This window comes from Ruegeria sp. CRTD044 (genome assembly GCF_059613485.1).
Genome location: NZ_JBXWSP010000003.1, coordinates 218583 through 276253, shown reverse-complemented (window position 1 = coordinate 276253; position 57671 = coordinate 218583). Strand labels below are relative to the sequence as shown.

50 protein-coding genes, 2 tRNA genes and 1 riboswitch (2 of these 53 cut by a window edge) are annotated in these 57671 nt (G+C 59.3%); of the genes, 28 read left to right on the top strand and 24 right to left on the bottom strand.

Features of this window, described 5'->3' with window-relative positions; genetic code table 11:
- Together AC2FNL_RS02360 and infB are read left to right on the top strand one after the other, a co-directional pair.
- On the top strand, positions 1-116 hold the end of the coding sequence (locus AC2FNL_RS02360) for an RNA-binding protein (protein WP_496832127.1). It extends 508 nt beyond the left edge of the window; only the last 116 of its 624 coding nucleotides appear in the window; the start codon falls outside the window, past its left edge; its stop codon occupies positions 114-116.
- Between the two features lie 8 nt (positions 117-124).
- Positions 125-2611, top strand: a complete 2487-nt coding sequence (infB, locus tag AC2FNL_RS02355; protein ID WP_170342418.1) for a translation initiation factor IF-2 — start codon at positions 125-127, stop codon at positions 2609-2611.
- Between the two features lie 52 nt (positions 2612-2663).
- Here infB and AC2FNL_RS02350 read toward each other — a convergent pair whose 3' ends face one another.
- From AC2FNL_RS02350 to AC2FNL_RS02330, 5 genes are all read right to left on the bottom strand, one after another.
- Positions 2664-3491: an alpha/beta hydrolase gene (locus AC2FNL_RS02350; RefSeq protein ID WP_496832125.1), complete on the bottom strand. Its 828-nt coding sequence runs from the start codon at positions 3489-3491 to the stop codon at positions 2664-2666.
- Positions 3492-3494: 3 nt separating this feature from the next.
- Positions 3495-4382 carry a tryptophan 2,3-dioxygenase gene (locus AC2FNL_RS02345; RefSeq protein ID WP_496832123.1) on the bottom strand — a complete coding sequence of 296 codons (888 nt, stop codon included), beginning with the start codon at positions 4380-4382 and terminating at the stop codon, positions 3495-3497.
- Positions 4383-4446: 64 nt separating this feature from the next.
- Positions 4447-5475, bottom strand: a complete 1029-nt coding sequence (gene tdh / locus AC2FNL_RS02340) for an L-threonine 3-dehydrogenase (RefSeq protein WP_496832263.1) — start codon at positions 5473-5475, stop codon at positions 4447-4449.
- Positions 5476-5489: 14 nt separating this feature from the next.
- Positions 5490-6674, bottom strand: a complete 1185-nt coding sequence (locus AC2FNL_RS02335) for a glycine C-acetyltransferase (protein ID WP_496832121.1) — start codon at positions 6672-6674, stop codon at positions 5490-5492.
- 117 nt (positions 6675-6791) lie between these two features.
- On the bottom strand, positions 6792-7358 hold the full coding sequence (locus tag AC2FNL_RS02330) for a helix-turn-helix domain-containing protein (RefSeq protein ID WP_093963618.1): 567 nt from the start codon (positions 7356-7358) through the stop codon (positions 6792-6794).
- 117 nt (positions 7359-7475) lie between these two features.
- Between AC2FNL_RS02330 and AC2FNL_RS02325 the strand changes: the two genes are divergently transcribed.
- Complete coding sequence (locus AC2FNL_RS02325) at positions 7476-8651, top strand: acetyl-CoA C-acyltransferase family protein (protein ID WP_093963617.1); 1176 nt, start codon at positions 7476-7478, stop codon at positions 8649-8651.
- 94 nt (positions 8652-8745) lie between these two features.
- On the opposite strand, the gene ubiB is transcribed toward AC2FNL_RS02325, so the two are convergent.
- Positions 8746-10275, bottom strand: coding sequence for a 2-polyprenylphenol 6-hydroxylase (gene ubiB / locus AC2FNL_RS02320; RefSeq protein WP_170342406.1), 1530 nt, complete (start codon positions 10273-10275; stop codon positions 8746-8748).
- Between the two features lie 3 nt (positions 10276-10278).
- On the bottom strand, positions 10279-11031 hold the full coding sequence (ubiE, locus tag AC2FNL_RS02315; RefSeq protein WP_496832118.1) for a bifunctional demethylmenaquinone methyltransferase/2-methoxy-6-polyprenyl-1,4-benzoquinol methylase UbiE: 753 nt from the start codon (positions 11029-11031) through the stop codon (positions 10279-10281).
- An 86-nt stretch (positions 11032-11117) separates the two neighbouring features.
- Here ubiE and mutM point away from each other — a divergent pair, with 86 nt between their 5' ends.
- From mutM to recF, 6 genes are all read left to right on the top strand, one after another.
- The gene (gene mutM, locus AC2FNL_RS02310; protein ID WP_496832116.1) at positions 11118-11969 is read left to right on the top strand and encodes a bifunctional DNA-formamidopyrimidine glycosylase/DNA-(apurinic or apyrimidinic site) lyase; all 852 of its coding nucleotides are present in this window, start codon (positions 11118-11120) and stop codon (positions 11967-11969) included.
- 66 nt (positions 11970-12035) lie between these two features.
- Complete coding sequence (gene acuK, locus AC2FNL_RS02305) at positions 12036-12812, top strand: acryloyl-CoA hydratase (RefSeq protein ID WP_093963613.1); 777 nt, start codon at positions 12036-12038, stop codon at positions 12810-12812.
- A 230-nt stretch (positions 12813-13042) separates the two neighbouring features.
- Positions 13043-13306, top strand: coding sequence for a 30S ribosomal protein S20 (gene rpsT, locus AC2FNL_RS02300; protein WP_093963612.1), 264 nt, complete (start codon positions 13043-13045; stop codon positions 13304-13306).
- Between the two features lie 542 nt (positions 13307-13848).
- The gene (dnaA, locus tag AC2FNL_RS02295) at positions 13849-15240 is read left to right on the top strand and encodes a chromosomal replication initiator protein DnaA (protein WP_496832113.1); all 1392 of its coding nucleotides are present in this window, start codon (positions 13849-13851) and stop codon (positions 15238-15240) included.
- Positions 15241-15461: 221 nt separating this feature from the next.
- Entirely contained in the window at positions 15462-16583 is a 1122-nt protein-coding gene (gene dnaN, locus AC2FNL_RS02290) for a DNA polymerase III subunit beta (RefSeq protein ID WP_093963609.1), read from the top strand.
- A 59-nt stretch (positions 16584-16642) separates the two neighbouring features.
- Positions 16643-17743 carry a DNA replication/repair protein RecF gene (gene recF, locus AC2FNL_RS02285; RefSeq protein ID WP_496832111.1) on the top strand — a complete coding sequence of 367 codons (1101 nt, stop codon included), beginning with the start codon at positions 16643-16645 and terminating at the stop codon, positions 17741-17743.
- 5 nt (positions 17744-17748) lie between these two features.
- On the opposite strand, the gene AC2FNL_RS02280 is transcribed toward recF, so the two are convergent.
- The gene (locus AC2FNL_RS02280) at positions 17749-18315 is read right to left on the bottom strand and encodes a carboxymuconolactone decarboxylase family protein (protein ID WP_496832109.1); all 567 of its coding nucleotides are present in this window, start codon (positions 18313-18315) and stop codon (positions 17749-17751) included.
- A gap of 97 nt (positions 18316-18412) precedes the next feature.
- Here AC2FNL_RS02280 and AC2FNL_RS02275 point away from each other — a divergent pair, with 97 nt between their 5' ends.
- Entirely contained in the window at positions 18413-18985 is a 573-nt protein-coding gene (locus AC2FNL_RS02275) for a TetR/AcrR family transcriptional regulator (protein WP_496832107.1), read from the top strand.
- Between the two features lie 125 nt (positions 18986-19110).
- On the top strand, positions 19111-21528 hold the full coding sequence (gene gyrB, locus AC2FNL_RS02270; RefSeq protein WP_496832105.1) for a DNA topoisomerase (ATP-hydrolyzing) subunit B: 2418 nt from the start codon (positions 19111-19113) through the stop codon (positions 21526-21528).
- 191 nt (positions 21529-21719) lie between these two features.
- Here the strand turns inward: gyrB and AC2FNL_RS02265 are convergent, their stop codons facing one another.
- On the bottom strand, positions 21720-22502 hold the full coding sequence (locus AC2FNL_RS02265) for an SdiA-regulated domain-containing protein (protein ID WP_496832103.1): 783 nt from the start codon (positions 22500-22502) through the stop codon (positions 21720-21722).
- Between the two features lie 327 nt (positions 22503-22829).
- Here AC2FNL_RS02265 and AC2FNL_RS02260 point away from each other — a divergent pair, with 327 nt between their 5' ends.
- Positions 22830-23588: a DUF4956 domain-containing protein gene (locus AC2FNL_RS02260; protein ID WP_496832101.1), complete on the top strand. Its 759-nt coding sequence runs from the start codon at positions 22830-22832 to the stop codon at positions 23586-23588.
- Here the strand turns inward: AC2FNL_RS02260 and AC2FNL_RS02255 are convergent, their stop codons facing one another.
- The 9 genes from AC2FNL_RS02255 to AC2FNL_RS02215 all read right to left on the bottom strand — a co-directional run bounded on the left by AC2FNL_RS02255 (position 23589) and on the right by AC2FNL_RS02215 (position 28969).
- Positions 23589-24530, bottom strand: a complete 942-nt coding sequence (locus tag AC2FNL_RS02255) for a metallophosphoesterase family protein (protein ID WP_496832099.1) — start codon at positions 24528-24530, stop codon at positions 23589-23591.
- A complete protein-coding gene (locus AC2FNL_RS02250) occupies positions 24520-25953 on the bottom strand; it encodes a hypothetical protein (protein WP_496832097.1) in 1434 nt (477 codons plus the stop codon). Before AC2FNL_RS02250 ends, AC2FNL_RS02255 begins: the two co-directional genes overlap by 11 nt.
- A 19-nt stretch (positions 25954-25972) precedes the next feature.
- The gene (locus tag AC2FNL_RS02245; protein WP_496832095.1) at positions 25973-26617 is read right to left on the bottom strand and encodes a hypothetical protein; all 645 of its coding nucleotides are present in this window, start codon (positions 26615-26617) and stop codon (positions 25973-25975) included.
- Between the two features lie 118 nt (positions 26618-26735).
- Entirely contained in the window at positions 26736-26909 is a 174-nt protein-coding gene (locus AC2FNL_RS02240; RefSeq protein WP_170359951.1) for a hypothetical protein, read from the bottom strand.
- Positions 26910-26951: 42 nt separating this feature from the next.
- On the bottom strand, positions 26952-27257 hold the full coding sequence (locus AC2FNL_RS02235; RefSeq protein ID WP_093963599.1) for a hypothetical protein: 306 nt from the start codon (positions 27255-27257) through the stop codon (positions 26952-26954).
- Positions 27258-27306: 49 nt separating this feature from the next.
- The gene (locus tag AC2FNL_RS02230; protein WP_496832093.1) at positions 27307-27921 is read right to left on the bottom strand and encodes a hypothetical protein; all 615 of its coding nucleotides are present in this window, start codon (positions 27919-27921) and stop codon (positions 27307-27309) included.
- A gap of 55 nt (positions 27922-27976) precedes the next feature.
- On the bottom strand, positions 27977-28315 hold the full coding sequence (locus AC2FNL_RS02225; RefSeq protein ID WP_496832091.1) for a hypothetical protein: 339 nt from the start codon (positions 28313-28315) through the stop codon (positions 27977-27979).
- The gene (locus AC2FNL_RS02220) at positions 28312-28578 is read right to left on the bottom strand and encodes a hypothetical protein (protein ID WP_170541032.1); all 267 of its coding nucleotides are present in this window, start codon (positions 28576-28578) and stop codon (positions 28312-28314) included. Before AC2FNL_RS02220 ends, AC2FNL_RS02225 begins: the two co-directional genes overlap by 4 nt.
- Positions 28579-28639: 61 nt before the next feature.
- Positions 28640-28969, bottom strand: coding sequence for a hypothetical protein (locus AC2FNL_RS02215; RefSeq protein ID WP_496832089.1), 330 nt, complete (start codon positions 28967-28969; stop codon positions 28640-28642).
- Between the two features lie 653 nt (positions 28970-29622).
- A riboswitch (cobalamin riboswitch) is annotated at positions 29623-29830 on the top strand.
- A gap of 103 nt (positions 29831-29933) precedes the next feature.
- Here AC2FNL_RS02215 and AC2FNL_RS02210 point away from each other — a divergent pair.
- A complete protein-coding gene (locus AC2FNL_RS02210) occupies positions 29934-30332 on the top strand; it encodes a DUF1636 family protein (protein ID WP_496832087.1) in 399 nt (132 codons plus the stop codon).
- A 396-nt stretch (positions 30333-30728) separates the two neighbouring features.
- Here the strand turns inward: AC2FNL_RS02210 and AC2FNL_RS02205 are convergent, their stop codons facing one another.
- The gene (locus tag AC2FNL_RS02205; RefSeq protein ID WP_496832086.1) at positions 30729-31103 is read right to left on the bottom strand and encodes a hypothetical protein; all 375 of its coding nucleotides are present in this window, start codon (positions 31101-31103) and stop codon (positions 30729-30731) included.
- Positions 31104-31239: 136 nt separating this feature from the next.
- On the opposite strand from AC2FNL_RS02205, the gene AC2FNL_RS02200 reads away from it, so the two are divergent.
- From AC2FNL_RS02200 to AC2FNL_RS02180, 5 genes are all read left to right on the top strand, one after another.
- Positions 31240-32781 (top strand): recombinase family protein, encoded by a 1542-nt coding sequence (locus AC2FNL_RS02200; protein WP_496832084.1) that lies wholly within the window; start codon positions 31240-31242, stop codon positions 32779-32781.
- On the top strand, positions 32781-33671 hold the full coding sequence (locus tag AC2FNL_RS02195) for a plasmid partitioning protein RepB C-terminal domain-containing protein (protein WP_234215764.1): 891 nt from the start codon (positions 32781-32783) through the stop codon (positions 33669-33671). Before AC2FNL_RS02200 ends, AC2FNL_RS02195 begins: the two co-directional genes overlap by 1 nt.
- Entirely contained in the window at positions 33671-34570 is a 900-nt protein-coding gene (locus AC2FNL_RS02190; protein WP_496832082.1) for a plasmid partitioning protein RepB C-terminal domain-containing protein, read from the top strand. The genes AC2FNL_RS02195 and AC2FNL_RS02190 overlap by 1 nt, the downstream gene beginning before the upstream one ends.
- A 320-nt stretch (positions 34571-34890) precedes the next feature.
- On the top strand, positions 34891-38367 hold the full coding sequence (locus tag AC2FNL_RS02185; RefSeq protein WP_496832080.1) for a phospholipase D family protein: 3477 nt from the start codon (positions 34891-34893) through the stop codon (positions 38365-38367).
- Between the two features lie 164 nt (positions 38368-38531).
- Positions 38532-41255, top strand: a complete 2724-nt coding sequence (locus tag AC2FNL_RS02180) for an Hsp70 family protein (protein WP_496832078.1) — start codon at positions 38532-38534, stop codon at positions 41253-41255.
- Positions 41256-41322: 67 nt separating this feature from the next.
- Here the strand turns inward: AC2FNL_RS02180 and AC2FNL_RS02175 are convergent.
- The 3 genes from AC2FNL_RS02175 to AC2FNL_RS02165 form a co-directional block, all read right to left on the bottom strand.
- A tRNA-OTHER gene (locus AC2FNL_RS02175) sits at positions 41323-41436 on the bottom strand.
- 872 nt (positions 41437-42308) lie between these two features.
- Positions 42309-43364 carry a DUF262 domain-containing protein gene (locus AC2FNL_RS02170; RefSeq protein WP_170373122.1) on the bottom strand — a complete coding sequence of 352 codons (1056 nt, stop codon included), beginning with the start codon at positions 43362-43364 and terminating at the stop codon, positions 42309-42311.
- A gap of 341 nt (positions 43365-43705) precedes the next feature.
- Positions 43706-43795: transfer RNA gene (locus tag AC2FNL_RS02165), tRNA-Ser, on the bottom strand.
- Between the two features lie 709 nt (positions 43796-44504).
- Here AC2FNL_RS02165 and AC2FNL_RS02160 point away from each other — a divergent pair.
- Both AC2FNL_RS02160 and AC2FNL_RS02155 read left to right on the top strand, forming a co-directional pair.
- On the top strand, positions 44505-45290 hold the full coding sequence (locus AC2FNL_RS02160; RefSeq protein ID WP_496832075.1) for a FecR family protein: 786 nt from the start codon (positions 44505-44507) through the stop codon (positions 45288-45290).
- Positions 45291-45328: 38 nt separating this feature from the next.
- Complete coding sequence (locus AC2FNL_RS02155) at positions 45329-47563, top strand: CHASE2 domain-containing protein (protein ID WP_496832073.1); 2235 nt, start codon at positions 45329-45331, stop codon at positions 47561-47563.
- Between the two features lie 233 nt (positions 47564-47796).
- Here the strand turns inward: AC2FNL_RS02155 and hemC are convergent, their stop codons facing one another.
- Positions 47797-48759: a hydroxymethylbilane synthase gene (gene hemC / locus AC2FNL_RS02150; RefSeq protein WP_496832071.1), complete on the bottom strand. Its 963-nt coding sequence runs from the start codon at positions 48757-48759 to the stop codon at positions 47797-47799.
- Positions 48760-48865: 106 nt separating this feature from the next.
- Here hemC and hemE point away from each other — a divergent pair, with 106 nt between their 5' ends.
- The gene (hemE, locus tag AC2FNL_RS02145; RefSeq protein ID WP_496832069.1) at positions 48866-49900 is read left to right on the top strand and encodes a uroporphyrinogen decarboxylase; all 1035 of its coding nucleotides are present in this window, start codon (positions 48866-48868) and stop codon (positions 49898-49900) included.
- Positions 49901-49954: 54 nt separating this feature from the next.
- Here the strand turns inward: hemE and AC2FNL_RS02140 are convergent, their stop codons facing one another.
- Positions 49955-51049 (bottom strand): CaiB/BaiF CoA transferase family protein, encoded by a 1095-nt coding sequence (locus tag AC2FNL_RS02140; protein ID WP_496832261.1) that lies wholly within the window; start codon positions 51047-51049, stop codon positions 49955-49957.
- Between the two features lie 185 nt (positions 51050-51234).
- Between AC2FNL_RS02140 and AC2FNL_RS02135 the strand changes: the two genes are divergently transcribed.
- The 7 genes from AC2FNL_RS02135 to AC2FNL_RS02105 all read left to right on the top strand — a co-directional run.
- Positions 51235-52509: a TAXI family TRAP transporter solute-binding subunit gene (locus AC2FNL_RS02135; RefSeq protein ID WP_496832067.1), complete on the top strand. Its 1275-nt coding sequence runs from the start codon at positions 51235-51237 to the stop codon at positions 52507-52509.
- A gap of 85 nt (positions 52510-52594) precedes the next feature.
- Complete coding sequence (locus AC2FNL_RS02130) at positions 52595-53119, top strand: SRPBCC family protein (protein WP_093963581.1); 525 nt, start codon at positions 52595-52597, stop codon at positions 53117-53119.
- Between the two features lie 91 nt (positions 53120-53210).
- On the top strand, positions 53211-54140 hold the full coding sequence (locus AC2FNL_RS02125) for an ABC transporter ATP-binding protein (RefSeq protein ID WP_170343068.1): 930 nt from the start codon (positions 53211-53213) through the stop codon (positions 54138-54140).
- On the top strand, positions 54137-54898 hold the full coding sequence (locus tag AC2FNL_RS02120; RefSeq protein WP_093963579.1) for an ABC transporter permease: 762 nt from the start codon (positions 54137-54139) through the stop codon (positions 54896-54898). The genes AC2FNL_RS02125 and AC2FNL_RS02120 overlap by 4 nt, the downstream gene beginning before the upstream one ends.
- Before the next feature lie 104 nt (positions 54899-55002).
- A complete protein-coding gene (locus AC2FNL_RS02115) occupies positions 55003-55800 on the top strand; it encodes a S49 family peptidase (protein WP_093963578.1) in 798 nt (265 codons plus the stop codon).
- Positions 55801-55968: 168 nt separating this feature from the next.
- Complete coding sequence (locus AC2FNL_RS02110; RefSeq protein ID WP_170440229.1) at positions 55969-56928, top strand: calcium/sodium antiporter; 960 nt, start codon at positions 55969-55971, stop codon at positions 56926-56928.
- 22 nt (positions 56929-56950) lie between these two features.
- Positions 56951-57671, top strand: partial view of an SDR family oxidoreductase gene (locus AC2FNL_RS02105; RefSeq protein ID WP_496832063.1) — the 5' portion only. The gene runs 59 nt beyond the window's last position; 721 of the gene's 780 nt are visible here — the first part of the coding sequence; the start codon lies at positions 56951-56953; its stop codon lies off the right edge, out of view.

Genomic DNA, 57671 nt, shown 5'->3' with positions numbered 1-57671 from the left:
TGATTCATGCGGCGCTCGCCTCTGGCGGACTCGCCAAACGTGTTGTAGAGGAAGCGCAGCGCCTGCGTGGCTTGCGCGATATGGATGACGGCGGCAAGGGCCGCGCGGAAGGGTAAGAAGCTTTATGAGCGATAGTGACGGCAAAAAGACATTGGGCCTTCGTGGCGGGGCACGCCCCGGGAATGTGAAACAGAGTTTCAGCCACGGACGTACCAAGAATGTCGTGGTGGAAACCAAACGCAAGCGCGTGGTGGTTCCCAAGCCGGGAGCGTCCAAGCCCAGCGGTGGCGCTGCGCCGTCGGGTGATCCTTCGCGCCGGCCAGCCGGGATTTCCGATGCCGAGATGAATCGGCGCCTGAAGGCATTGCAGGCGGCCAAGGCCCGTGAGGCCGAGGAAGCCGAACGCCGCGAGGCCGAGGAAAAGGCGCGCGCCGAAGAGCGTGAACGCCGCCGCGCCGAACAGGAAGCCAAGGAGCGCGAACAGCGCGAGGCCGAGGAAAAAGCCCGGCAGAAAGCCGAGGAAGAAGAGCGCAAGCAGAAAGAGGCCGAAGAAGCCGCTCAGCGCGCCGCAGCAGAAGCCGCGGCTGCGAAAGAGGCACCCAAGGCCAAGGCCCCCGCGGCCAGCAAGCCTGCGCCAGCGGAAACGCCGCGCAAGACCGACCGCGAGCGCGAACAGCGCCAGACCCGCGGCAAGGGCCGCGACGACGGCCGTCGCTCGGGCAAGCTGACGCTGAACCAGGCTCTGCGTGGTGGGGAAGGTGGCCGCCAGCGGTCCATGGCCGCGATGAAACGCAAGCAGGAGCGTGCGCGGCAGAAAGCCATGGGCGGTTCGGTCGAGCGTGAAAAGGTGATCCGCGAGGTTCAGCTGCCCGAGGCGATCGTCGTTTCGGAACTGGCCAATCGTATGGCCGAACGCGTCGCCGACGTCGTCAAGTCGCTGATGAACATGGGTATGATGGTCACGCAGAACCAGACCATCGACGCCGACACTGCCGAACTGATCATCGAAGAATTCGGCCACAAGGTCGTGCGGGTTTCGGACGCGGATGTCGAGGATGTAATCTCGGATGTCGAAGACAAGGATGAAGACCTGCAGCCCCGTCCGCCGGTCATTACCATCATGGGTCATGTCGACCACGGGAAGACCTCGCTGTTGGACGCGATCCGCGACGCGAAAGTCGTTGCGGGCGAGGCCGGTGGCATTACCCAGCATATCGGCGCCTATCAGGTGCAGACCAACGACGGCACCACGCTGACCTTCCTGGACACGCCGGGCCACGCGGCCTTTACCTCGATGCGCTCGCGCGGTGCTCAGGTAACGGATATCGTGGTGCTGGTGGTTGCGGCGGATGACGCGGTGATGCCGCAGACGGTCGAGGCAATCAACCACGCCAAGGCCGCCGGTGTTCCGATGATCGTGGCGATCAACAAGATCGACAAGCCCGATGCGAACCCGGACAAGGTGCGCACCGACCTGCTGCAGCACGAGATCGTCGTCGAAAAGATGTCGGGCGAGGTTCAGGATGTCGAAGTTTCGGCCATCACGGGACAGGGTCTGGACGATCTACTGGAAGCCATCGCGCTGCAGGCCGAGATTCTGGAGCTGAAGGCCAACCCGAACCGCGCCGCGCAAGGTGCTGTGATCGAGGCGCAGCTGGATGTGGGCCGCGGCCCTGTCGCGACCGTGCTGGTCGAGAAGGGCACGCTGCGCCAGGGCGACATCTTCGTCGTGGGCGAGCAGTACGGCAAGGTCCGCGCGCTGATCAACGACAAGGGCGAGCGCGTTCAGGAGGCCGGTCCTTCGGTTCCGGTCGAGGTCTTGGGTCTCAACGGTACGCCCGAGGCCGGTGACGTTCTGAACGTGACCGAGACCGAGGCGCAGGCCCGCGAGATCGCCGAGTACCGCGCGCAGGTCGCCAAGGACAAGCGCGCCGCCGCCGGTGCCGCGACCACGCTGGAACAGCTGATGCAGAAGGCCAAGGAAGACGAGAACGTGGCCGAGCTGCCCATTCTGGTCAAGGCCGACGTGCAGGGCTCGGCCGAGGCGATCGTGCAGGCGATGGAGAAGATCGGCAACGACGAGGTGCGCGTACGCGTGCTGCACTCGGGCGTCGGCGCCATCACCGAAACCGATATCGGCCTGGCCGAAGCGTCGGGTGCTCCGGTCTTTGGCTTCAACGTGCGGGCAAATGCTTCGGCACGCAACACCGCCAACCAGAAGGGCGTCGAGATCCGCTACTACTCGGTGATCTACGACCTGGTGGATGACGTCAAAGCCGCTGCCTCGGGCCTGCTGAGCGCCGAGATCCGCGAAAAGTTCATCGGCTATGCCGAGATCAAGGAAGTGTTCAAGGTCACCGGCGTCGGCAAGGTTGCCGGCTGTCTGGTCACCGAGGGCGTTGCCCGCCGTTCGGCCGGCGTGCGCCTGCTGCGCGACAACGTGGTGATCCACGAAGGCACGCTGAAGACGCTGAAGCGCTTCAAGGACGAAGTGGCCGAGGTTCAGTCGGGTCAGGAATGCGGTATGGCGTTCGAGAACTACGACGATATCCGCCCCGGCGACGTGATCGAGATCTTCGAGCGTGAGGAAGTTACCCGCACGCTGGATTGATCCGGTCGAAATTGAAAGAAACGGCGGTTCCCAGGGGCCGCCGTTTTCACATTCAGGGGTGGTTGTTCAGAAACGTCCCGTCCTTGAGGATGATGTCGAAATGGTGCGTGCCCGGCTGCAGGTCAAAGCTGACGGCATGCCCGGCCTTGCGCAACGCTTCGGCATAGTCGCGGCTCTGGCGGATGAACTCGCCCGTGTCCCGCTCGCCCACCGTGACCCGATAGCGCGGCCCGGGCGCCGGCAGGTTCAGGATGGGGGACAGGTCGTGCAGCTCGACCGGGGTCAGCTGCAGCGGATCGTTGACTGGGGTCAGGCTGATCGGTTCCAGGTCGTAGACGCCGCTGATCAAGATGACTTCGCGTACCCGCAGGCCGATCCGGGCGAATTGGTCGGCCGAGGTCGCCATGACCATCGCTGCCAGATGCGCACCGGCGCTGTGCCCGGACAGGGTGACATGCGAGGCATCGAACCCCAGCGACTTGGCCCGGGTGGCCAGCCATAGCAGCGCGGTCCGGCATTCATCGACCATCTGGCCCAGCCGCGCGTCGGGGGCGAGCGTGTAGTTCACCGTTGCAAAGGCCTGCCCGCCTTCGACCAGCGCGGGCGCCATCATCGCCGAATCGCGCTGGCTGAGCGCCTGCCAATAGCCGCCATGGATGAACACATGCAGCGGCGCATTGGGCGTGCGGGCGGGAAAGAAATCCAGCACCTGCGCGGGCGTGTCGCCATAGCCGAGGTTCTCTTGCACCGTCAGTTGCGCCCGCGCCTGCGCGCTGAGCGCCGAAAAGGCCGCCAGATAGGGCGCAAGGTCACCGCCAATCATCGAACTGGGCGCGTATTCGCGTTCCAGCTCGTCTTGGGTAAATCCGCGATACAGCATGGCTCAGCCCTGTCCGCCATACATCAGGTCGGTGCGCACGTCATAGAGATCGTGGAAGAATCGCAGCTCCAGCGCTTTGCGCAGGAAGGCCACGCCGCTGGAGCCGCCGGTGCCGGGCTGCATACCGATCACACGTTCGACGGCGGTCGCATGGTCGAAGCGCCAACGCTGGAAAAGCGATTCCACATCCATCAGTTTTTCGGCCAGCGCATACAGGTCCCAATACCGGCCCGTGTTCCGGTAGATCTCGGCCCAGATCTCGACGATGCGCGGATCGCCGGAATAGGTCCTCGAATAGTCCCGGTCCAGCAGGTCTTGCGGCACGTTAAAACCCTGCCGCGCCAGCATGTGCAATACCTCGTCATACAGCGACGGCTTGACCAGGGCGGCGGTCAGCATCTCCATCACTTCGGGGTCGTGTTCATGCACCTTCAGCGTGGCGGTGTCCTTGTTGCCCAGAATGAACTCGATCTGACGATAGCCGTAGCTCTGGAAGCCGGATGAATTGCCCAGCGCCTTGCGGAAGGTCATGTAGTCGGCGGGCGTCATGGTCAGCAGGGTTTCCCATGCGGCGATCAGCTGCCTCTGGATCGCCTTGATCCGGTCCAGGTTCTTCATCGCGGGGCCGAACTCATCCTGCTGCAGGAACCGGCGCACCTCGACCAGCTGATGGTGCATCAGTTTCAGCCACAGCTCGCTGACCTGGTGGATGATGATGAACAGCATCTCATCGGGTTGGGCCGGGTCCTGAAAGGTTTTCTGCAGGTTCAGCAGGGTCTTGAGCTGCAGGAAGTCGCCATAGCTTTTGCGGTGCGTGCCCGCGAAATCGGTCACCAGCGTGTCTTCGACTCCGCGTTCCAGCGGGCGGTCGCCCTTGGCATTGTCGGCCATTTCATGTCCTCCCCGGCATGTGTGCGCACCTGTCTAGAAGGTGCGTTTGCAACTATCCAGAGGGTCAGGCCCAGTCCAGCACCACCTTGCCCGATTTTCCCGACTTCATGGCGGCAAAGCCCTGCGCAAAATCATCGACGGCAAAGCGATGGGTGATGACTCGGCTGACATCCAGCCCGTTCTGCAGCATCGCGATCATCTTGTACCATGTCTCGAACATCTCGCGGCCGTAGACGCCTTTGATGGTGATCGCCTTGAACACGATGCGGCTCCAGTCGACGGGCGATTTGCCGGGCGGAATGCCCAGCAGGGCGATCTTGCCGCCCATCACCAGCGCTTCAACCATCTGGTCCAGCGCCGCCTGCGAGCCCGACATTTCCAGCCCCACGTCAAAACCCTGGCTCATGCCCAGGTCGGAAATCACCGATTGCAGCTCTTCCTCGGCCACATTCACGGCCCGGACCGACGGCACGACATGCTGCGCCAGCGCCAGCCGGTCTGGGTTGATGTCGGTGATCACCACATGCCGGGCGCCTGCGTGGCGGGCCACCGCGGCGGCCATGATCCCGATCGGGCCGGCGCCGGTGATCAACACGTCCTCGCCCAGCAGATCGAAGCTCAGGGCGGTGTGCACCGCATTGCCCAGCGGGTCGAGTATCGCGCCGATCTCGTCGGGGATGTCGTCGGGCAGGGGTACCACGTTGAAGGCCGGCAGCTTGAGATATTGGGCAAAGGCGCCCTGTTCGTTCACCCCGATCCCGCGCGTGCCCGGGTCCAGGTGGAACTTGCCCGCGCGGCTCTGGCGGCTGTCGGTGCCGATCAGGTGGCCCTCGCCCGAGCAGCGCTGGCCGATCTTCAGCCCGGTCACATTGCGGCCCAGTTCGACGATCTCGCCGGCGAATTCGTGACCGGTGATCATGGGGACGGGCACCGTGTGCGACGCCCATTCATCCCAGTTCCAGATATGGATGTCGGTACCGCAGATCCCGGTCTTCGTCACGCGGATCAGAACCTCGTCGGGGCCGATTTCGGGGACCGGGGCCTGTACCATCCACAACCCTTCCTCGGGCTTGGACTTCTCCAGCGCTTTCATCGTGTTGGGTCGCATTAGATGACCCCCAACGCCTTGCCGACCTTGCCGAAGGCGGCCAGGGCGCGGTCCAGTTCGTCTCGGGTCAGCGCCGCGTTCAACTGGGTGCGGATGCGGGCCTGGCCGCGCGGGACCACCGGGAAGAAGAAGCCCGAGACATAGACGCCTTCGTCGAACAGACGGGCGGCCATGTCCTGCGCCAGCTGCGCCTCGCCCAACATCACGGGAATGATCGGGTGTTCACCCGGAAGCAGGTCGAACCCCAGCTTTTCCAGCCCGGCGCGCCAGTATTTGGCATTGCCGAACAGTTGCTTGCGCAGCATGTCGCCCTCTTCGACCAGGCGGATCGCCTCAAGCCCGGCGGCGACGATGGAGGGCGGCAGCGAATTCGAGAACAGATAGGGCCGCGCCCGCTGCCGCAGCAGGTCGATCACTGGCTGCGGCCCGGCGATGTAACCGCCGATTGCCCCCCCAAGTGCCTTGCCCAATGTCCCGGTCAGAATGTCCACGTCCACGCCGAAATGATCCGGCGTGCCCGCGCCGCGCGGCCCCATGAAGCCGGTGGCGTGGCAGTCATCGACCATCACGACTGCGTCGTATTTGTCGGCCAGTTCGCGGATCCTGGGCAGATTGGCCAGGTATCCATCCATCGAGAACACGCCGTCGGTGGCGATCATGATGTGCCGTGCCCCGTCCTCGCGCGCCTGTTTCAGCCAGGCTTCGAGGTCGTTCATGTCATTGTTCATGTAGCGATAGCGTTTGGCCTTGCACAGCCGCACCCCGTCGATGATCGAGGCGTGGTTCAGACTGTCCGAGATGATGGCATCCTCGGGGCCCAGCAGGGGTTCGAACAGCCCGCCATTGGCGTCGAAACAGGCCGCGAACAGGATCGAATCGTCCTTGCCCAGAAACTTGGCCAGTCGCTGCTCCAGCTCGCGGTGGATGTCCTGCGTGCCGCAGATGAACCGGACCGAGGCCATGCCGAACCCCTTGGTCTCCATCGCGTTCTTCGCGGCTTCGATCAGCGCCGGATGGTCGGCCAGACCCAGGTAATTGTTGGCGCACAGGTTGATGACCTGACGTCCGCCCACCGTGATCTCGCCGCCCTGGGGAGAGGTGATCATTCGTTCCGTCTTGTACAGGCCTTCCGCCTTGATCTGCGAGAGGGTGTCCGAAACGTGGGACAGGAATGCATCAGCCATGGCGATCTCCTTCTTCTGAGTCGCGTATCTAACATAACGGACGCGCGTCCCAAATAGGAGATTTTCAGTATGGCGGAAAAAAATCCGTGAAGGCGGAATTCGGCTGATGTGCGCGGATCAGGCGTTCTTGACGATCAGGAACACGCGGGCGGGTCCGTCCGTCGCCGCGATGGCGTGGGGCACGTCGGCCGCATACCGGGCCGTGTCGCCCTGCTGCAGCTCCATCGTTGCGGCGCCCGAGGTGACGCGGACGGTCCCTTCCAGCACGGTCAGCTGTTCGCGCGCGCCGCGGGCATGGGGCTGGCTGTTTAGCGCGCCATCCGCGTCGAACCGGATATCATAGACCTCGTGCCCGCCGGCCTCCTCGGGCGGCGAGAGGATGCGGATCCTGCAGGATTGGCCCATATTGTCGATGCTGGGCACTTCGGCGCTGCGCAGCACTTCGATCTGGTCGGTGGTCTCAGACTCTTCCAGAAGACCGGCGAAATCGACCTGCAGCGCACGGGTCAGGTTCCACAGGGTCGAGATCGTGGGGCTGCTTTCGCCGCGTTCGATCTGGCTGACCATCGACCGGGAGACGCCGCTGAGATTGGCCACCGCTTCCAGTGACAGGCCCTTGGCGCGCCGGGCCTCTTTCAGGCGGGCGGGCAGGCGTGTCAGGATATCGTCTGAATTTTCCGTCATGGCGGAATTTCTTGCGCGTCCGAGCGCGAATTGTCAATTCCGCCGATGACGGAACGTCCCGCGCGACAGGCCCATGCTGCGGGTGCATACTGCGCGTAAATCCAAGAGGAGAGAGACATGACCGACATCGTGATTTTGGATGGTGCCCGCACCGCAATCGGTACGTTCGGAGGGTCGCTGGCCGCGACCGCGCCGATCGATCTGGCCACCGTCGTGACCAAGGCTGCGCTTGAGAAATCCGGCGTCGAAGGCAACCAGATCGGGCATGTGGTGTTCGGGCATGTCATCAACACCGAGCCGCGCGACATGTACCTGTCGCGCGTCGCGGCGATGCAGGCGGGCATTCCGAATGGCACTCCGGCGATGAACGTGAACCGGCTGTGCGGGTCGGGCGCGCAGGCCATTGTATCGGCAGTTCAATCGCTGATGCTGGGGGATGCCGAATTTGCCGTGGCCGGCGGCGCCGAGAGCATGTCGCGCAGTCCTTACATCGTTCCGCAGGCGCGTTGGGGCGCCAAGATGGGCGACATCAAGTCGCTGGACATGATGCTGGGCGCGCTGAATTGCCCCTTTGGCACCGGGCATATGGGCGTCACCGCCGAGAACGTGGCCGATGAACACCAGATCACGCGCGAGGAGATGGACGCGTTCGCGCTGACCAGCCAGCAGCGGGCGGCGGCCGCGATTGAGGCGGGCTATTTCGACAGCCAGATCGCGCCGGTGCAGGTCAAGGTCAAGCGCGACATGGTCGATTTCAAGGTCGACGAGCATCCCAAGGCCACCACGGCCGAGGCCCTGGCCGGGCTGCGGCCGGTGTTCCAGAAGGACGGGCGTGTGACTGCGGGCAACGCCTCGGGCATCAATGACGGCGCAGCGGCGATGGTTCTGGCCACGGCGGAAGCCGCCGAGAAAGCCGGCCTGACGCCCAAGGCGCGCATCCTGGGCTATGCCCATGCTGGTGTTCGCCCCGAGGTGATGGGAATCGGCCCCGTTCCGGCCGTGCGCAACCTGTTGGAGCGGACGGGCCTGTCGGCGGGCGATTTCGATGTGATCGAAAGCAACGAGGCCTTTGCCGCACAAGCGCTGGCGGTGAACAAGGAACTTGGGCTGGACCCGGCCAAGGTGAACCCGAATGGCGGGGCTATCGCCCTGGGTCATCCGGTGGGGGCCACCGGGGCGATCATCACCCTGAAGACTCTGTACGAGTTGGAGCGCATCGGCGGGTCGAAAGGGCTGATCACCATGTGCATCGGTGGCGGGCAGGGGATTGCCATCGCGATCGAGCGGCTCTGACCCCGGGCTGGGCAGGGGGGCTGTCCGCCCCCCATCGCGCCAAAGCGCGATTCCCCCCGAGGATATTTTCTGCCAGATGAAGCGTGGGCGCCTTTCAGCCCAGGCCCGAAAGGATCAGGACGGCCACTGCCCCGGCGGCGGCCCCGATTGCGGCGGGAATGGCCTTGGGCCAGAAATCTGAGCCGGATGGATCATCCTTGCGGGTCTGGGCGATCAGGGCATTTTCGACCAGATCAGGCAGGCGGGGCCCGAACCGCGCAAGAACCAGCGCTGTTTTTCCAAAATCACGCAGGGCGGCGCGGGGGCCGATGGACTGCTTGATATAGTCCTCGACAACGGGGCGGGCGACCTCCCAGATGTTCATATGCGGGTCGAGCGAGCGGGCGACGCCTTCGACCACCACCATCGTGCGTTGCAGCAGGATCAGTTCGGTGCGGGTTTCCATACCGAAGCGTTCGGTCACCTCGAACAGGTAGTTCAGCAGGCGGCCCATCGATATATGGGTGGCATCCATGCCGAAGATCGGCTCGCCCACCGCGCGCAGGGCGCGGGCGAATTCATCGACGTCCTGGTCAGCCGGGACGTAGCCAGCCTCGAAATGCACCTCGGCCACGCGCTTGTAGTCACGGCGGATGAAGCCGAAGAGAATCTCGGCATAGACGCGGCGGGTGTATTCGTCGATATGGCCCATGATGCCGAAGTCATAGGCGATGATGTCGCCGTTCGCGGCGACCTTGAGGTTGCCCTGGTGCATGTCGGCGTGGAAGAAGCCGTCGCGCAGGGCGTGCAGCAGGAACAGGCGCAGCACGCGCTCGGCCAGGTCGCGGCGGTCGTGATTGGCGGCGTCCAGCGCGGCGTTGTCGCCCAAGGGGATACCGTCGGCCCAGCTGAGCGTCATGACCCGGCGCGCCGACAGGGACCAGACCACGGGCGGCAGCCAGAAGCCTTCGTCATTCTGCGTGTTGGCGGCAAATTCCGAGGCTGCCGAACTTTCGAGCCTCAGATCCAGTTCGCCGCGGACGACGCCGTCGAAATGCTCGATCACTTCCATCGGGCGCAATCGGCGCGCGCCGGGGGCGAAAAGCTGGACGATCCGGGCGGCGAAATAGAACGCATCCACATCCTTGCGGAACGCGCGTTCGATGCCGGGGCGCAGGACCTTGACGGCCACATCCTCGCCGGTGCTGGCCAGTTTGGCCTTGTGGACCTGCGCGATCGAGGCGGCCGCGATCGGTTCGCTGAATTCCGAGAACATCTCATCCAGAGGTTGGCCCAGCTCCTTTTCCACCTCGGCCATGGCCACGTCGCGTGGGAAGGGGGGCAGCTTGTCCTGCAAGACGCGGAGCTGTTCTGCCAGCTCTTCGCCCACGACATCGGGGCGCGTGGACAGGACCTGACCGAACTTGATGTAGGCCGGGCCCAGGGCGGTCAGCGCCCGGGTCGCCGGCGGCATGGACGGGTCGCCCTTGTAGCCCAGCCATTGGAACGGTTTGCCTAAGGTGTGGGCAAGGATCCGCAACGCGCGCGGGGCCTCGAACGCGTCCAGCACCACGTTCATGGCGCCGGTGCGCTCCAGCGTGGCGCCCGTGCGGATCAGGCGGATGATGTTGTGGGGGCCGCGCATGCGTCAGATCTTCCAGCCGGAATGCAGGGCGGCGATGCCCATGCTGAGGTTGCGGTATTTCGCGTTCTCGAACCCGGCGGCGCGCACCATGCCCAGAAAGGTATCCTGATCGGGGAAATTGCGGATCGATTCGACGAGGTATTGATAGCTGTCATAGTCGTTTGCGATCAGCTTGCCCATTCGTGGTATCACGTTGAAGCTGTAGAGGTCATAGAGCTTTTGCAGCCCGTCATTGGGCAGTTGGCTGAACTCCAGCACCATCAGTCGCCCGCCGGGTTTGAGCACACGGTAGGCCTCGTTCAGGGCCTCTTGCGGGCGGGTCACGTTCCGGATGCCGAAGGAGATGGTGTAGACGTCGAACGTGTTGTCCTCGAACGGCAGGGCCATCGCGTCGCCCACCACCCAGTCCAGGCTGTCGGCCATCTGCGCGGCCTCGGCGCGCTTGCGGCCCTCGATCAGCATCGGCTCGGTCAGATCCAGAACGGTGGCATGGCCGTGGCCCGCCCGCTTGAGGAAGCGGAACGAGATGTCGCCCGTACCGCCCGCCACGTCCAGCAGCCGCTGGCTGGGGCGTGGCGCCAGCCAGTCCATCATCGCGTCTTTCCAGACCCGGTGGATGCCCATCGACATCACGTCGTTCATCACGTCGTATTTCGACGCGACCGAGTTGAATACGCCCTGCACACGCCCGGCCTTTTCGGCCTCGGGGACGGTTTCGAAACCGAAATGAGTGGTCTTGTCGCTGTTGTCGGACATAAGCCTTGCCGTTCGTCGAATTTCGTCTCTGTTATAGGGCCTGGAAACCGGGGCACAATGCGGCCCTTTGGAATAGGAGCCGTCTAATGCCCGAATTGCCCGAGGTCGAGACAGTAAGACGCGGCCTTGCCCCGGCGATGGAAGGCGTGGTGGTCGAAAGGGCGAACGTGAACCGCCCCGATCTGCGCTGGCCCTTTCCCGAGCGGATGGCCGAACGGTTGACCGGTCAGCGGGTCGAACGTCTGCGGCGACGGTCGAAATACATTCTTGCCGATCTGAGCGGCGGCGAGACTTTGTTGATCCATCTGGGCATGTCGGGCCGCATGACCGTGTCGGGCGATCCGCTGGGCCAGTTCGTGCATCATCATCCGATGCCGCAGAAGCATGACCATGTGGTGTTTCACATGGCCAATGGCGCGCGCATCACCTTCAATGACCCGCGCCGGTTCGGGGCGATGGATCTGATGCCCACGGCCACCGCCGAACAGCACAAGCTGCTGGCCGTGCTGGGGCCGGAGCCGCTGGGCAACGATTTCAACGAGACCTATCTGATCGACGCCTTCCGCGGCCGGGGCACACCGGTCAAGGCGGCGCTGCTGGATCAGAGAATCGTTGCCGGGCTGGGCAACATCTATGTCTGCGAGGCGCTCTACCGCGCCAGAGTGTCGCCACGTCGCAAGGCGGGTCAGATCTCGGCCGGGCGTGTCGGAGCCCTGGTTCCGGTGATCCGGACGGTGCTGACCGAGGCCATCGAGGCCGGTGGATCCTCGCTGCGTGATTTCCGGCAAGCTGATGGAGAGCTTGGATATTTTCAGCACAGTTTCGACGTCTACGGGCGCGAGGGCCAGCCCTGCCGGACCGAGGGTTGCGGGGCCGAGATCCGCAGAATCACCCAGTCGGGACGCTCAACCTTCTATTGCGCGCAATGCCAAAGATAGCTTGATCCGAGTTTTCCGCGTGGTAAGGAATTGGACCTGAACGGAACAACCGAAAGCTCAGACCTCATGGCTTTTGAGACGATCATCGTCGAAATCGAAGACCACGTCGCCCTAATCAAGCTCGACAGACCCGATGCGTTGAACGCGCTGAACACTCAGCTTCTGGGTGAACTGTGCGAGGCGCTCGAGGACGCGGACACCAATGACAAGGTGCGCTGCATCGTCATCACCGGATCGGAAAAGGCATTCGCGGCAGGTGCGGACATCAAGGAGATGTCCGAGATGAGCTTTGTCGATGTCTACACCACCAATCTGTTTGCCGACGCCAACGACCGGATCACCGCGATCCGCAAACCGATCATCGCGGCGGTGGCGGGCTATGCGCTGGGCGGCGGGTGCGAGTTGGCCATGATGTGCGATTTCATCATCGCCGCCGACACCGCCAAGTTCGGCCAGCCTGAAATCAATCTGGGCGTCATCGCCGGGATGGGGGGCAGCCAGCGCCTGACCCGGTTCGTGGGCAAGTCCAAGGCGATGGACATGAACCTGACCGGGCGTTTCATGGATGCCGAAGAGGCCGAGCGCTCGGGCCTCGTGTCGCGCGTGGTGCCGGCCAAAAAGCTGATTGAAGAGGCGACCGGCGCGGCCCAGAAGATTGCCGAGAAATCGCTGCTGACCGCGATGGCCGCGAAAGAGGCGGTCAACCGCAGCTACGAGGTGCCGCTGAGCGAGGGCATGCTGTTCGAGCGGCGCGTGTTCCACTCGATGTTCGCCACCGAAGATCAGAAAGAGGGCATGGCCGCATTCCTTGAAAAGCGCGCGGCCCAGTTCCGCGACAAATAGGCGGTGCCGACAAGACGGTTGGATCAGGCGGGCGCTGCCCGCCTTTTTTCATGGCGGGCAACAAGGCCAAGAATCGGCTTGGCAAACACTGAAAACTTGGCTATTGACCGCCACCATACATGCGCGTGCGGCCCGCTTGGCCCGATTCACACTCGTGATTTCTGATCCGGTGCGGGTAATTCCGTGACGTGCAACCCTAGACAAACGTACCGAACAAAGGTCAGAGACACATGGCAAACTCGCCCCAGGCAAAGAAGCGCGCTCGTCAGAACGAGAAGCGTTATGCAATCAACAAAGCCCGTCGCTCGCGCATCCGCACCTTCCTGCGCAAAGTCGAAGAAGCAATCGCATCCGGCGACAAGGACGCGGCAACCGCCGCACTGCGCGCGGCCCAGCCCGAGCTGATGCGAGGCGTCACCAAAGGCGTGTTCCACAAGAACACCGCAGCCCGCAAGATGTCGCGCCTGTCGGCGCGCGTCAAGGCGCTGGGTTGACCTAGCGTCAACGTTTGCTGGTTCATTCCGGTTTCGAAGGCGTCGCCCCGTGCGGCGCCTTTTGCGTTGTTGCCAGAATGCCGCGCCTTCACGAAACCGAGAGATTCTTTAGCCCAAAGACCCGAGTCAATATCAGAGTTTCGTTGCCCGGCCCCACTGCCTCTTGCTACGACAGTTTCAGCGATTCACTCGCTTGGGGGGACAGGCTGTTCCTGCGATCGGACTGACGGGCATCAGAATGATCCAGGGGCGAATGTCGGCAACCGGTGCCAACCGGTTTGACGATCTGCTGCGGATCTCGGCTACTCCGATGATCTTAGCCCTGTCGAAAACTAGAACTGCGTGGCGCAAACCGCGGTTTGGGCGGCTGTACTTTTTGGTCGCCGTCAAACAGGCAAGCGTCGTGTCCACTGATATTCCCGCCGATTCTTGGGGTTTCGGCGACTGAATATCTGCGCGCGAGTGAACGCATAAGAACCGGGATACCGGTCACAATCATAAGGCCGATTAGGTCATAAATATTGGGATGCGTGAGGCGCTGGATGACACAAGAGAAATGGGGACAACTGCGTAGCAAATTGCTGAAGGCCGTGGGCCGGAACAATTTTACGACCTGGATTGAACCACTGGAATTTCAGGAATTGAAGGGAGGCGTGGCCGTATTTTCGGTTCCGACCAACTTCATGGGGAACTACGTCAGTCAAAATTTTGCAGACCTCATTCTGTACGAGCTGAACACGGCCGGAGAGTCGGTTCAGCGCCTGGCCTTCCGGGTGGCCGCCAACTCACCAGCGCGTCCCGCCGCCGCGGCTCAGCCGGTCGAAGACCGGCCCGAGCCTGTCAAAATCGAGCTGGCACCGGAAGGCAACGGAACCAATGAAGCGCTCGAGTCGCTGCAGGCCGCGCCATTGGATGCACGCTTTACCTTCGACACCTTCGTCGTCGGCAAGCCCAACGAACTGGCCCATGCCGCCGCGCGCCGTGTGTCCGAGGGCGGCCCCGTCACATTCAACCCGCTGGTTCTGTACGGTGGTGTTGGCCTCGGTAAAACGCACCTGATGCATGCCATCGCCTGGGAGCTGAAGACCAAACGCCCCGAGCTCAACGTGCTTTACCTGTCTGCCGAACAGTTCATGTACCGCTTCGTGCAAGCCCTGCGTGAACGCCGGATGATGGATTTCAAACACCTGTTCCGTTCGGTCGACGTGCTGATGGTCGATGACGTGCAGTTCATCGCCGGTAAGGATTCGACGCAGGAGGAATTCTTCCACACGTTCAACGCGCTGGTGGATCAGAACAAGCAGATCATCATCTCGGCCGACCGCGCGCCGGGTGAAATCAAGGATCTGGAAGAACGGGTCAAATCGCGTCTGCAATGCGGACTGGTGGTTGACCTGCACCCGACCGATTACGAGCTGCGCCTGGGCATTCTGCAGAACAAGGTGCAGCAATACGCCAAGACCTATCCCGACCTGAAGATCGCCGATGGTGTCCTGGAATTCCTAGCCCACCGCATCTCGACCAACGTGCGCGTTCTGGAAGGGGCGCTGACTCGGCTGTTCGCCTTTGCCTCGCTGGTCGGTCGCGAGATCGACATGGAACTGACGCAGGACTGTCTGGCCGATGTGCTGCGCGCCTCCGAGCGCAAGATCACCGTCGAAGAGATCCAGCGCAAGGTTTCCGACTATTACAACATCCGCCTGTCCGACATCATCGGGCCGAAACGCCTGCGGTCCTATGCCCGCCCGCGTCAGGTGGCGATGTATCTGTGCAAGCAGTTGACCAGCCGGTCGCTGCCCGAGATCGGCCGCCGCTTTGGCGGACGCGACCACACCACCGTCATGCACGGCGTCAAACGCATTGAAGAGCTGAAGCTGACCGACGGTCAGATCGCCGAAGATGTGGAAATGCTGCGCCGCGCGCTCGAAGCCTGAGCCCCTGCAACTCGGAAAACCGCCCCGGCCCTGCGCGGGGGCGGTTTTTCTGTGCGCATTTTTCCACGATTTCCACGGAACTGGGGCGCAGGGCTGCTCGGGACCTTGACGGTTTGCGCGTTCCGACCCAGAAATCGGTAAAAAATCCTTGTGCCTCAGGGCTGAACCGCTAACTTGCCAGTCCCGCCCATGTAAGCACTCAAATCAGAGGAATTGAGGGTATGAAGATCAGCATCGAACGCGGCACGCTGCTCAAGGCCGTTTCGCAGGCCCAATCCGTTGTGGAACGCCGCAACACGATTCCAATCCTGGCCAACGTGCTGATCGAGGCCGAGGGCGATCAGGTTCTGTTCCGCGCGACCGATCTGGATATCGAGGTGGTCGACAAGGCCCCCGCGCAGGTCGAGAAGGCGGGCGCAACCACGGTCGCAGCAACGACCCTGCACGAGATCGTGCGCAAGCTGCCCGATGGCGCGCTGGTCACGCTGACGGCCGACAGCGCGGCTGGCCGGCTGACGGTCGAGGCGGGGCGGTCGAACTTCTCGCTGGCGACCCTGCCGAAAGAGGATTTCCCTGTGATGGCGTCCTCGGAATACCAGTCGAACTTCACCGCTTCGGCGGCCCTGCTGCGGCGGCTGTTCGACAAGTCGAAATTCGCCATCTCGACCGAAGAGACGCGGTATTACCTGAACGGCGTCTACATGCATGTGGCCGATGGCCCCGAAGGCGGCAAGGTTCTGCGCTGCGTGGCCACCGACGGCCACCGCCTGGCCCGGATTGACGCCGATCTTCCGGCGGGGGCCGAGGACATGCCGGGCGTGATCGTGCCGCGCAAAACGGTGGGCGAGCTGCGCAAGCTGCTGGAAGATGACGACATGGACATCGCGGTGTCGGTCAGCGAAACCAAGGTGCGCTTTGCCACACCCGACATCACGCTGACCTCGAAGGTAATCGACGGGACCTTCCCCGACTACACTCGCGTGATTCCCCAGAACAACACCCGCAAGATGGAAGTGGACGCGGCCGAGTTCGCCCAGGCTGTCGACCGGGTGGCCACCGTGTCGTCCGAGCGGTCCCGTGCGGTGAAGCTGCAGCTGGACGGCGACAAGCTGGTCCTGTCGGTGAATGCGCCCGACAGCGGCGCGGCCGAGGAAGAACTGGCCGTGGCCTATGGCGACGAACGGCTGGAAATCGGGTTCAACGCCAAATACCTGCTGGAAATCGCAAGCCAGGTGGACCGCGAGAACGCGGTGTTCCTGTTCAACTCGGCGGGCGACCCGACCCTGATGCGCGAAGGCAATGACCAGAGCGCGGTCTATGTCGTGATGCCGATGCGCGTCTGATCGCGCGGGCGCGGGGTGCGTCCGGAGCGCGTGTTTGTGCAAGGATGAAGGGAGGGGTCATGGCTTTGGCCCTGACCGAATTGACGGTCTCGCATTTTCGGTCGCACAAGCTGGCGCGATTGGCGCTGGACGGGCGGCCGGTGGCTCTGTACGGGCCGAACGGGGCCGGCAAGACCAATATCCTCGAAGCAGTATCCCTGTTTTCGCCCGGCCGCGGCATGCGCCGGGCCAGTGCCGCCGAGATGACGCGCCGGCCCGAGGCGCTGGGCTGGAAGCTGAGCGGTCTGCTGGACGTTCAGGGCCGCCGGTCCGAGATTGAAACCTGGTCGGAGGGAGGTGCGGCGCGGCAGGTTCGGATCGACGGAAAGGCAGCCAGCCAGATCGATCTGGGCAAGCTGTCGCGGGTCGTCTGGCTGATGCCCGCGATGGACCGGCTTTGGATCGAAGGCGCCGAAGGCCGGCGGCGCTTTCTGGACCGGGTGACGCTGAGTTTCGACCCAAGCCACGCAGAGGCCGCGTTGACCTATGAAAAGGCCATGCGCGAACGGAACCGCCTGCTGAAAGAGCAGGTGCGTGACGTGCATTGGTACGCGGCGCTCGAGGCACAGATGGCCGAAACCGGGCATCGCATCCACGCTGCGCGGCTCAAGGCTCTGGCGCAGTTGCGCGCAGCGCAGGAACAGGCCGAGACCGCCTTTCCCTCGGCGGAACTGGAACTTGTTCAGTCCGAAGGGGACATGCCCGAAAGCGCGCAGGATCTGTTGGAGGCGTTGGCCGAAAGCCGGTTCCGCGACCTGTCGGCGGGGCGCACATTGGTGGGGCCGCACCGGTCGGATCTGCACGGGGTCTATGCGGCCAAAGGCGTTGCGGCCAGTGAGTGTTCGACCGGAGAGCAGAAGGCGCTTCTGGTGTCGCTGATTCTGTCCAATGCGCGGGCGCTGGCCGCGCAGGTCGGGGCGCCGCCGATCCTGTTGCTGGACGAGGTGGCGGCCCATCTGGACGCAGACCGCCGGGCGGCGCTGTATGATGAAATCTGCGCGCTGGGGGCGCAGGCCTGGATGACCGGAACAGGCCCCGAGCTGTTTACCGAACTGGGCGATCGGGTGCAGTCTTTCGTGGTCAATGACGCGGGTGACGGCTCGACCGTCACCCCCGCCTGACCGGATCAGGCCGGCTCGCCGACCTTGCGTTCCCACAGGAACGGACGCATCACTTCGTCCACCGGTGTCCGGGCCATGTGGTTGACGTAGTTCGACATAGTTTTCTGCGCCAGGCCCAGGATCACGTCCAGAACAGCGCGGTGCGAATAACCCGCATCGAAGAACGCCTGCAACTGCGCGTCGGTCACGTTGCCGCGTTGGTTCATCACCTGAAGCGTGAACGTCCGCAGCGCCTCGAGCTTGGGCGAGGGCAGCGGGGTTTCATTGCGCAGCGCTTCGGTGATCTCGTCCGACACCTTCATCATCTTGGCGATGCCGGTATGGGCCGGAACGCAATAGTGGCATTCGTTTTCCACGTTGATGGTCTGCCAGACGACGGTTTTCTCGTCATTGTCGAAATCGGTCTGCAGGAACAGGTGGTGCAGAACCTGGTAGGCCTCCAGGTGCTGAGGGCTTTCGGCCATGACCTTGTGCAGGCCCGGCAGGCGGCCGAACGCGGCCTGCGATTTCTCGAGCAGGGGTTTCGAGCCTTCAGGGGCGGTGTTCAGGTCATGCGAGGGAAAATCGGCCATTTTGGGTCTCCTTTTCTGGCGGCTGAGTCCGAAATAGGCTTTATTGAGTGATCACTCAAGTATATATTTGAGCAATCGTTCAAGAATTGGTGATCACATGCCCCGCAAACCTGCCTATGACCGTGACGCGCTGATCGCGCAGGCCCGAGACCTGTTCTGGCGTCAGGGCTGGGCGGGCACGTCCCTGAAGGATCTCGAGCGTGCGCTGAAGTTGAAGCCAGGCAGCTTTTACGCCGCCTTCGGGTCCAAGGACGCCTTGTATGCCCTGACGCTGGAACGCTATGCGGATGAAGGTGTCGCGCGAATTGAGGCTCTGGCCCGGGAGTCGGGGCCGCTGGGTGCGCTCAAGACCCAGCCGCGTTTGGTTGTCGAGGCTGCCAACGCGCCCGCAAAGGCCTGCATGTTGGCCAAGACCTATGCTGAGTTGAGCGCAAAGGACCACGATCTGGCGCAACTGGCCGCGACCCATCTGTTGCGAATGAAAACCTGTTTCGCCGATCTGTTCCGGCAGGCGCAGGCGCGGGGGCAGATCGGTGCCGACCATGATCCCGAACGGCTGGCGGCGCGTTACCAGTCCGACTTGTTGGGCCTGCGCCTGTCGGCCGAGCGCGGCGATGTCGATGCCTGCCAAATCGCCGCTGATATCGCCGCCGATCTGGATAGATTGTGACCGTCTGAGGTCGGCCGAGCCGCTCGGCCCGCGCCCGAAAGAACCGGCACAAAATCTGGGGGGATGACGTGACATTCCCCACCAGAGAACGTATAACTTACCAAAATAATATAGGTACTGACGGCATGTCCGAAGACGCACAGGCAAATCAGGAATACGGCGCAGATTCCATCAAGGTTCTCAAGGGGTTGGAGGCTGTCCGCAAACGCCCCGGAATGTATATCGGCGACACCGACGACGGGTCCGGTCTGCACCACATGGTGTACGAGGTCGTGGACAACGGCATTGACGAGGCTCTGGCCGGTCACGCCGACCATGTGACTGTCAAGATTCACGCAGATTCCAGCGTCTCGGTCAGCGACAATGGCCGCGGGATTCCGGTGGACATCCACCCCGAAGAAGGTGTCTCGGCGGCCGAGGTCATCATGACCCAACTGCACGCCGGCGGGAAATTCGACTCGAACTCGTACAAGGTGTCGGGCGGCCTGCACGGCGTGGGTGTGTCGGTGGTGAACGCCCTGTCCGATTGGCTGGAGCTGCGCATCTGGCGGAACGGCAAAGAGCATTTCGCCCGGTTTGAAGGCGGCGAAACCTCGGAGCATCTGAAAGTGGTCGGCGAATGCGGCGACCGGACCGGAACCGAGGTGCGGTTCCTGGCTTCGACCAATACGTTCTCGAACCTTGAGTATGCGTTTGAGACGCTGGAGAAGCGGTTGCGCGAACTGGCCTTCCTGAACTCGGGCGTGCGGATCATCCTGATTGACGAGCGTCCGGCCGAGCGGCTTGAGACCGAACTGTTCTACGAGGGCGGCGTCAAGGAATTCGTGAAATACCTCGACCGGTCGAAAACTCCGGCCATGCCTGAGCCCATTTATTTCAAGGGCGAGCGCGACGATATCGGGGTCGAGATCGCGATGTGGTGGAACGACAGCTATCACGAAACCGTCCTTCCATTTACCAACAACATCCCCCAGCGGGATGGCGGCACGCATGTCGCTGGCTTCCGTGGAGCGCTGACCCGCACGATCAACAACTACGCGCAGTCCAGCGGGATCGCGAAAAGGGAAAAGGTCAGCTTCACCGGCGATGATGCCCGCGAAGGCCTGACCTGCGTGCTGTCGGTCAAGGTCCCTGACCCGAAGTTTTCCAGCCAGACCAAGGACAAGCTGGTCAGCTCGGAAGTGCGACCGGCTGTCGAAGGGTTGATGAACGAGAAGCTGGCCGAGTGGTTCGAGGAGAACCCCAACGAGGCCAAGACCATCGTGGGCAAGATCATCGAGGCCGCCTTGGCGCGCGAAGCGGCGAGGAAGGCCCGCGAACTGACCCGACGCAAGACGGCGATGGACGTCAACTATCTGGCCGGCAAGCTCAAGGATTGCTCCGAGAAGGACCCGGCCAAAAGCGAAGTTTTCCTGGTCGAGGGGGACTCGGCCGGCGGATCGGCGCAGACCGGTCGCGATCGTCTGACGCAGGCGGTTCTGCCTTTGCGCGGCAAGATTCTGAACGTCGAGCGTGCGCGCTTTGACCGGATGCTGTCCAGCCAGGAAATCGGCAACCTTGTGATGGCGCTTGGCACCGGTATCGGCCGGGATGAGTTCGACATCTCGAAGCTGCGCTACCACAAGATCGTCATCATGACCGATGCCGACGTGGACGGCGCACATATCCGGACCCTGTTGCTGACGTTCTTCTACCGTCAGATGCCCGAGTTGATCGAGGGTGGATATCTCTACATCGCGCAGCCGCCACTGTATAAGGTTTCACGAGGAAAGTCAGAGGTTTACCTGAAGGATCAGGCAGCGCTTGATGACTATCTGATCAACCAGGGTGTCGAGGGCGCCGTGCTCAAGTTGGGCTCGGGTGAAGAGATCGTGGGTCAGGATTTGACCCGTGTGGTGGACGAGGCGCGCCAACTCAAGCGCGTATTGGACGCCTTCCCGACGCATTACCCGCGTCACATCTTGGAACAGGCCGCCGTTGCCGGGGCCTTTGTGCCCGGGGCGGTGGATGCCGACCTGCAGGGTGTGGCCGACAAGGTCGCGGCGCGGCTGGACCTGATTGCGCTGGAATACGAGCGCGGCTGGCAGGGCCGGATCACTCAGGATCACGGTATCCGACTGGCGCGCATCCTGCGCGGCGTCGAGGAAGTCCGCACGCTGGACGGTCCGATGTTGCGTTCCGGCGAGGCACGCAAGACAGGCAGCTTTACCCAGAGCCTGCAGGACGTCTACAACCTGCCGGCCACATTGGTCCGCCGCGACCGGTCGCAGGTCATTCACGGCCCGCTGGATCTGCTGCGCGCCATTTTGGAAGAGGGCGAAAAAGGCCTGTCGCTCCAGCGCTACAAGGGCTTGGGCGAGATGAACCCCGATCAGTTGTGGGAAACTACGCTGGATCCGGATGCGCGGACACTGCTGCAGGTGCGTGTCGATGACATGGTCGAGGCCGATGACTTGTTCACCAAGCTGATGGGCGACGTGGTCGAGCCGCGCCGTGAGTTCATCCAGAAAAACGCGCTGAGCGTGGAAAACCTGGATTTCTAGTCGCTTCGCAAGATGACTGAACTGGCCAAACTGACGGCAGTTTTTTACTCGGTACGCTCCTATGGCCAAGAACGTGGCCTGGGAGCGGACCGGAACGAGCGGTTCTGAGTGGTGCGGATCAAGGAAGTTGGACCCAATGCGGGCTTGCTTGGCTAAGTCATCCCTTCGGTGTGAGTTCCGTACAATAGCGATCAAAACTCAGGGATATTGAAAACGTACAGGCGCGACTTCTCGCCATCGTCTGTGAGGATGTAGAGAAGCCCTTTGGCCTCATCCAAGGCAATTCCTTCGGGATGCTTCACGGCTTTTCGATCTCCATTTTTCATATACGTCAGTTCGATCGTATCAGTTTTTCTCGTCTCTGGATCGTACAAAAAGATCTGGCGTCCCTTGTCGCTGAGAATCCACAGCACGCCTGACATGGACCAAGCCAAACCGCTTACATCCAGTTCATCGTCATTCACGCGATCCGATACAAAACCAGATCCACGATCCAAAGGGATGACTTCCTCAATTTCAGTCAGGTCCGGTGACACGACCAGCAACAGACGCGGTTGTCCTTCAATGACAACGAATACTCGCCCAGTGTCCGGATCGACGGTGATGCCCTCAGGCCCCTTGTTCAGTGGGTTGCCGACAAGCAGTTCGGCAGCGGCCGGGTACCCCTTGAGGGAGGCAAGTGGGACCCTTGTCAGTTGGATAGGGTCGGTTGGTTGAACGACCAATATTGATCGATCGGTTTCCTGAAGGAGCAAAACCGACCCATCTCTTCGCGACGCGACGCCCTCCAAATCTGATCCGGCCAAAGACGGCAACTGGAAGGAGTTTCCCAATACTCCGTCGATTCCAAGGAGGTGCAGTTTGGGCTCAGCGTCGCTTACAGACCACAGGAAGCCTTCAGCGTTGGACAGCGACAAACCGGAAGGTTCTGAAAACCCCCCTGATTTGTCCGCCACCTTGAATCTGTCGACCAAAATCAGATCAGCACTTTTTGCAAAGGCAGCTCCGGTCCAAGGCAAAAACGCTGCCGCTAGTAAGCTGGCTGCAAGAGCGGATCTTCCAAATTTGCACAAGCGCCGTGAAACTTCAGGTTTTGACGGATACACGTGCTTTCTGCCCTTCGGTTTTCTCGTGTGTGGAACACACTTCTTTATCGCATTCGTATCACAACTTGTCTGCGATGTCGGAAGAATGCGCTTTGAACTCTTTACCTGATCCTCCTTGTTGGGATTGACTTGTAAGGGGCGCGATTTGCGCGTGATGACGTGTACTGTCTGGGCACAAGCAGGAAGGACGATGAGTTGAATACGATTTTCCCGTTTGTGACTGTGTTGTTGATGCTGCTGTTGCCCGCTGCGGCGATGTCGCAAATCGACCCGGCAACGATGCTTGCCGGGGCATCGGAATCGGAAATTCTGATCGAACGCAGATGGATCCAGTTTCGCGGCAAACAGGAACTGTATTTCTTTTCTCTTGATGTGCTGGTCACGATCATTCTGGCCGGCTTGATCGTCTTTCATCCGGTGCGGCGCAAAGCCCGTAGAAGTGTCGGCGACATAGTAATGCCCAGGCTCTTCTTCCTGTATGCGCTGATCGGCATGGCGGTGGGGTTCCTTGTCGTCCAGCACGGGTCAATGATCGGGTTCGTTATCTTCGGCATCGGCGCATTGCTCAGATTTCGCTCCAATTTGGATGATCCGATAGACACTGTCGAATTGATCGTCGTAACCGTTCTTGGGCTTGCTGTCGGATTGGGCCTGCCGCTGATGGCCACACTGGTGGCGGTTGTCTGTTGGTGTTTCATTTGGCTCGGAGGGCGAAACAAGGGCGTTGAAATATCGCTTAAGGCTTCGGACGAGGAGCACTCATTGAACGTCAGCAGCGCCATTGAAGCAATGGCCGCAGACGCCGGCTGGAAGCTGATCAGAAAACACCATGTTCCCGGCAAATCCCGAATTTCATTGCTTTTCATTACTTCGGGTGGGCTTTCCGAAGCCCGCATCGAAGAGATGATAAACGATTTGGTCCCTGAAAAAGTTGAGTTGAAACTCAGCCTCTAGTCACTTCACAAGGTCTAAACGTTTCAACACCGCATTCGGGGATTTGATCTCTTTCGGGAGCGACTTGAAGTCGACCGACCTTTCGAAATCCGGCCCTCGATATACTGCTATCCCAAACTCTCCGTTCGGCTGGAAGGTGACATGTGTGAAACTGTGAGGTGATCTGGCGCGATCACCGATTAGCCGCCGCGGGCCACCGCCCAAGCAAGCTTGCGAAACATAGGCCACGCCATCTTTCCAGCCTGGGTAAAAAGCATGATGGTGGCCAGACAGATGCAGAACGACACCGCTTTGCAGATAGATTTTTTCAAGCGTCGGGTCGCCTATGATTTCGCGTTCGCGCTGGATCGCGAAAGGCCACAGCGGGAGGTGGCTGAAAGTGACAATCGGGTCTCCATTTGCCCCAAGTTGCTCAAGTTCGTCCTGCTGATCCCCGGATAGTGGCCCAAGGGTCGTGGCATCCAAAGACGCAAAGGTTACACCCTGCATTTCAAACGCGTAGAAGAACGGATAGTCATCCGACATCAGGAAGTTGACTTCTGGCTTTCTGGGGTCCCATTCCTCGGCATATATTTTTCTCTCGCGCTCGAACCCGCGATAGGCCGAGGCATCATGGTTTCCTGGCGTGACCGCAAATGGAATTCCGGCAGCCTCCAGCGGGTCTGACACCGCCCTGTGAAACGCTTTCCACATCTCTCTGACCTGTTTGTCTGAAAGGTTGGGGATGCGTTGTCCAGCGACCATATCGCCGGTCGAAATCACCAGATCGGGATCAATCTCGATTATCCGCTTGATCGCCTTTTCGATGCGGGCATCATATTTGACCGAGCCATAGCTGCCGTTCAGATCCGATATGACGATCACATCCAAAGCGGCCGCTTTGCAGGCGAGCACGACCGTCCAAACGAACGCCGCGACAGTGATCGAACGCTTACGGATCATTGCAGTCCAGGCCCTCCGCCTCGGTATTATTGTTCAAAAAGAATGCGACAGGGTCCAAGTCAAACACCAGATCGCCATTGGTACAATTGCTCTTGAGGATGGATGTTGCCAGCGCGGTGTTTTTGACGACCTGCGCAATCTGACGGTCCGACAGCCCAAAGCTTTGTGACAACCAGCCGTAAACCGGACCTTGCGTTTGAAGGTCGCTGTTCAACGTAACCAGGCGCCGGTACGTGTTTGGAGAGAAATGCCTCATTTTCTCCAGCATCTGAGTGGATTTTGCAAAGTTGGCATATTCGACGCGCCCACCGGCATCGTTGTCGTTCAGATTGCTGCGACGGATCAATATTGCGTCGGCGGGAACGTCTCCATCATTTGGCTGATGGTGCTTCGTTTTCTTGTGTTTGAGTTTTCCGTCCTCGACCCAATACCAGTAGGGCGTGAAATCAATGTTTCCCACACGGTCCTGCTGACTGAAAATGAAGTCGAGCAGAACAATCTCGGTAAGCTCCTGCATCCAGAATGCCATCTGTTGGTCGCTGACATCGGGCCCGAGGTCCTTGTTGATCTGCCGATCCTTTCGGCCTTCCCTGACGCCCTCTGCAATGGCCTCGGGCAAGGGTTTTGACGACCGCAAGGCCAGGAAAGCGGGTGTTTCCTGAAAATCGCGATTTTGGCCTTTGCCCCAACCGGATTTACGGGTGCCGTTGATTTCCGAGCCGTAGCGATGACCCGGGCTATCAAGCAGGACACCGTAAATCTGCGTTCGATCTGCGGTGAACAGATCATCCGTCGGTTGGTATGAGTTCGGGTTGGCATCCGCAGCCACGAAGACCCGCCAGCCTTCATGGTTCATGCGCCCGCCATGAGATCCACCGGAAATCGCAAGGCCGGGCTCTGCAACCTCGGTAAGATGCGCCTGAGCGTCCATGCTGCGCCAGACCGCCACCGGAATTTTCACCGTCGCGTCGAAATACCTGGAGAAATGGTAGTAGAGCAGCGACGAGGTGGAAAACGTTCCGCTTGTACCCTTTTGGTTCATGGTGGATTTGAATTTGGCCACTCTGCCCTTGGCCAGTTCTTTTGCCGACTTGCCCTCTTTGCAAGCGTTTCTCTCAAACTCGGAACGGTTCCCCACGTAGGGTCCTTCCGAAATATCGTAGACGGCCATTCCTGGGCTGGTGCTCCAGGTTTTGGGGCAAATGGCAATTTCGGGGGCATAGAAATCAATCTCGCAATAGGCTGTCTCTTCCTCAAGATCGCGTTTTTGATACGCGCCCGTTGGGACTTTTTCGATCCGAATGCAGCGTTCCGTAACACCATTGGGACTATCAAATGTCGTGGCTTCTCCACGAACATCGTCGCTCGCCCACAAGGCAGTGGGTGCAATTAAAGCCAGTGACCCCAGAAGATTGAACCTCATTTAGATAGTCCTCCCGATATCATTTGGGGCAAATCGCGGCCTGTTGTTCGGCGGAGATCTTCAAACTGGGGTCGACACTGAAGTTGGAGAATTTGGAGTCAATCCACTGGTCACACCCGCCCGAACATGGGGCCCCGTTTCGGGCATCATTCCAATATTCCTTGGCCCTTTCTTCCGTCCAACCGCAAAACTGAACAAGTGCCATTGCCGACAACGCGCCTGAGGAATGAACGCCCCACATACAGTGCACCAGGACAGGACCCTTTCCAGGATTCTCAATCACCTCGTGTATGGTGGCCATGACAGTGCTAGGTCGGGACGATCTGGCGCTCTGATAGTCAAAGGCTCCGTTCCCACAGCTGGTGCGGCCGTATTCGGTGTTCTTGCCGAAATCCGCGTAAAACCCAGTTGAAAACCCTTCATCGCAAAGTGTTTCGCGCTGAGCGTCACTCAAGCCCGTTCTGCCCTTGTCGCCGCCCTTGAAGCCAGAGCGATACAAAACGCCGCTTAGGACTGGGCGAAAGAAAGCGATGCCATCGACGCCTCCGTCGCTGCCCTTAGAAAGCATCTGTCTGTTGCTTGGGCCACCGTTTCGACTGGTGACGTCAGAATTCGCCGCGGTTGCCAGAACACCGATGAATATGAGGGACGTCAAAAACCGCATGCGTATTCCTTTCTGTTTTCAGCCAGCGATGCTCACGCTTTTCCTGCCGGCAGTCCCGCCAAGAGGCGCGTTCACGGTAACCAGGTCAGATCGGCGGTTGGCTTGCCGCCCTGAAGCCTTAGATCGGCCACACCAGATTGATGATAAAGACCACCACAAAGTAGGCCAGAACAACTTTCCAGTTCCATTGGTGTTTGTTTTCTTCGTTGATCACGCCGGCCGATTTCAAGGCCAGGTTGGTGATGATCAAGGCGACAACGGTTATCGCCGCATGTGCCAGGTCGAAATGCAAGTTGAAGCTCCTTTTTGAAGATTTGGGATTGATGAATGCGTGTCAGCAGTCACCTGACGGCAGCATCGCTACGTCCGAGTATCTTCCCTCAGATGTCGTGATCCGAGCACAGGCACCGGTCTCCTTGTTGAACCAGTACGAGGTCAGCCCTTCGCTTCGGATGAGTTCAAACCCGAGACTTTGAATGCCCATTTCAGCCTGACCCGCTCTTGCGCCTTCAAATGACGACAGATCGCTGGAACTGCCCACGGTTGGTGCACTTGCTTCCACTGATCCGCCACTTTCACCGCATCCTGCAAGCACAGAGACACTGACCGCGCCGATCACCAATAGGATCTTGGAGTTCATCTGCTTTCCTATTTTTTGGAAATGCGTTTCATGGTTTCGGGGCGATCCCCTATTCAATTCCAAAAATGACGTTGTAGTCGACGGCAGAGTTGCTGCGGTTGATGACCTCGACAACATGATCTCCGGATTGCCAAAGCTGTCCGCGATACTCCTTGTCCGCAGACATCAATCCCAACAATTCAGACCCATCGGGGTTGCGAATGACGTAGTCCAAAGAGCCATTTTGCGGAGCAACTCGGACGTAAAGAAACTGTTCGTTTTTCGCGCCAAGAACGTATTGCTGCGATGCGCCTGGCGCGAGTTGGCCGACGAGCTCGGCGCCGGTGGACCCGGCATCGAATTTGACGCGCTGGCTACCTGTAGACCCGGAAGCGCCGTCCATGGCTCCGCCACCATCATCCATCGCCTCGACAACCGACATCTCGCCAATGCTTCCATCCTTGTACGCAATGCAGCGCCAAAGTGTTCCGCCGGCGTCACGCAGCATGACGAGCGTGCCGGCTTCCGAGAACTGTGAGCTTTCGATCGTGCCGGATTGACCGTCCGGTCCACCGACCTGCCGCAGATGGTCGATACACGCGTCGTCGGCGTCTGACATGGCCAGGGCGGCTGTTCCGCTGATCGCAAGGGCGGGAGTTAGAAGGTTCAAAAAACTGCGTTTCATAAGCAGGTCCTCTGTCGGTCTATCGTAAATGTTATGTTTCCGGTGAGCAGAAACCTCACTGCGCTTCCCGCAACTCTGCCAGAAACTCGTCGCATGCCTGTGCGCTGCCGACGATCTCGTCCGTCGTTTCAATTCCTTGCAATGACGCCATTTCGAAATTCACGCGATTGAGGATCTGATCTGCTTGCTCGGCGGTGATCAGGTTCTCGGCCTGGGCTCCCTTCAATGTGGTGCACACACCGGCGGACAAGCCTGTCGCAACGCCGACACCCATCGCGGCCCCGCCGCCCAAGGTCATCGCTCCAACCACGCCGAGGATGAGCCCGATCACAAGCCCCAAGATCACTTTTCCCATGTTTTCCTCCAATTTTGCGGGAAAGAGTTCCGCCTTCATTTCTGGCGCAAACCGCGTGCCCATCTGCATATCAAAACCAGTGCCAGCAGGTTGAGCACCGGTGCAATCGCCGCGAGCCACGGTTTGGCGGCCTCTGAGAAAAGGTCCACGGCAAGTACCCAGGGCAGTCCCAGCGGCAAAAGGAACACGCCGGACAACGGGTCTCGTTCCTGTCCGAACCAGCCAAAGGTACCGGTCAGGAACGCAAACAACGCCAACAGGTAAAGGGTCGCAAACGCGATGATGGTTATTCTGCAGACCATGCCGGACCTCAGAGTATCAAGCCAGCGCTGCGCAGCCGATTTCGGCTACGCATCAAACCGGTCACAACGCGCCTTCGTCGCCCAGGAACTCAATACCGGCTGTCGCGCCATCACTGTAGGCAATACAATTCCACGGAGCCCGATCCTCTCCAACCCCAACGGTGACTTGTGTTCCAGCCTCGCTGAACGCGGATGAGAGCACGACCACTTGCGAATTGTTGGTTGTTTTGGCCACGTCTCGCAGACACGCCTGTTGAGCGGGCGTCAGTTCGGCGGATGCACTTGACGTGCTCGTATCGTCGCAGGCCGCTAGTAGTGCGAAACACGTCGCGCCTGAAATCATCATGACTTTGTTAATCACTTTCTTCTCCTTTTGGGTTTGTCGATACATGTGGAATATGTGGCCTCTTTTTCGCGCGCTTACGTCTATGCAGTCATTCGAGCATACCCCGGTCTGGTAATTCCCGTTCCAAAAAAGTCTGTCGCCAATGACGTGGCTGGCAGACAGGATTTCTGCTGATCCCCGGGACCGTGAACAAAGCGTGCTGACGCAATGACGTCATGGGCAAAAGCCGGTGCGAACTTTCGAGGGAGGGATCGTACGTTAAGTCCGGGCACCGCGTCCTCCCAACGCTGATCTTCGTGAAATGCCTTCCGACCGCCAGCACTCACTCCAGCAGTCGGAAGGGCCCGACGAAACGGGCGACAGCGACAACAACGGAGGTAAAGCTAAAGTTGTGTCGAATTCGTATGTTTGAATCAATTACAGGATAAATCAATGATTTTTCCGCGCGTAAATTTTCGTACGTTTGCCGAAGATAGGATTCTGCATTCAAAGGGAAAAGGCGAGGCCGCTCACAGAGGTTTTGCCATCTACCCGCTTGCGCCGCTGTGTCTCCGGACCTTCCGGGCTATCCGAATCCACTTGGTTGAAACACCGTAGTTCGCTGCACGGCCTATCGCTCAGCTGGTGCTGAACGGGCGCTTGGATTCCTCGATCACGCAGCCGCTCAGAACGTCGTTGACAGTGCAGCCCGATTCATTGATGAGATTGGCGCTGATGGTTCCCGATCGTTTTGGCGGTCGGGTAAAAGGGAATACGGTGCGGCGCCGTTCTGACGCCAATTCCGTGACTGCCCCCGCAACTGTGGGCGGTGTGCGACCCCCGGATGCCACTGGGCCGATAGGTCTGGGAAGGCGGGGCAAGCCATACACCGCGAGTCAGGAGACCTGCCATCATCAAACGCAACTCAACCCGGGCGGGGTGTCCCGGAAGGAGGCCAAGATGGCATTTTCGGCTTACGCCGCTGACATGACTGGTTCCCTGTCCGGCCCGCGATTTCGCGGAGGGCGAAATGAACCGACAATCAACACATCACATCGCGGTTTGCCTATCTTGCCGACCCAAGGGTGCAGCCGTACGCCCCGGACCTGACCTGATCGGACGATTGCGCGCCGCGCTGGCCGAAGACGACGGTTTGACAGGTTTTGACGTTTCCGGTGCCGCCTGCATGGCCGGGTGCAACCGGCCCTGTACCGTCGCCTATCACGCGCCGGGCAAGGCATATTACCTGTTTGGCGGCCTGACGTCTGAAGAGACCGGGGCATTGGTGGAATTCGCCCGGCTGTACCAGCAGTTGCGCGATGGATGGTGCAACTCGGTCGACTGCCCGGCCGGGCTTCGCCACGCAACACTGGCCCGCATTCCAGCCGCGATGGCTGCGTCTTCGGAAGATGCGGATTGCGCCTCATGAGCGCGCCTTTGCTGTCGGTGGATGCCGTCACCTGGCCCACCCCAGACAGTGCTGAGTGACAGGCTGGTCTCTGAGACGTTCGATGTCACCGCCCGGCAAGAGCAGCTCATCTGCCAAACGGTGCTTGAAGCTGGCGGAGCACCGGCGAAGGCGCGCAGCAAAAGTGTAGAACTTGAAAGCAAGCCCTTCACTATTTTAGCCATATCAATGGGTAATGGCGGTGCTGGGAGACCAATGCGAACCAGTCTCTACTAAAATGGCGGCACACGGGAACACCCTGCGAACTCCGGGCGATTTTCTAACTTTTTGAATTTTCTCGGTTTTGATCGAGCGAAGCGACTTCGAACTGAACGTCACTCTACTCAGGAGTGCCGCGCACCTGGCGCGAAACACCGCCTACTCGCTTTCACCCGCCCCTGCCTCGGAAGTTCCGAGAAGGCCGTCCAAGACATTGAGCACCTGAAGAAGGGCCTCGCGAGTTTCGTGAAGTCCCGCCCCAATCTTCAACTCGCCTCGCCCGGACAACACAAGCACCGCAGCCAACACCTCGTTCGAATTCCGCATGAGCTCGACCAGATGCTCTCCAGCCGGACCGTGGGAGCCTGCGAGCCAGTTCTTGGCCGTTCGCTCCGAGACACCCGTCCAGCGCATCACGATCTTGATCGCCCGATGAGATCCGCCGAGCTCATGCTTCAGCGCCGCTGCAATTGCCATTTGGTATTTTAATCGATCGACCTTTCGTTCGTCGTCATCTGGAAAAGTCTTGCCCATCTTAGGAAACATTTTTCCGAACCTCCGCGTCTATGCTTCGGCACCATGGAATCACAGGCATTTCCCGTGACTTGCCGAAGGCGAAAAATGAAAGGCTCGGTTCTTGAGCTGGAGGGACGGACATGACGGAGGCGCAATGGCGCCAAAGGGAGCGCAGCCTCGGCTCGCCGCTCAATACGTCCGGATGTCGACCGAGCACCAACGCTATTCGACCGAGAACCAGTCTGACTCGATCGCGCATTACGCGGAGCAGCGCGGGATCGAGATCGTCCGCACCTATTCGGATGAGGGAAAGAGCGGTCTAAGGATCCAGGGCCGAGATGGGCTCAAGCAGCTCATCGACGATATTCAATCCGGCAAAGCCGATTTCGAAGCGGTGCTCGTTTACGATATCAGCCGCTGGGGTCGGTTTCAGGATGCGGACGAAAGCGCCTATTACGAGTACATCTGCAAACGCGCCGGCATCTCCGTCATCTATTGCGCCGAGCAGTTCGAAAACGACGGCAGCCCGGTCTCCACCATCGTCAAAGGCGTCAAGCGCGCCATGGCAGGCGAGTACAGCCGGGAACTCTCGCAAAAGGTCTTCATCGGTCAAAGCCGTTTGATCGAACTGGGCTATCGCCAAGGCGGTCCGCCCGGCTTCGGCCTGCGGCGCATGCTGATCGACGAGCATGGGGTCGCGAAAGGCATCCTGGAGCGCGGCGAGCACAAGAGCATTCAGACGGATCGCGTCACCCTAGTCCCAGGCCCTGCAGAGGAGATCGCCGTCGTCCGAGAAATCTTCCTCGCCTTCGTTGAAGGCCAAAAGTCCGAAACCGAAATTGCCGAGGCTCTGAATACCCGCGGCATTCTAACGGACCTCGATCGCGCCTGGACCCGCGGGACCGTGCATCAAATCCTGATCAATGAGAAGTACATTGGGAACAACGTCTGGAACCGTAGCTCCTTCAAACTGAAGAAGCGGCGCGTGCAAAACGATCCCGAGATATGGGTTCGCGCCGAGGGCGCTTTTGAAGGGATCGTCGATCCAGACCTGTTTGCGGCCGCCAACGCCATCATCAGCGCGCGATCGAGCAAGCTCACCGACGACGAAATGCTCCAAGGCTTGAAAGAGGTGTTCGAGGTGCAGGGGTTTCTGTCTGGCCTCGTTATCGATGAAGCGGAAGCGTTGCCATCGAGCAGCGCGTACCGATCACGGTTCGGGAGTCTTCTGCGCGCTTACCAGCTTGTCGGGTTCAAGCCGGATCGGGACTATCGATACATCGAGATCAATCGACGCTTGCGCGAGCTACATCCGGATATTGTCTCCAAGACGATTGCAGGCATCGAAGCTTCGGGCGGCAAAGTAGACCGGCATCCCCGAACAGACCTACTCACCATCAATGGCGAATTCACCGCGTCTCTCGTCATCGTCCGCTGCAGTGAAACCAACGCGGGCTCTCTCCGGTGGAATATCCGCTTCGACATGAGCCTCAAACCCGACATCACGATTGCCGTTCGAATGGATCGACCAAACCTACGGCCGCTCGATTACTACCTGCTCCCCAGCCTCGACATGACTCTTCCCCGCATCCGGCTGGCCGAGCACAACGGCTTGTCGCTCGATGCCTATCGCTTCGAGACGCTGGACCCGTTGTTCGCCATGGCGATCCACGTCCCAGTACCGGAGGTGGCCTGATGCCAGATCCGCACCCCCAGACCGCCGAATTGATCCCGATGGACCGCATCACTGTGGTGAACCCGCGGGTTCGCAATCGGAAAGCATTTAGGGAGATCGTCGACAATATCGCCGAGCTCGGACTGAAACGGCCGATCACCGTCGCAGCCCGCCAGAGCGATGATGGCTTGCGATACGATTTGGTCTGTGGCCAGGGGCGCCTCGAGGCCTTCCAGGAACTCGGACAAACAGAGATCCCTGCGATCGTGATCGATGCCAGCAGCGAAGATTGCCTGGTGATGAGCCTCGTGGAGAACCTGGCACGTCGACAGCATCGGGCGCTCGACCTTTTACGCGATATCAAAGGGTTGAAGGAGCGCGGCTATTCTGCCCCGGAGATCGCGCGGAAGACGCATCTGTCCCTCAAATATGTCCGCGGCGTTCTTCGGCTCCTTGAGAGCCGCGAGCATAGATTGCTCAGAGCTGTTGAAAGCGGAAAGCTTCCTGTCAGTGTCGCCGTCGATATCGCGGAAGCAAAAGACTCGGACGTGCAGGACGTTCTCCGCGAGGCCTATGAGAACAACCAGCTGCGCGGAGGTCGATTGATGGCCGCGAAACGCCTGGTCGAGGCACGTCAGCAGTACGGAAAAGGACAACCGAGTGCAGACCGAAAGAAAAGGCGATCGCTGTCCGTCGAAGGCCTGATCCGGACCTATCAGAACGACGTCGAAAAGAAACAAGTCCTCCTGCGTAAGGCGACCGCGACCCGTAACGAGCTGATGTTCATCACGGAGGCCCTGCGCAAACTCTTGAATGACGAAAACTTCGTCACCCTTCTCAGGGCCGAAGGGTTGGCAACGATCCCCAAGAACCTCTCTGACCGCCTCGCCGCTCGAACGGGAGACCTCTGATGACGCGATCCGGACGCTCCAAATCGATCAGCATGGCGTTTGAAAAAGACCTCATTCAACTGCCACTCGAACAGATCTGCACGCTCTACGCCGTTCGCAAAGAAACCAAGGAGACAGTGAAATATCGCCAGGTCGTCGCCTCCATCAAAGAAGTCGGGCTGGTCGAGCCTCTCGTCGTCGTCCGCGACCAATCCGATCCCAAAAAATACATGCTGCTGGACGGCCATGTGCGCCTCGCGATCCTCAGCGACCTCGGCGAGAAGGATGCGCCGTGTCAGGTTTCGACGGACGACGAAGCCTTCACATACAACAAGCGCATCAGCCGCCTCGCCACCATTCAGGAACACAAGATGATCCTTAAAGCGCTCGAGCGCGGCGTTCCCGAAGAACGGCTGGCCCGGGCGCTCAATGTGAACGTCAAATCCCTGCAGGACAAAAAGCGCTTGCTGGATGGCATCTGCCCAGAAGCCGCTGAGCTTCTCAAGGACAAGCAGGTCGCGCTGACCGGGTTCCAAATCCTGAAGAAGATGAAGCCGATGCGTCAGATCGAAGCCGCAGAGCTGATGGTGACGATGAACAAATACACCGTCAATTACTCCCGCTCACTTTTGGCTGCGACGCCGGCCAGCCAGCTGAAAGATCCCGAGAAGCCTAAAGCCGTGAAAGGGATCTCCCGTCAGCAACTCGAGCTGATGGAGCGCGAGTCCGCGAATTTGGAGCGAGAGTTGCGCCTGGTCGAGGACACCTATGGCAGTGATCACCTCGATCTGGTTCTGGCCCGCGGCTACGTCTCAAAGCTCATCACCAATGCACGCGTCACGCGGTATCTCGAGATGTATCACCCCGAGTTTCTGCCTGAGTTCGAAAAGATCACGGAGACGGAGGCCCTGGCCTCCTGATCCGAGCAGTTCGGTCAATTTCGGCTGGGCTGCATTCGGGGACCCGGAACCATAGAAGCGCGGGGACCGCAGGAGACGCCGCACGGTGGGGCGGATCGAGTGCGGCGGTGGGGATGGCGGCGATCCCGCGCGGGGCCCACCAAGCCGAGATTATCCACTCGGCCAGACTTGCGAGATTTACCTCGCAACCGAGCCGGGGCGACTGACCAAACGGAAAGGCGTTCCGGCTCACCAGTTTTCCTAGCCCGATGTGAATTGTTCCGAATTCAATGGGTTGGAGGAATCATTTGAACCGCTAGACTGCTTGCGAGGTGACCGGAATGGCGCGCGAGCGAGCAGACAGTTTCATATCAAGGTTTTTGTTTCGTGGTTCCAAGGAACGCGAGCAAGAGGCTGTGGACGTCGATGTTGAGCCAACGCCCTCTGCCGAAAGCGCCACCGACAACGAACTGGTCTGGGTGACAAATGGGGAACGATCCGTCCGAGAGCTCGTTGAGCGCACGCTGAATGGATCAAACGCTCTCGTCGTGACCGGATATCAGGACTTTCTGTCCGCGATGTCGATCATCCTTCGGGTTCGGCCCAGCATTGTATCTGAGCCCCATGAAACGATCCGGATCATATTTGGAACAAATACCGACAACCAAGGCCGCCTCGACGGAAGCGGACGCGGACTCTCGGAAGAGGCCCGTGACTATTTCCTTGAAACGCGCGGGCTATCGCTGCGCTCCCTCGACGAATTAAGGGCTGTCCTCGCTTACGATGCGATCGCATCCGGAGCTATCTCGCTTCGTATTTTCGATAGTGATTTAGCTCGAGAGCGGTTCGGCCGCGCCCACGCGATGCTTCACGCGAAGCTCTTCCTCAGTGATGCAGGCGCGCTTGCAGGCAGCGCCAACTTTTCGGTTGGCGGGCTAAGACGCAACCTTGAGTACGTCGACGATCTTCAAGCTTTCCCTGATCTGGCCACAACGCGTCGCGCAGCTGCCGAAGACTTCTGGACGCTTGGTACCGATTGGACCGAACAAGCTCTCGAGATCCTTAGGGCACTTCTGAGGCCTGTAAGCGCCGAAGAAGCTCTCGCCCGAACAGTTCACGAAATGACGTCCTATGCGCCGTGGCGTGTTGGCGGTGACGGCGCCGCTGGGCGATCGCCGCTGCCGTTCCAGACCGACCTCGTCTACGAGGCCGCAGGCACAGCCTACGAGCACGGGTTTGCATTTGTCGAAGCACCGACAGGTGCAGGCAAAACGGACATCGGCAAGCACTTGGCGACTGTCTTGCCGACGATGCACTCGAGCGTCGTTCTCAGACATGGGAATGAACGTCCTGACCAAACGCGCAATGGTGCGCTCGGCATCATTCCGGCAAGCGTTTTCCGCAATTGGGACAGGAGCAAACCAGCAAACCTCAATCTCATCAAGCACAGCCATCTTTCGCGCAGCAAAGGCGAAGAGGCCGAAGAGCTTGAGGAGATCAACCGAGGCGTACGGTCTTCTGCCTCCATGATCGTGGACGAGAGTCATCGATTGAACTCCCGCTATCTCGCCCCGTCGAGACGTTCCCTCGTCTTCGAACAAAGCCCTGCGATCTGGACGTCGTGCCTGTCAGCGACTCTGATGGGGAACCAGGGCCTGGACGGATTGCTCGCCTTTCATGAACGACGCGCCTCGATCTATGTGCCCCCCGAAATCACAGCGAGGATCAACGACAACCTCAAGCGAGGACGCGAGAGAGCATTCGAGTTGAACACACTCCGCGCTCTTCGGCAAAACTTCGAGGATCGTCAGCGGTCTGGCATGGAGGACATGTTCCAGTCTGAGGCAGACCTCGCGCAACCAATCGAGGAAGCCGAAGAACGACTTGCGGGTAAGCGGCTCGATCCGCGCGAAATCCAGGCCGACATGGCGGACGCACTGGCACCCTACGTGGTTAGGCGTCAGCGCCATTGCGTCGGAGAGTCCAAGAAACGCGGACCTGGGATCTATGCGTACCCTGAGATCGAGAGCATCAGGATCGACGCCGAACTCACGCCTGAGCAATCGGCCATCCTGGACGAAATCAGAAGACTGGCTGAGAGCATCTCGACAGGCACAACTCTTGTATCTGCCGACCCAAAACGAGCAGGCCATACGGAAGTCCGCTTTCATGACAAGGCGCGGATCCACATTCGGAACTTTCTGGCGATCTTGAGGTCGTCAATCACCTTCGCGCGGGAAGATTGGGACCGCAGGCGGGCCGCAGATGCAGATGCGCGCGGCCGCACGTCGATTGGCGAGAGCCTTAGGCGCTCAGAACGTGAAAGCCGCGGTGGGAAGACCGCAACAATCACTATCACACCGAAGAGCGGCGAACTCCCTCTCGACAAACGCACGACGACGCCGATTTGCGACCGCATCGGTGAACTGCTGCAGAGCCCGGAACTTGATGCGATCGATGAGCAGCGCGCCGAACATATGGCGGAGATGCTCAATCAGCATCGGCAAGTGATTTTCCTTTCTGAACGGATTGGCGTTCTGGAGGTCTACGCGCGCCTTCTCTCCTCCCGTAAAGGACCCAAGCCAGACGTGATCCTCGTGGCCGCTAGCCATAAACTCGGATCAGGCAGCGGCATTCAAGTCGCCAAGAATGGAGCGGACGCCCAAGAATACCTGGCTCTCGACGGCAAGAAGGCGTCCGAGGACCACCGCCGAGCCATGTTCATGACCTTTCAAATGGCGGAAGGCATCAACCTCCAACGCGCACGTGCTCTAGGCATCGTAGGCGTTACTTCGGACATCAAGAGCATGCTTCAGGGCTTGGGGCGGATCGACCGCATCGACAGCCCGCATTCCATGATCACCTACACCACCTTCGATTTGCCTGGGCTTGTGCTGTCGTCCGACAAAAAAGGCCGTGATCGCATCGAGTCTATCGCTTTGCTTTCGGGTGTGGGGGCTTCCGATCTCGCAGATGAGTATCTGGAATTCTCTGCCGGCGATCTGACAGACCTGATCCTGGAGCAGCACAAGAAACCGCGGCCGCTTCGCCGGAACAACCTCTACGATCTGGTTGAAGACATGCGGCGCAAGCTGCCAGACGATCTTCTCAACTCCATGGAGCGCATAAAGCCCAAAAGCCTTTGGGGAGCCGAGCTGTGTCTTCTCGCCGGCAAGACACCGATGACCATCATTGCCCTTGGTGGGCGGTCACCATCGCTGGTCGAGGCGTCCTATTTGCCACCCCGACTATTAGCCGTCCGCGAGACAGGCGATCGACAAGAAATCATCCGGGATCAGCCAGAAGTGACGCGGCTGCTGCGCGAGGCCTATGGGGAGACCGTTAAGGCCGGAAAACACCAGGACAGACCGACAGAAGCCGAGCTGAGTTCTGTGATCGAGGGCCTCCAGCCGACTTTAGAAGGTCTTGCACACTGGGATATCCGTCCCGAGCGCACGGTTTCACTCTTGGAGTCTTTGGACAGGTTTCTCTCGTCCGGCCCTTCCAAGAACCAAGGCTACAACCGGTTCGGGCATTTGACGCTCCCGTCGCTTGAAAAGCTAGCGGAGACCTGGGCCAAGGAACTCGATCCCTATTGGATTGAGGCCAAGAAAGACGTCAGCCAACGCAGCGAAAAGGAAAGAGAGATCCCGGACTATCTGGGTATCGATGCGATTTACGGATTCTTTGAGCAGCAATCATCGAAGACGCTCTCAGAGGTGCGCGCGCGAATGGAAGAGTTGTTCGGCGCGGCGGAACAAGCTTCACGCAACGCAAATACACAGATCTTGGACCGGATCGCTGTGATTTTCAGGTGACGATATGACAGTAGGATCGCAGTTCGTTTCGGAAGACCACAAAACAGCTACGTACTCGCTTCAGCCGCCTTGATAACAAGAAGTATTTCAAGTCTTTATAGCATGCAGGGACAATGCAAGGTTTAAGCCGAGCATCAGCGAACCATCGATAGGACGTACGTGACGTGAGCGCCGAAAAGAAGCTGTTAATCAGCCAAGTGAAGATCATACGGCCGTTTGAAGAGGCCGCCGTACCGACGAAAATCCGGTACTCGGGGAAGCAGTATTTTGTGGGCTATGACGCCGAGGCAGTCCAAGACGACTCCAGTGGTTGTTACGAGAATTTCAAAGTGTCACTTGGCCAGCTTACTCGCCAGCAGGCGCAAACTTCGCTTCAAAACGTCTCGAGCCGGCATAGGCGCTCCGTAGTGGGGATGACCAAGGACTTTCTCACCGGTGTACTCGAGAAAACAAGAAACGAAATTGAGGCAGGAGGTGATCAATTTCCAAAGAAGGTCTTGGTCGCCGAACCACTTTCCATTGAGGAAGAAGGAAAAGTTAGTGGCCAGTGGCTCTCGAACTATCGTACAAACATGCGCACTGCGCTTGATGGCTGGTTTGAAGACGTAGATTTTCTCCCCGAGCCTTTCGCCGTGTTCCAGTACTACCGTTACGGACTTCGCCACCCACTTCTCGCAGAGGGCCAAAAGCACGTCGCTCTTGTTCTGGACTTTGGCGGAGGCACACTCGATGTCTCGGTGATCGAGACAACTGCAGAAGGCGATATTAGTCACGGCGGGAAGAATTCACGGCCATTGTCGGCCAAATCGATTCCCGCTGCTGGCTTCTATATCAACCAAAGACTGGCGGAAGATGTCTTGTTTTCCGTATTGAGCTCGAAGGAAGCAAAGACATCGGCTAGGAAAATTATTGCAAAGGTAAACTCGTTTCAAGGTCTTGGAGACGAAGAAAAATCACTGCTAGGGGACAAAGAACTTATATTCGTCGAAAATTTCGTAGACCTTCTTTCTCAGGTCGAGAAGGCGAAGATTCGAATTTGCAATTCGATATCTGATTGGAGCCTCGGCGCCAACTTGCACGGCGCTCTATCCCACTTGGTGCGCGTGGCCGAGAACCCGTTCGCTCGAGATAGTAGAATGATCGAAGTACCCCTAAGAGCCGAAAGGGTCCGTGAGGTCTTCGAGAACCGTGTCTGGAACGAGAAGCTAAGAGAAGCCATTCGGAGCGCTATCACTCGATCTCAGAAGGAATTGAATGGAAAGCCTATTTCCGTCGTATTGCTATCTGGTGGGTCGACAAATATTAGGTGGCTGAAGGGATTGATTGAGAGAGACCTTCGAATTCAACTAAGAGATGCGGAGATTCTTGAAATTTCCGAAAACTACCAAGAGGTGGTCGCAAAGGGACTTGCTATAGAATGCGCTCGCCAATTCTACACTGAGGGCGACGGCGACTTTGGTGCGGTCACTTACAACCGACTTAATCTTGCACTCCGTCCAGACAGAAAAGATATCGAATGGCGGAAATTCCGGCCACTGATCCAGTCGATGCCTGAATGCGAAGACGAGGGCACTTTGCTGCCGTCTTCTACGTCTTTGCGAGCCTTCTTGGACAAGCCAATCAGATGGAAAGCAAGACTGTCCAGCGCTCCGCGAACTGAGCTTGAGTACCATTATCTCAAATCCTCGTTCGACCCAAATGACCTTAACAGCTTGCATAACATCGTCGACAATTCAGTAAGGACACCATCCGGCACGACTTTTGGCTCTTCGATTGAAGTCGAACTGACTGTACGGAACGATGGTACGGCTACCCCTGCCTTCATATATGGGAAAGGCAAACAGGAGACGCGCGTAGAAGGTCGTTCGTTCTTCTTAGACATGACATTTGCTGATAAAGAGGGCGCGCGCAGCGCTTACCTTGGTTTGGATTTCGGCACAGCTACATCGGCGCTATCAGTTGTCAGCCAAGATCAAATTACAGCTTATGTTCAGAGATCCCGCGACAAAACTTGGTTGGATCTCGGCGAACTGGTTCAAGAGTTGCCCTATCCCGTTGCACACCCTCTAGGAATGTACATCACCCAAACCGATCCCCTTCAGCTTGAGAAATACGGTCTGGCTACATTAGAGGCAGCACTGACCTTTATTGGTTATTGCTCTCTTTGCGATTTGATCAGCACTAATGAAGGTGTTGATTTTCGTAGCTTCTTCGGTAACTTTCGCCGCTCCGCTGGTCCTCTAAAGCATCTTCTGGTGCAACTAGCAAAATTGGCCAACGCCAGTTCTGAAGTTTCAAAAGAGCTTCTGTCGATAGTTGAAGATGAGGTCTTTCCAACGATTGACAGTGCAGTAACAAATGCAGCCAAGACAAAGCACTTCAAGAGAGCTGACATTGACTATAACCACATACTCAGTGTGCTTGGGAACCACATAAAAAGAGCCATGAACGGGCGAGTGGTTGGGGTATTCGAAGGAATAGAAAAGAAAGGTTTTGGAGGCGGATATCGCGGGATATTTCGTTGCATTGATGGCCCAAACTCACCATTTGTAAAACTATATCACTATGAAGGATCTACCGACTTTTCCTCGGCCGAGGTTTTTCTAGCCGATGTAAAAAGCGGCGTGGTGGTGCCTCTAGCACCATTCTACATTTGGGGCCTTGGAGCGCGGTTGGGCCATCGCAATGGTTATGACCTATATTTTGCAGACATCCTTGGTCCATCAGCCAGTCGCTACGTCTTTGCATCCACACAACTAGGTGACGAAATAGATCTTTCAGAGCATTCGGAACTAAATGATATTGAAAGCTATCTTGCTGAATTGTTTGAGAATAATGTGTCTCTAAGCAATCATTCCGGAATGACGTTTGTCCGCCGTGTAGCCTAGCCCAAACCCACGCCCAATTGCTAGGTATGCATGCTGCATCGCAGGATTATGGCGCGACTGCATAGCGTGCAGGCGAAGGGATTCGAACCCTCGAGACGGTTTCCCGCCTACTCCCTTAGCAGAGGACGCGGCTATCGTATTTTGTTATTATAAAACAAGTATTTAATATGATTGCACCCGCGCTTGTGTCAGTTTTGTGCCAAATTTGCACGGTGAAAGCTGCAACTTTGATTTTTAACGTGCGATTTGGCCTCACAATTTTATTCTTAATCCAATAGTAGCAAGCGGTTGTGCGCTCGAACGCCAATGCACGTTAAAATGGGTAACGCACGATTGCCTAGGGCTTCTTCGAGCACGTCCAGTAGCAAGAATTCCCAGCATGGTTGGGTGGGGCTAGAGAACTTCTCAGACTGAGTTTTGGGCCTTCATAAGACTCATCGGCAAAAATTCACGCCGCCAATTGTCCTGAAATATACTTCATAGACATTAGCCACATCTCAAAATTTGCGTTCCCGGCGCGACTGCTTTGAAAGGCGAAATCGAGACTCGAGATACTTCGATTGGTACCGAGCCAGTTCCGACAATTCTTCAAACTCAATGCCGATCTCTTTGACCTGTGGGATAGAAAGTTCCGCAGAAGTCTCAAATCATCCAAATCCCATGGCGTGACACCCAATTGCAAGGCGATATTCGGGGCATTTGAAACTCTAAGTCGCTGAGCTGCATCAATCGCCTGGGCCGGGAGGTACCAGTCGGGTTCAAACTGCCGCCTCGGATAAAGGCTAACTAAGAGGTGCCCGGCTTGCTCTCGAGATTTTGGTGCGCTCGACAAATTGCTAACTATTGGGCCACTGTTGTCACGGTACCTCCCGGTGGCACTATCCAAAATGAAGTTCCTGACAAAGTTTTCCCATTCTATCTGTAGCTGAATTAAGCACCTTTCCACTATTAAGATATCTTCCTCGTTGGGTGCAGAACACGCTTCTACACGTTTGAGGTGGTTTCCGATCTTATCAAGCGAACTGTGGAAGCGGCTTAGTCGCCTACTTATTTTCATTGCTGACGTATTGCTTCGACCAGAATTGAGACACGCGGTTTTCGGCTCGAGACGCGATGGGTTGAGCTTCGAGTTGCAGAAACAAATCGGTGGTACATGCCACCTTCGTCATCTTCTTCGTCAAAAGCTTGAGCAATCTGCGCAAGATTGGTTTTGGCCGATTGCCAATCTATACCGGTTCCTCGGAACGCACTTACCTCTTGCGTAGCGGTAGTTTCAGGGGACTGTCCTTTTAGGAACGCGCATGCTGCGAACAGCGCAATGAAGTTTGGGGCATCGAAGAAAGTTGTGTCTACGAAGTCTTCTCCAAGAACGTCGACAATCTCTGAGACTATTTCATCGATAACCCGACAAATTGGCCCAAAGTGTTCTTCTTTCGCACTCTTTCGTTCGCGATAGTATTTCGAGATTGAAGACTCGCCGCCATCGCCAATTCCGTTCTCAACGATCATGAATAGTTCGGCCACTACAGACGTATTTTTTAACCTCACGCTGTCTCGAACGCTTACGACCTTGTACTTGTCCCACAACGCAGACCAACGTCGTGTAGTATCGTAAATTGCCCACTTTACCGGCTCCGAGTATTCGGCATGGCGAAGTTCAGCTGGTGTAACTTTAACGCTGTACGAATTTAGACGTGCAAAGACCTCCAAAACATCTGCATCTGAGGCGTTCAAGAGCTGGACAACGGGAACTTTGTAGGAGAGGAAATGCTCCTTCTGCTCTGTTTCCAATGTCTCGTAAGTCTTTCCCTTAAAGTTAGGCGCTTTCGAAGTCAGCTGTAATCTACCTGCTGCAAATTCAAGAATGGCTCTCAAACGTTGTTGGCCATCTACAACTTCGCGAACCGTCGTCTGTTGGACCGGGTCTACCTTTGTACGGAAGTAGATCTGAGGCAGTGGTAGGTCGTTGAGTATCGTGTCAATCAAGAAAACCTTCGCAGCCGGAGACCATACTGAGCCGCGCTGAAAGTCGGGATCAAGCATAAGCTGCTTCTTTCCGTACCATTCAATAAAGTCAGAAATTGTGTAGGTCTGTGGGACGCTTGCCATACGGGTATCCTCAGTTTTTCGAGATCATAGGCTTGAAGTGAGGTCACTGGAAGCCGCAAATCTCAATTTGCGTGGGATTTTTGGTTTAGAATTTAAGCTCTTGTATCTGACCGAGGTGAGCGCAGCAGCTCTATTCTTCTGCAGGCGCGAGGGTGCTTCTGAAAATTTCTTTACATGGAGAGCAACTGGGCTGATTCTGTGCGAGTTATGTGTCAGTTTTTCTTGTTACTCGAAAAGTTTCGTTTCCAAACAATGTGAAAACGGAACAATACCAGCTAAGCCGAAGAAGCCTTTTTCTGCGACGCAGCGAAAAAAAATTTACTATGTAAAACAAATGTTTATGGCGGAGACGAAGGGATTCGAACCCTCGAAACCATTCCTGGTTTACTCCCTTAGCAGGGGAGCGCCTTCGACCACTCGGCCACGTCTCCGCCGACGGGTATAGCCGTGCAAGCGACGGAAATACAAGGCCAATTCCTGCACCACCGGAAATTTTTGCCGGATTGGGCGAAGCCCTTGAAAACGCTTGGAATCGCTTAGGTCTGCACCGGTTTGGGCTAAGGCGTGGCCATCATGTCGTGCCGCGGGATTGCCAGGAAACATACGTGGATTCGCGTTCTGCTTCGATTTGGTTTCGCCATCCCAACGTCGGTTGGCCTGAGAGTGTACGCGCGGTCAGAGTACGTAATCGGACAAAAAAATTATGGCGAGCCAGGTGCGGTGGGGAATTGCATTTGCAAAAAGATGGGTGTCGCGAACGGCTGAACCAATTGGAGAGGCCGCCTGCCTTTGGCGTCGGGGCGCGCGCTGCTGGAGTGCCAGTGTCAGGTGGTTTTAGTTGCAGAAACGGCCGTTTCTTTGGACTAAACTCGGCGGCTCAACTTGTCCGCTGAAAAGGCATAAGAACAGAAAACTTGCCAATTACATGCCAATGGATGCATATTTGCTAAGATTTTAGTCATTTTGATTGATCCAAAAAACAGTTTCAGAGGCTGGCCGGGCAGTGAGCGCATCCGCGCTCGACAGTAACCTTTTGGGGGAAGGGCTGGCATTTTGGCTTGGTTGAAGATTGTTCTGGTTGGTTTTTTCGTTCTTTGCGTTCCTGCCCTCAGCTGGGCAAACATAGGAACCGTAATCAGCGTGAAACAGGGGGCGGACGTGACCCGTGGCGGCAAAACGCTGCCCCTGCGTAATGGGATGGAGGTGTTGTCCGGCGACTCGATCGTCACGGATGCGAATGGCGTGGTTCAGCTTGTCTTTGTGGATGACACGAAGATCGCGGTTGGTCCCAATGCTCGGATGGTTCTGGACGTGAAGATGTTGCGCGGCAACCGCAAGGCCAAGAGCTTTGCGGTCGAGGCGCTGGGCGGAAGCTTCCGGTTCATCTCGGGCAAAAGCAGGAAACGCGCCTACTCTATCAAGACGCCGACGGCCACCATGGCGGTTCGGGGCACGGTATTTGACATGTGGATCGCACCGGGAAACCAAAGCGCGATGCTCGTGCTGCACGGCACGGTTCAGATGTGTGGCCTCGGCGGCTCTTGCCGATCGACTGGCCGGATTTGCAGCTTGTATGCAACCAGCCAGCGCGGTGCGGTGGGGCGGCCGGTCGATCAGGCGATGTATGACAAGGCCGTGGTCAGCGGTTTTCCTTTCATTCAGTCGCAGAAAGACCTCAAACCGCCTTTGCAGGTGGATGTCGAAGGCTGCTCGGGTGAATCCCAACCTGCGCCGCGCGCAAAGTCGGACGCGCCCGAGCCGCGCCGGTCCGCTCCGCCGCAGAGGCAGGTCAAGGCAGCGGTTGCCGCGCCGCCCGAACAACCGGATCCGGTCGGGCAGTTCGACAGGCCGGGCGACCGGCCCGAAACTGTCGATGATCGGCGGGATACTGGCGGCGGTGTCTTTGGGTCCGGCGGCGATGGCTAGAGCGTTGTCCATGTCGTTGCCGGCGAGCAGAGGTTGACGTGAGCGTCAGGCAGCACGAGAAAGCCGGACGGCGCCGTGCTTTTCGGCTGGTGGGCTTGGGTCTGATCCTGTTTGGTTGTCTGCTGCGGGTACTGGACCCTTATCCGGTCCGCATGTCCCGGCTGATCTATTTCGACGTGTTGCAGCGGTTGTCCCCGCGCGCCTTCGATCCCGATTTGCCGGTTCGGGTCGTCGATATCGACGAGACGTCGCTGGAGAATTGGGGCCAATGGCCCTGGCCCCGGACCTTGTTGACGCAGATGGTCGAACGTTTGGGCGAGTATGGCGCCGCTTCAATCGCCTTTGACATGTTGTTCGCCGAGCCCGATCGGTACTCACCGTCGCGGCTGCTGAGTGATCCGGCCCTGGCTGACATTCTCAGCGCCAAAGAGGAGGCCGCCCAGCTGGACAATGACATCTTGTTCGGGGCCGAGGTTTCGAACTGGCCCGTCGTGATGGGTGTAGCAGCACGGTTGACCGGAGGGGATCAGGACATTGCCCCGAAGGCCGGAATCGTGGAGATCGGCGAAAACCCGGCCGCCGGGCTGGTGTCCGTGCCCCACTGGACTCCGCTGGCGCCACCGCTGGACCGGGATGCAACCGGGATCGGCGGTGTGAATGTTTCACCTTTGGGCGGCACGGGCGTGGTGCGTCGGGTTCCGGTCTTGTGGCAGGGGCCAAGCGGTGTTCTGCCCGGCCTTGGACTGGAGGCTCTGAGGGTCGCGACGGGCGAGCCGGTGATCTTCATCGAAGGGGCGCAGGGCGAGTCCGGCATCGTGCTGTCGGTCGAATTGGCGGGTCTGGTTCTGCCCACAACGGAAAACGGAGAGGTCTGGGTCAGGTACAGACCGGATGATCCCGGGCTCTACCTATCGGCCGATGACATACTGCAATCCGCAGATGATCCGGTTCTGCGCAGCCAGATCGAAGGCCGGATCGTATTGATCGGAACGTCGGCGGCAGGTCTGTTCGACATGCATCAGACTGCGTTGGGAGAGTCCGTTCCCGGCGTCTCCATCCACGCCCAAGTCATCGAGCAGGCGCTGCTGGGCGACATGCTGACCCGGTCGGATGTCACCGCCGCCCTCGAGCTTCTGGCTTTCATCATCCTTGGAGTCGTCGTCACGGTCGTCATGTCCAGCTTTGGGGCCGTTGCCTCGTTCATGGCGGGCGGCATCGCGGCGGCCGTGGTTGTCGGGGTCAGTTGGTTGGCGTTTCAGAACCAGTCCGTGCTGTTCGATGCAACCTTCCCGCTTGCCGGCGGGATGGCCAATTTCGGGCTGTTGTCCGGTTATCTGTTCATATCGACCGAGCGGGAAAAGCGGGTGATCCGGCGGATCTTCTCGCACTATGTCGCGCCCGAGATCCTGGACGAGATGGATGCAACCGGACACGAACTGCAACTGGGTGGAGAAACGCAGGAAATCACGGTCATGTTCTCGGACATTCGCGGGTTTACACCGTTGTCCGAGCGGGTGTCGGCCACGGACCTGGTCGCGCTGCTCAATGAACTGTTCTCGGTCATCGGAGACCGGATCCTGCACGAAAAAGGCACCATCGACAAATTCATCGGGGATGCGGTCATGGCGTTCTGGAACGCGCCGGTTCCGGTGGAACGGCACCCGCTTCTGGCGGCGCAGGCTGTGTTGCGGATGCGGCGAGCTCTGGCCGAATTCAACGCATCGGACACGATGCGCGGGCATCCTCCGATCGCATTGGCGACAGGATGCGCCACGGGAATGGCCTGTGTCGGCAACATCGGCTCGCGGCGGCGATTCAACTACACGGTGATCGGAGATGTGGTCAACGTCGCCGCTCGAATCGAGCAAAGTTGCCGCCAGGTCGAATATGACATCCTGATCTCAAGCTCAGTCTCACAGGCCGCTGGCGCCGATCTCGCGATGCTCGAAGCAGGGCTTGTTCATCTGAAAGGCAAGACCGAACTGGAGCCGATTTTTGCTTTGGTCGGTGACAGCGCGTTGGCCCATAGCGCGGATTTCCAGAAGCTGCAGGAGATGCATCAGGATCTGATCACTGCGATACGTGCACGGCGGTCTCACGACGAAATACAGCGCTTGAGCGAAGCCTGCAGCGCCCAAGCAGGCTTGGTCGAACCGGGCCTGCGCGCGTTCTATGCGGCCTTGCCGGGAAGGTCGGCTGATTTCCGGTTCGACATCCGCTCGGGCCAGGCGATGTTCAGTCATCATGGCAACGTGCACCGGTTTCCGGGATGACAGGGACCCATTGCGGGCCGCAGAGTCAAAACGGGCCGCGCCTTTTTTCAAAAGCACGACCCGTTTCGATCGGACAGGGTTCTCAGTCTCGCCCCCTCGAATACTATCTACAAAATCACGAACTAAAACTTCGATACATTCGAGACTGATCCACATTCCCAATCGGGATGACACATTGATGCCTGATTTCAACCGGGGCGACAGTGAAGCAGTTCACATTCGCAGAAACTTTTTTACATATTTCTCCACTCGAAGAATCCGGGCCCGGCACGGTGCAGCAGTTTTACCGCCATGGCCCGGCCCATTTCCGCTGCGTCCTCCGTCGAACCGGTCTCGCTCTCACTGATGGCATCCGATCCATCCGGGCGCAGGACTTCGCCGCGTAGGCGCAACTGCCCATCGGTAAGTTCAGCCAGGCCGGCAATCGGAGTTTCGCAAGACCCATCCAGCGCGGCCAGCAACGTGCGCTCGGCCGCCAAGCGACAGGCCGTTTCAGAGTGATGAATGGCCTCCAGCATCTCGGCGGCCCGGTGGTCGTCCGCGCGGCGTTCGATGCCGATCGTGCCTTGCGCGATGGCCGGCAGCATGTCGTCGGGCGAGATCGCGGTGGCAGGCACGTCCCGCATGTTCAGGCGGCGGATGCCGGCCATGGCCAGGAATGTGCATTCGGCCACACCATCGGCCAGCTTCTTCAGTCGAGTCTGTACGTTGCCCCGGAACTCGACCACGTTCAGATCGGGCCGGCGGTGCAGCAACTGGGCCCGCCGCCGCAGCGACGAGGTGCCGACGACCGCACCCTTGGGCAGGTCATGGATCGAGTTGAGGCGGGGCGAGATGAAGGCATCGCGCACGTCTTCGCGCGGCAGGAACGTGTCCAGCACCAGCCCCTGCGGCTGTTCAACCGGCATGTCCTTGGTCGAGTGCACGGCGATGTCGATGTCCCCACCCAGCATCGCCTCTTCGATTTCCTTGGTGAACAGGCCCTTGTTTCCGATCTCTTTCAACGGGCGGTCCGCGTCGATCATGGCGCGGTTGTCGCCGGTGGTCTTGATCACCACGATCTCAAACGCCTGTTCGGGCAGGTCGAAGGCATCGCACAGCCGCTGACGGGTTTCATGGGCCTGGGCCAGCGCCAGCGGCGAACCACGGGTGCCGATCTTCAGCGGCGATGCGGGGGTGGGCAGGGTCAAAGTCATGGGCACAGCTTTAGTCGCGTCACATTGCCCTGACAATGGGGGCCGCGCTTGACATTTTGCCGCTGAAGGCGGACCCGTTGCGCGAACCGGAATAGTGGGGGCTGACATGGCCGAGAACAAGAAACTGCTGCGGGCGCTGGCGGGCGAGGTACTGGACACGCCGCCGATCTGGATGATGCGACAGGCCGGACGCTATCTGCCGGAATACCGCGCGACGCGGGAACAGGCGGGCGATTTCCTGTCGCTGTGCTACACCCCCGATCTGGCGGCGGAGGTTACGCTGCAGCCGATCCGCCGCTATGGGTTCGATGCCGCGATCCTTTTTGCCGACATCCTGCTGGTGCCGCAGGCGCTGGGCGCCGACCTTTGGTTCGTCACCGGCGAAGGGCCGCGCCTGTCAACGATCACGCAGCAATCGGATTTCGATGCACTGAAACCGGTTGATGCGATCCACGAGACACTGTCACCCGTCTATGAAACCGTGAGCATCCTGTCGCGCGAGTTGCCGTCCGAGACGACTCTGATTGGCTTTGCCGGCGCCCCGTGGACCGTTGCGACCTATATGATCGCCGGGCGTGGCACCCCTGATCAGGGTCCCGCCCACGCCCTGCGTGAGGAAAACACCGCGCTGTTCGAGGCCTTGCTGGACCGGATCACGGCGGCCACGATCGAATATCTGTCGGCTCAGATCGAAGCGGGGGCCGAGGTGGTCAAGATTTTCGACAGCTGGGCCGGGTCGCTGAAAGGTGAGGCCTTCACCAAATATGCGGTCGAGCCGTGTCGGACCATCACCCAGGCGCTCAAGGAACGCCACCCGGGCATTCCGGTCATCGGTTTCCCGCGTGAGGCGGGCGAGGCCTATGTCGGTTTCGCGAAGGCCACCGGTGTCGATTGCGTGGCGCTGGACAACTCGGTTGCGCCGGAATGGGCCGCCGAACATGTGCAGGTGGATGGCTGCGTGCAAGGCAACCTGGCCTCGTCTCACATGGTCACCGGTGGGCAGGCGCTGGTGGATGAGACCCGCCGCATCGTGCGCGCCTTTTCCAAGGGGCCGCATATTTTCAATCTGGGTCACGGGATCACGCCGGATGCCGACCCGGAGAATGTACAGTTGATGATCGACACGGTGCGCGGCAGGTAGGCGGCGTGCGAGGGGGCCAGCCCCCTCTTGGCCGTTGGCCAGATGAAGCGTGTGTCAGGTCTTCTTGAGAGCCTGAAGTTCCGTAAGGATTTCGGTCGTGTGTTGGCCGCGGGCCGGGCTGGGTTTCGGCTGCCATTGATGGTTGGAGAAGCGCGGGGCGGCGGCGGCCTGCAGGGTGCCGTCTGTTTCTCGCCAGGTTTGGCGGACGGTGTTCATCGGGTGGGTTGCGGCCTCGTCGGGGCTGAGCACCGGGGCGACGCAGGCGTCTGATCCTTCGAACAGTTTGGCCCAATGGTCGCGCGGCTTGGTTGCGAAGATTTCCGCCAGGCGCCGGGTCAGGTCTGGCCAGAGAGTGCTGTCGTATTGTTGCTGGAACGCCGGGTCTTGGGACAGGCCCAGGATTTCCAGGAATTGGGCATAGAATTTCGGTTCGAGGCATTGGACCGAAACAAAGCCGCCATCCGCGCAGGCGTATGTACGGCTCCAGTGCGGGCCGTCCAGCAGGCTCTGGCCGCGCGTGTCGGACAGGTTGCCTGTCTGGCGCAGGCTCATCAGCAGGTTCATCATGTGGGCCGAGCCGTCGTAGATGGCGGCGTCGACGACCGTGCCCGTGCCGGTTGCGCGCGCGTTTAGCAGCCCGGCCAGAATGCCGGTGACCAGATACATCGCTCCGCCGCCGATATCGCCGACCAGCGTAGGCGGGGTCATCGGCTCGATGCCGGGTGGTGAGCCGTACCAGAGTGCCCCCGACAGGGCGATGTAGTTCTGATCATGTCCTGCAGTGTCGGCAAGCGGGCTGTCCTGGCCCCAGCCGGTCATGCGGCCATAGACCAGCGCCGGGTTCAGGGCGTGGCAGGCTTCGGGCCCCAGACCCAGCTTCTCCATCACGCCGGGGCGGAAGCCCTCGATCAGCGCATCGGCGGTTGCGATCAGGCGCCGGGCGGTTTCGAGGGCGTCGGGGTCCTTGAGGTCGAGCGCGATCGAGCGCTTGCCCCGGTCCAACACGGATCGGTCCGGCATGCCGGGTGTGACGGCGCCCCCCTTGCGGTGGATGGTCACGACGTCGGCCCCCAGATCCGCCAGCAGCATGGCGGCGAACGGGCCGGGGCCGAGCCCCTCGATTTCGACAACACGGATTCCGTTGAGCATGAGCAGCACTCCCTCGCGGCGATGCTGGCCGGGGCTCAGCAGGAATGCAAGACCGACCGGCAGCGACGCGGCGTCTGGCATCGGTCTGATCCGGAACGGGAAAAATCAACAAACACATCGGAATACTTGCCAGCTTGGGGCCCGCGGCGTAGCGTGCTGTTCGGGGTGGATCAGCGAGGGGTAGGATGCGTCTTTGGATCACGATCAGTGCCGCCATGGTCTTGGCGGTTCTGGTGGCAATCATCCTTCTGCTGCACCCGCCCGGCGACCTGCGCATGGCAGCCGGACCGGCGGGTGGCGCCTATATCGAAGTGGCGCAGGACTATTCCGATATCCTTGCCGAGGACGACATTCGGCTCGAGATCGTCGAAACCGCAGGGTCGGTCGAAAATGCGCGTCTCCTGGAAGGCGGGGCTGTGGATGTGGCCTTCTTGCAGGGCGGCATCGAAGTTGACCCGGATCGGGCGCAGGCCATCGGGACCGTGTTTTTCGAGCCGATGATTTTCATGGCGCGCGAGGATGCGTGGATTCCGCCCAATCCCGCGTTATGGCGTGGGTTGAGCATCAACAGCGGTGCGCCCGGGTCCGGCACCGCGGACGCATTCCGCGACTTCGAGCGCGCGGTCGGGCTGGCCCAAGAGGATAACGTGCATGTTGCACTGCCCTATGACCAGGCGGCCGACGCCTTGTTGGACGGAACGTTGGACATCGCCGTCTTTGTCGCCCCGATCGAAGCTCCCTACCTGCTGGCTGCCTACGAGGTGCCGGGACTGAAAGTTCTGAACCTTGAACATGTCGAGGCGATTTCACGTCGTTTGTCCTATGCCACTGTGGTGACCGTACCGACCGGAGGCATGTCGCTGAACCCGGTTCTACCGCCGCGCCCGGTAGATCTGATCGCTCTCGAGGCGCGACTGGTCGTGCGGCCGGGACTGCATCCGGCGTTGGTCAACCGGCTGACGATGGCGGCGATCGCCCTGCACGAGGCTCAGGGCATCATCAATGACCCCGGGGCCTTTCCGGGGATCGAAGGGACCGCATTGCCCCTCAACAACACTGCGCGGCAGCTGATACTTGAAGGGCCATCCACCTGGCATGATTGGTTGCCTTATTGGGTGGCGGCGCAGGTCAATCGGGTTTTCCTTCTGTTCCTGCCGTTCTTTTTCATCGTCCTTCCGCTGGTCCGGTTGTTGCCGCGCATCTACGCCTATTTCCAACGATGGCGTGTTTGGCAGCACTACCCGGAAATTCGTCTGATCGAACAGGACCTGGCCGACAACCCTTCCACGGAAGACCTCGTGCGGATGCAGGGACAGTTGCAGGTGCTGGACGAAAAGCTGGCGGACCTACGGCTGCCAGCGGCCTACAGGCAAGGGCAGTATGATGCCCGTCTGCATCTGGAACTGGTGCAGAAACGGATTGCCGACATGCGGGCCCAGGATTCCGGGGGCGGCGGATAATGTTTGGAACACGGTTGCCGCAACGGCAGTTCGTGGATAGGTCTTTGGTCGAATATCAGGCATTTCAAAAAAGGGGGGTGGTCCCATGCAAATGAGTGACACGCGTGAAATTCAGGCGGCGCCGTCCGATGTCTATGCGGCCCTTCTGGACCCCGAGGTGCTGAAAGCCTGCGTACCCGGTGCGCAAGAGGTCTCGGGCAATCCGACGGACGGTTACGAGGCGACCGTGGTGCAGAAGGTGGGGCCAGTAAAGGCCACGTTCAAAGGCACCGTCACGATGTCCGATATGGTTGAGGGTCAAAGCCTGACCATCGCGGGTGAGGGCAAAGGCGGGGCCGCGGGTTTTGCAAAGGGCAGCGCCAGTGTCACGTTCAGCGCCAGTGACAGCGGTGGAACGGTTCTGGCCTATGACGTGGATGCCAAGGTTGGCGGCAAGCTGGCTCAGCTTGGCAGCCGGTTGATCGACGGCTTTGCCAAAAAGATGGCTGACCAGTTCTTCTCGAACCTTCAACAGCATTTCGAAGGCCCTGCAGCGCCGGAAGAGGACAGCGAAGGCAACCCCGAGGGGGAAAAGAAAGGCTGGCTTGGCCGCCTGACCGGGCGCGAGTGAAACCTGCGTTTGCGCGCCGAGGACTGTGCGGATTTGGTCTGTTCGGCAATCCTCTGCCGCGATACTGTCCCGGCCAGAACTGGGAAAACGCATGACGACAATTCTTTCGATCAAGGATCTGCGCAAAACCTATGCCGGCGGGTTCGAAGCGCTGAAAGGCGTATCGCTGGACATCGAAGAGGGCGAGATCCTGGCCCTGCTCGGCCCGAACGGGGCGGGAAAGACCACCCTGATCTCGACGGTTTGCGGGATTACCACGCCCACGTCTGGGACGGTCACCGTTGGGGGGCACGACATCCTCACGGACTTTCGTGCAGCCCGGCGCATGATTGGCCTCGTGCCGCAGGAAATTGCGCTTGAGCCGTTCGAGAAGGTCTGGAACACCGTACGGTTTTCGCGCGGTCTGTTCGGCTATGGGCAGGACAGTGCGCGGATCGAAGAGATCCTGCGCAAGCTGTCGCTGTGGGACAAGCGCAAGAACGCGATCAAGGAACTGTCGGGCGGTATGAAGCGGCGGGTGCTGATCGCCAAGGCTCTGGCGCACGAGCCGCGGGTGCTATTTCTGGATGAACCCACCGCCGGCGTGGATGTCGAACTGCGCAAGGATATGTGGGCCATCGTCGACGAGTTGAAGGCTGCCGGTGTCACCATCATCTTGACCACCCACTACATCGAAGAGGCCGAAGCCATCGCCGACCGGATCGGTGTGATCGACAAGGGCGAACTGATGCTGGTGCAGGACAAAAACACCTTGATGGCGCAGATGGGAAAAAAACAGATCGAGGTCATGCTGACCCGGACGATCTCGGACATTCCCGGCAGTCTGGCCCACCACAATCTGGTGCTGAACGGGCAGGGCGACGCGCTGATTTATACCTACGACACCAATGCCGATCGCACCGGTATCACCACTTTGCTGAATGACGTGGCCGAGGCGGGGTTGGTGTTGCGCGACGTGCAGACCCGGCAATCAAGCCTGGAAGAGATTTTCGTCAACCTCGTGTCCGGAGATGCCGCATGAACTGGTCCGCCATCGCCGCCATCTACCGGTTCGAAATGGCCCGGTTCTTCCGTACCCTTGCGCAGAGCTTTCTGTCACCGGTTCTGTCGACCTCGCTGTACTTCGTGGTGTTTGGCACTGCCATTGGCAGTCGCATCCAGGAGGTCGAGGGCGTATCCTACGGCGCCTTCATCGTGCCGGGGCTGATCATGCTGTCGGTGGTGATGCTGTCGATCTCGAACGCGTCCTTTGGCATCTATTTCCCCAAGTTCCTAGGCACGATCTACGAACTGCTCTCGGCTCCGGTGAATTTCATCGAGATCGTGATCGGCTATGTGGGCGCCGCCGCGACCAAGGCGTTGTTCGTGGGATTGGTTATCCTGACCACTGCCACGTTCTTCGTGGACATCCGAATTGAGCATCCCTTCGCGATGGCCGCCTTTCTGATCCTGTCCTGCCTCAGCTTTTCCCTGCTGGGCTTCATCATCGGGATCTGGGCCAGCAATTTCGAACAGATGTCGCTGGTGCCGCAGCTTGTCGTCACGCCTCTGATCTTTCTGGGCGGCACGTTCTACTCGATTTCGATGCTGCCGCCGGTGTGGCAGACGATCTCGTTGTTCAACCCGGTGGTCTATTTGATCTCGGGCTTTCGCTGGTCGTTTTACGGGCTTTCGGACGTGCCCATTCTGCTAAGCCTTCTGGCGATCCTGGCCTTTACCGGCTTTTGCCTGGCGGTCATCGGTTGGATCTTCAAAACCGGGTGGCGCATCCGCAGCTAGGGCGTTGCATTTTTGCCGTGGCTGAACAGGATTTTGGTTCACGTCACGTTCATGGCAGGTGGGGTCCCTTGTTTAAGGGGCGGGCGCACTCTACATCGGCACCCATGAAACTCAGCCTGCCGTTTCTCAACAAGCAGCCAACCGTGGCTGTCGTTCGCCTGTCCGGAGCCATTGGAATGGCTGGCCGAGCCTCGCTGAACGATGCCTCTTTGGCGCCTGTTCTGGAAAAAGCCTTCCGCAAGGGAAAACCTGCCGCCGTCGCGCTCGAGATCAATTCGCCGGGCGGATCGCCGGTGCAAAGCTCGCTGATTGGTGCGCGGATCCGGCGGTTGGCCGACGAGTTCAAGGTCCCGGTCCATGCCTTTGTCGAGGATGTGGCGGCTTCGGGCGGTTATTGGCTTGCGGCTTCGGCGGACGAGATCTGGGCGGATGACAGCTCGGTTCTGGGGTCGATCGGGGTCATCTCCTCGGGGTTCGGAGCGCATGTGTTTCTGGCCCGTCAGGGGATCGAAAGGCGCGTACATACCGCCGGGAAATCCAAATCGATGCTGGACCCGTTCTCACCGGAGAAAGAAGAGGATGTCGCGCGTCTCAAGGGGCTGTTGGACGACATCCACCAGAATTTCATTGCCTATGTGAAGGCTCGACGCGGCAGTCGTTTGGACGAGGCCGCCGATCTGTTTACCGGTGAAATCTGGCTGGCGCGGCGTGCGCACGAACTTGGGCTGATCGACGGCATCGCGCATCTGAAGCCAAAGATGCAGGAAGTATTTGGCGACAAGGTCAAATTCCGGCGCTACGGGTTGCGCCGACCGATCTGGTCGCGGTTCGGAACGGACATGGCGCAGGACGCCATTTCCCTGCTCGAGGAGCGCGCGGCCTACGCGCGCTTTGGTATGTGACGTGATCGTCAAGGTCGTCATTCTGTTTCTGGTTGCCATGGGGGTCCTGGCGATGTTCGGAAAGCTGCGCTTTCCCGGTCAACAGAGATTGAATTCCGCGAAATGTCCGCGCTGCGGTCGGTTCCGGATTGGCAAGGGCCCCTGCACATGTGAGCAAGGAGGGCGTCGATGACGGCCTGGCTGCTTTCCGGTCTTGGCTTATTGATCCTGCTGTTGGCCGGTGACGCGCTGGTGCGGGGTGCGGTGAATCTCAGCCTGCGTCTGGGTGTTCCCGCCCTGATCGTCAGCCTGACGATCGTGGCTTTCGGTACCTCGGCGCCTGAGCTTCTGATCGCCATCAAGGCCATCGAGGAAAATGCGCCCGGTATCGCGCTGGGCAATGTCGTCGGTTCGAACACGGCCAACATCCTTCTGGTCCTGGGTTTGCCGGCCTTGTTGGCAACGATCCACAGCAGCGAATGCAACACGCGCAGAAACTACGTCTTCATGTTGCTGGCCTCGGTTCTGTTCATCGGTTTGGCCTTTTGCGGAGAATTCAACCTGTTCAGCGGGGCAATCCTGCTGGCGGGGTTGGCTCTGATCCTGCTCAACGCCTTCCGAGAAGCGCACGCGCATCGCAACTCCTGCTCGGAAGAGCAGGATCTGGAAGCGCTGGAAGTGCTGGAAGAGGCCGACCCGGACATGCCGTACTGGAAGGTGTCGCTGTATCTGGTGCTTGGGCTGATTGGTCTGCCGATGGGCGCGCATCTTCTGGTCGACAACGCGACCATCATTGCGCGGACCTACGGTGTCAGTGAAACGGTGATCGGGCTGACGCTGGTCGCGGTCGGAACCTCGCTTCCAGAACTGGCGACCACCGTCATGGCCGCGTTGCGCCGGCAGGCCGATGTTGCTCTGGGCAACGTCATCGGGTCGAACATGTTCAACCTTCTGGGCATTGTCGGTATTGCCACGCTGTTCGGGCGCATCCCCGTGGACCCCGAATTTCTGCAATTCGATCTTTGGGTCATGCTGGGCTCGTCCCTGCTGCTGATCCCGTTCGTCTTCTTCAAGCAAGACATCACCCGGGTCTGGGGGTTCATCTTGACGCTGCTGTACGTCACATATGTCGTGATCCTGTTGGCCTGATCTGACTGAAAGGAGCCCCTTCATGACCCGAGCACTGGTGACCGGCGCCGGCATTCGACTGGGGCGGGCCATGGCGTTGTACCTTGCGAAACGTGGCATGGACGTTGCCTTGCATCACGCAACCTCAGGCGCTGCCGCTGCCGAGACCGTGTCCGAGATCCAGGCAATGGGCCGCACTGCCGTGGCGCTGAAGGCCGATCTGCTGGACGAGGATCAGGTGCAGACCCTTTTGCCGCGCGCGGCCGAGGCGCTGGGCGGTCCGATCACCTGTCTGGTCAACAATGCGTCAATCTTCGAATACGACAACATCCGCACTGCCACCCGGCTAAGCTGGGATCGCCACATGGACAGCAACCTGCGCGCGCCCTTCGTGTTGACGCAGGCCATGGCGGGCCAGGGTCTGGAACCCGAGATGGATGAGAATGACGAACCCGTCGCGACCGGCTTGATCGTGAATATGGTCGACATGCGGGTGCGCAAACTGACGCCTGAATTCATGTCCTACACCATCGCCAAGATGGGGCTATGGGCATTGACCCGGACGGCGGCCCAGGCACTGACGCCGGCCATTCGCGTCAATGCCATTGGGCCGGGTCCAACTCTGCAGGGACACCGCCAAAGTCCCCAGCACTTCAAGACCCAACGCGAAAACACGGTCTTGGAACGCGGTGCAAATCCCTCGGATATCAACGCGGCCCTTGGGTATTTTCTGGACGCACATGCGGTCACGGGCCAGCTTTTGT

Coding starts and splice junctions, on each gene's coding strand:
- infB (WP_170342418.1), top strand. CDS start 125: ATGAGCGATAGTGACGGCAAAAAGACATTGGGCCTTCGTGGCGGGGCA.
- AC2FNL_RS02350 (WP_496832125.1), bottom strand. CDS start 3,491: ATGCTGTATCGCGGATTTACCCAAGACGAGCTGGAACGCGAATACGCG.
- AC2FNL_RS02345 (WP_496832123.1), bottom strand. CDS start 4,382: ATGGCCGACAATGCCAAGGGCGACCGCCCGCTGGAACGCGGAGTCGAA.
- tdh (WP_496832263.1), bottom strand. CDS start 5,475: ATGAAAGCGCTGGAGAAGTCCAAGCCCGAGGAAGGGTTGTGGATGGTA.
- AC2FNL_RS02335 (WP_496832121.1), bottom strand. CDS start 6,674: ATGGCTGATGCATTCCTGTCCCACGTTTCGGACACCCTCTCGCAGATC.
- AC2FNL_RS02330 (WP_093963618.1), bottom strand. CDS start 7,358: ATGACGGAAAATTCAGACGATATCCTGACACGCCTGCCCGCCCGCCTG.
- AC2FNL_RS02325 (WP_093963617.1), top strand. CDS start 7,476: ATGACCGACATCGTGATTTTGGATGGTGCCCGCACCGCAATCGGTACG.
- ubiB (WP_170342406.1), bottom strand. CDS start 10,275: ATGCGCGGCCCCCACAACATCATCCGCCTGATCCGCACGGGCGCCACG.
- ubiE (WP_496832118.1), bottom strand. CDS start 11,031: ATGTCCGACAACAGCGACAAGACCACTCATTTCGGTTTCGAAACCGTC.
- mutM (WP_496832116.1), top strand. CDS start 11,118: ATGCCCGAATTGCCCGAGGTCGAGACAGTAAGACGCGGCCTTGCCCCG.
- acuK (WP_093963613.1), top strand. CDS start 12,036: ATGGCTTTTGAGACGATCATCGTCGAAATCGAAGACCACGTCGCCCTA.
- rpsT (WP_093963612.1), top strand. CDS start 13,043: ATGGCAAACTCGCCCCAGGCAAAGAAGCGCGCTCGTCAGAACGAGAAG.
- dnaA (WP_496832113.1), top strand. CDS start 13,849: ATGACACAAGAGAAATGGGGACAACTGCGTAGCAAATTGCTGAAGGCC.
- dnaN (WP_093963609.1), top strand. CDS start 15,462: ATGAAGATCAGCATCGAACGCGGCACGCTGCTCAAGGCCGTTTCGCAG.
- recF (WP_496832111.1), top strand. CDS start 16,643: ATGGCTTTGGCCCTGACCGAATTGACGGTCTCGCATTTTCGGTCGCAC.
- AC2FNL_RS02280 (WP_496832109.1), bottom strand. CDS start 18,315: ATGGCCGATTTTCCCTCGCATGACCTGAACACCGCCCCTGAAGGCTCG.
- AC2FNL_RS02275 (WP_496832107.1), top strand. CDS start 18,413: ATGCCCCGCAAACCTGCCTATGACCGTGACGCGCTGATCGCGCAGGCC.
- gyrB (WP_496832105.1), top strand. CDS start 19,111: ATGTCCGAAGACGCACAGGCAAATCAGGAATACGGCGCAGATTCCATC.
- AC2FNL_RS02255 (WP_496832099.1), bottom strand. CDS start 24,530: ATGATCCGTAAGCGTTCGATCACTGTCGCGGCGTTCGTTTGGACGGTC.
- AC2FNL_RS02250 (WP_496832097.1), bottom strand. CDS start 25,953: ATGAGGTTCAATCTTCTGGGGTCACTGGCTTTAATTGCACCCACTGCC.
- AC2FNL_RS02245 (WP_496832095.1), bottom strand. CDS start 26,617: ATGCGGTTTTTGACGTCCCTCATATTCATCGGTGTTCTGGCAACCGCG.
- AC2FNL_RS02235 (WP_093963599.1), bottom strand. CDS start 27,257: ATGAACTCCAAGATCCTATTGGTGATCGGCGCGGTCAGTGTCTCTGTG.
- AC2FNL_RS02230 (WP_496832093.1), bottom strand. CDS start 27,921: ATGAAACGCAGTTTTTTGAACCTTCTAACTCCCGCCCTTGCGATCAGC.
- AC2FNL_RS02225 (WP_496832091.1), bottom strand. CDS start 28,315: ATGAAGGCGGAACTCTTTCCCGCAAAATTGGAGGAAAACATGGGAAAA.
- AC2FNL_RS02220 (WP_170541032.1), bottom strand. CDS start 28,578: ATGGTCTGCAGAATAACCATCATCGCGTTTGCGACCCTTTACCTGTTG.
- AC2FNL_RS02215 (WP_496832089.1), bottom strand. CDS start 28,969: ATGTATCGACAAACCCAAAAGGAGAAGAAAGTGATTAACAAAGTCATG.
- AC2FNL_RS02210 (WP_496832087.1), top strand. CDS start 29,934: ATGAACCGACAATCAACACATCACATCGCGGTTTGCCTATCTTGCCGA.
- AC2FNL_RS02205 (WP_496832086.1), bottom strand. CDS start 31,103: ATGGGCAAGACTTTTCCAGATGACGACGAACGAAAGGTCGATCGATTA.
- AC2FNL_RS02200 (WP_496832084.1), top strand. CDS start 31,240: ATGGCGCCAAAGGGAGCGCAGCCTCGGCTCGCCGCTCAATACGTCCGG.
- AC2FNL_RS02195 (WP_234215764.1), top strand. CDS start 32,781: ATGCCAGATCCGCACCCCCAGACCGCCGAATTGATCCCGATGGACCGC.
- AC2FNL_RS02190 (WP_496832082.1), top strand. CDS start 33,671: ATGACGCGATCCGGACGCTCCAAATCGATCAGCATGGCGTTTGAAAAA.
- AC2FNL_RS02185 (WP_496832080.1), top strand. CDS start 34,891: ATGGCGCGCGAGCGAGCAGACAGTTTCATATCAAGGTTTTTGTTTCGT.
- AC2FNL_RS02170 (WP_170373122.1), bottom strand. CDS start 43,364: ATGGCAAGCGTCCCACAGACCTACACAATTTCTGACTTTATTGAATGG.
- hemC (WP_496832071.1), bottom strand. CDS start 48,759: ATGACTTTGACCCTGCCCACCCCCGCATCGCCGCTGAAGATCGGCACC.
- hemE (WP_496832069.1), top strand. CDS start 48,866: ATGGCCGAGAACAAGAAACTGCTGCGGGCGCTGGCGGGCGAGGTACTG.
- AC2FNL_RS02140 (WP_496832261.1), bottom strand. CDS start 51,049: ATGCTCAACGGAATCCGTGTTGTCGAAATCGAGGGGCTCGGCCCCGGC.
- AC2FNL_RS02135 (WP_496832067.1), top strand. CDS start 51,235: ATGCGTCTTTGGATCACGATCAGTGCCGCCATGGTCTTGGCGGTTCTG.
- AC2FNL_RS02130 (WP_093963581.1), top strand. CDS start 52,595: ATGCAAATGAGTGACACGCGTGAAATTCAGGCGGCGCCGTCCGATGTC.
- AC2FNL_RS02125 (WP_170343068.1), top strand. CDS start 53,211: ATGACGACAATTCTTTCGATCAAGGATCTGCGCAAAACCTATGCCGGC.
- AC2FNL_RS02120 (WP_093963579.1), top strand. CDS start 54,137: ATGAACTGGTCCGCCATCGCCGCCATCTACCGGTTCGAAATGGCCCGG.
- AC2FNL_RS02115 (WP_093963578.1), top strand. CDS start 55,003: ATGAAACTCAGCCTGCCGTTTCTCAACAAGCAGCCAACCGTGGCTGTC.
- AC2FNL_RS02110 (WP_170440229.1), top strand. CDS start 55,969: ATGACGGCCTGGCTGCTTTCCGGTCTTGGCTTATTGATCCTGCTGTTG.